This is a genomic window from Halobellus sp. H-GB7, from assembly GCF_030848585.1.
GTDB lineage: Archaea > Halobacteriota > Halobacteria > Halobacteriales > Haloferacaceae > Haloquadratum > Haloquadratum inordinatus.
The window spans coordinates 1-55,457 of sequence record NZ_JAVDDW010000015.1 but is presented as its reverse complement, the minus strand read 5'-3'; the positions used below and the strand labels follow the sequence as shown (position 1 = coordinate 55,457).

The following is a 55,457-nucleotide window of genomic DNA, read 5'->3' as shown; positions in this document are numbered from 1 at the left end:
CCGCGGCGAGCGTCGGCGTCGCCGACACGCACTTGACGAGTCGGTCGCGGAACGCCTCCTCGACGAGCGAGCGGTGCTCGGGCGCGAGGCCGGCGTGGTGGAACGCCGCGCCCTTCGCGACGCAGTCGGCCAGCGTGTCGCTCGTCTCGGCGTCCGAGACGTCTCTGATCTCGGCAGCCAGTTCGGCGAGTCGGCTGCGCTCGTCGTCAGCAAGGTGGTCGGCGGTGACGTCCCGGAGGCGCTTTGCGGACGCCTCGGCGTTGCGCCGGGAGTTCACGAACACGAGCGAGGAGCCCTGATCGCCGTCGTCGTCGCCGGCGAGCGCGTCTGCGACGAGCGCTGCTGTCGGGCGGCCGCCGGATTCGACCGGGACCTCGCGCTGGCTGCCGTCGTCGAACGTGACCGCGTTTCCGTAGTGGACGCCCATCCGCAGGTCGATGGGTCGCCAGGTGGACTCGACGAGTTCGGCGTCGAGCCACTCGGCGACGACGTCCGCGTTCCCGACCGTCGCCGAGAGCGCGACGACCTGCAGTCCGGGGTTGAGCGTCCGCAACTTCCCGAGCGTGACTTCCAGCGTCGGGCCGCGGTGCGCGTCGTCGACGAGGTGGACCTCGTCCGCGACGACACAGGTCAAGTCGTCGATCCACGCCGCGCCGTTTCGGACGAGCGAGTCGACCTTCTCGGAGGTCGCGACGACGATATCCTGGGACGCGAGCCACTCGCCGTCGGACTCGTAGTTGCCCGTCGAGACGCCGACGTCGAACCCGTACTCCTCCCAGCGCTCGAACTCGGCCTTCTTTTCGGAGGCGAGCGCTCGGAGCGGAACGATATACAGCGCCTTGCCGCCGGACGAACCGCTGGGCGGTGCTTCCGAGCCATCCGAGCGTGACCCGGAGACGCCGCGCGCGACGCTGGACAGCATCGCGAGTTCGGCGACGAGCGTCTTCCCCGAGGCGGTCGGGACCGAGGCGACGAGGCTGTCGCCGCGGGTGACGCCCGCCTCGACGGCCGCGCGCTGCGGAGGGTAGAGTTCCTCGATTCCCTCCTCGCGCACGTGGGCCGCGACCTCCTCGGGCAGTTCGGGCACCTCCTCCGGTTGCATTGGGCCAGGCTACGCCGTCCTCCCGTTTAAACCGTCGGAGACGCGGCGTGCGTGGCGGGTAGTCATCGTAGGGTCCCGTCGCGACCGCACCAACGTCGCCAACGATATGTTGCCGGTCACCGAACGGCGGGTATGAAGATCCGCTACGATCGTGAGACCTGCATCGGGATGTTCCAGTGTGTCGACGAGTGGGACGCCTTCGAGAAGAATCTCGACGCGGGGAAGGCCGACCTCGACGGAGCGACCGAGGTCGAAGAGGACATTTTCGAGCTAGAGGTTCCCGACGGCGCCGAACTCGACGCGGAGTTCGCCGCGCGGGCGTGTCCCGTAGACGCGATCAAACTGTACGACGACGACGGCGAACAGGTCGTCTAACGCCGCGCTCGTCAATTCGGCAGGTCCCGTCGACGGCCGTGTCGCCGTCGCAGAGACGGATATTTTCGGGACGGCTGTCATCCGCAGAGAGCCAGCACAATCATTATATACGTCGGTAGAGAGTTTTACGACCGAGGCAAAAGTATGAGCCACCGAAGTCACGGTCAGAACCTCTCGGAGTGGGCAGAGCTGATCGGCGCGTCGCTGCCGGACTCCGTCGAGGACCTCGAAGACGCGAGCGCAGGCTCGGAGGCCTACGGCGTGGAGGCACTGGATGCGCTCGGGTCGGAGTTCGGCGCGGATCCCGAACGGAACCGATAAAACTGTCGGCGCGACTGCGTGAGGGAGATCGGAACCCGGGCTGTCGACGACGATCACGGAGTCACGCTTGGCAGTCAGGAACGCTCGCGGTCGGACGCAGTTCCCGTTTCGCCTGCGTCCCCGTCAGGGGACCGTACGCGCCTCGTTTCACTTTCACCGTCGTCGGCGAACCCTTAACAGCGACGACGCCCAATCGAGCGTGATGGCGGCCACCGACGACCCCGCGTACGTGGACCATCCCCTCCTGAGTCCTGACTTCATCGAGCGGCGGCTCTATCAGATGCGCCTCGCGAGCGCCGCACGCGAGTCGCACACGCTCGTCTGTCTTCCGACCGGGTTAGGAAAGACGACCGTGAGCCTGCTCGTGACGGCCGATCGGCTCGACGACATCGGCGGTAAGGCGCTGTTTCTCGCGCCGACGAAGCCGCTGGTCCAGCAGCACGCGGAGTTTTATCGCGAGGCGCTAGAGATTCCCGACGAGGAGATCGTCGTCTTCACCGGAGAGATCCGACCGGAAGACAGAGCCGAGCGCTGGGAGGACGCGCGGATCGTCGTCGCGACCCCGCAGGTCGTCGAGAACGACTTGGTCGGGAGTCGCATCTCCTTGTCGACCGTCACCCACCTCACGTTCGACGAGTGTCACCGCGCGAGCGGCGACTACGCGTACGTCTACATCGCCGAGCGGTACCACGAGGACGCAGAGAACCCGCTCGTGACGGGGATGAGCGCCTCCCCGGGCGGCGACAAGGAGGCGATCCTGGAGGTGTGTCAGAATCTCGGGCTCAGCGAGGTCGAGGTGATGACCGAAGACGACGCCGACGTCGACGAGTACACCCACGACACGTCCGTCGAGTGGGAGCGAATCGAACTCCCCGACGAGATTCTGCAGATTCGGGACGCGCTGAACGAGGTGATCAAAGACCGGCTTCAGAAACTGAAGTCGCTGGGCGTGACGAACACCACCCAGCCCGACGTCTCCCAGAAGCAACTGAACCGGATGCGCGGGAAACTGCAGGAGTTGATGAACGCCGACAAATCGGAGGGCTACAAGGGGATGTCGACGCACGCGGAGGTGATGAAGCTCCGGCGGGCGGTCGAACTCGTCGAGACCCAGTCGGTCGAATCCGTTCGCAGATACTTCGAACGCCAGCGCAACGCCGCGCGCTCTTCAGGGGCGTCGAAGGCGAGCCAGCGGCTCGTCGCCGAGCCCAAAGTGCGCGAGGCGATGCGGCTCGCGGAGTCGTTCGACGGCACGCACCCGAAGTTCTCGCGGGCACGGATCCTGCTGGCGCAGACGCTCGGCATCGAGGAGGGCGAGCGCGTCATCGTCTTCACCGAGTCGCGCGACACCGCCGAAGCGCTGACGGAGTTCCTCTCGGCGTCGTTCGACGTGCGCCGGTTCGTCGGCCAGGGCGACAAGGAGAGTTCCGAGGGAATGACCCAGAAAGAGCAACAGGAGACGCTCGACGCGTTCCGGAACGGGGAGTTCGAGGTCCTCGTTTCGACCTCCGTCGCCGAGGAAGGACTGGACGTCCCCGAGGTGGATCTGGTGCTCTTCTTCGAGCCGGTGCCGACGGCGATCCGGTCCATCCAGCGAAAGGGACGGACCGGACGGCAGGCCGAGGGCCGCGTCGTCGTGCTCCTCGCCGAGGACACGCGCGACGAGGCCTACTTCTGGATCTCGCGGCGCCGCGAGAAGGAGATGGAATCGGAGCTCCGCGAACTGAAGGGCTTCGCCGGCGACATCGAGTCCGAGCTCACCGCTCCGCAACAAGACCTCGAAGCCTACGACAGCGAGGGGGATGGTGGGAGCACAGGTGAGGAGACCGACACGGGGCGCTCCAACGACGCTCAGGCGGACGACGGCCAGGCAGACGACACGGGAAGCGGTGGGCAGTCGACGGGCGACACTGGAGCGGGCACCGGGTCGGTCGTGCAGTCGAACGGACAGGCCGGTCTCACCGACTTCGGGCCGACGGACGAAGAGATCGAACGGGCGCAGGATGACGAGTCCGGAGACGAGAGCAGCGAGGCGGACGACGACGTCGACGAGGAGAGCAGCAGGGCGGACGGCGACGCCGAAGACGGTGACGCGGCGGCCGATTCGGGCGTCGTCGCGACTGCCGACGGCGACGACGAGGAGACCGAAATCGTCGTCGACCAGCGGGAACTCGACGCCGCGATCGCGAAGGACCTCTCGAAGCGCGATGGCGTCCGCACGCGACTGGAGACGCTGGCCGTCGGCGACTACGTGCTCTCGGACCGGGTCGCCGTCGAGCGCAAGTCCGTCGCGGACTTTCTCGACACGCTCTTGGGCGGCGACCGCTCGCTGTTCGAGCAGATCGGCGACCTCGCCCGCGCGTACGCCCGCCCGGTGTTGATCATCGAAGGCGAAGGTCTCTACGAAGAGCGGAACGTCCATCCGGGCGCGATCCGGGGTGCGCTCGCCTCGCTGGCGGTCGACTTCGACGTGAGCGTGCTCCAGACGCGCGACGAGGACGACACCGCCGAACTGCTGCTCACGATCGCCGAGCGCGAGCAGACCGAGCGCGAGCGAACGGTGAGCGTCCACGGCGAGAAGAGCGCGAAGACGCTGGCCGAGCAGCAGGAGTACGTCGTCTCCTCGATCGCGGACATCGGCCCTGTGACCGCGCAGTCGCTGTTGAAAGAGTTCGGAACGGTCGAGGCGGTGATGACGGCCCGCAAGGACGACCTCACCGAGGTTAGCGGGATCGGCGAGGTGACCGCCGAACGCATCCGGGAAGTCATCGGAAGCGACTACGAGTAGTCGCGAGCGGCGGTGATTCGACTCCTATTCGTCGTCTGATTCCTGTTGATCCACATCGGAGGAGGTCTCTGCGTCGTCGTGGTCGGTGGTCGACGCCGCGTGGTCGCGGTTAGCAGTCGACTCCGAATCGGCGTGGTTGGCTGTCGACTCCGGAGTGTCGTGGTCGGCGTCGCCGACCGAGTTCAGTTCCGTCGAGAGCAGCGCCGCCGACTCGACGAACAGGCCGACGGCGAGGGGGCCGGCGACGACACCGATCGGACCGATGGTGAGCACGCCGCCGAAGAACCCGACGAAGTAGAGACTCCCCGGAATGTCGGCCGTCTCGCGGGCGAGTCGCGGGCGGACGAGGACGTCGGGGAGCCACGCGATCACGAACCCGCCGACGAAGAAGACGAGCGCCGCCTGGAGGAGTTCTCCGAGCGCGGCGTGGTACGCCGCGAGTCCCGCGAGAAGCACGCTCGGGCCGATTATGGGAACGAACTGGAGGACCGCAGCGACTGTCGACAGCGTCACGACCGACTCGTAGCCGAGCGCGAAGAACACCGGGAGCGCGAGGGCGAACGTCGCGATTGCGGTCGCCGCCTGCAACACGTAGATAGCGAACAGCGTCTCACGAGCGCGGCGGTTCAGCGACCGCGCGGCGTCGCGGTAGTCGGCCGGAACGAGCGCGAGCGCCGCGCGCTGGGCGTCTTCGCCGTAAAAGAGCAGCGAGTAGATCAGGAACACGAACAGGGTTACTTTCACCAGGAGGACCGGCGCGGCCGTGGCTGCGCGCCGCGCCGCGCGCTCGACGAGTCCGACGACGAGCGTCGCGACCGATTCCAGCGTGACCACGTACTCGAATCCGAGCAGCGAGACGTCGATTTGGGCCGGAAGGAGGCCGATCAGGTCCACGAACGAGTCGAACCGAAGGTACGCGACGACCGCGAGCGGGACGAACACGAGAAGCGTCATCACGAACGCACCGGCGGTCGCACCGCCGCTCGCGACGCGCCGTGACTGGCCGCGGGCGACGAGTTCGCGGCGGACCGGCCAGAGCAGATACGCGACGGTGACCGCGAAAAAGACAGTGCTCAGCACCGACGCGAGGAGGACGGCCGCGACCGCGCCCGCGAGGACGAAGAGCGCACCGAGCGTGTACCGCCGCTGTCGTGACACGCCTGCGTCTCACGGCGAAGTGACAAGAGCGTTGCTCCGGGCAGGCGTGGTCGGCAGCGGTCGGGACCGCTTCACCACGGTTAAATATCACCGGGTGTGATCACCAAGTAATGAAACGGAGAACGTTCCTGCGGGCGGCGGGTGCGGGCGGAATCGCCGGACTGGCCGGTTGCGCCGGTGGTGACGGCGACGCGACGGAGACGACGACTGAGGGCACGACCGAGGACACGAGCGAGACGTCGACGGGGACGGCGACCGGAACTGCAGGCGGCGCAGTCCCCGAACTCGTCGTCGCGACGTACGGGCCGTTCGTCGACGCACCGTCGTCGAGCCCCGGCGCGTGGATCAAAGAGACGTTCGAGTCCGAGTTCGACGCGACGCTCCGGTATGCGACGCCCGACAGCGAGATCAACTACTTCATCGAGCGCGCACTCCGGGGCGTCGACATCGACGCCGACGTCTACGTCGGGCTCAACGTGGATATGCTCATCCGGATCGACGAACAGCTCGACGACGGACTGTTCACGCCCGTCAACGGGCTCTCACGAGGCGGCGACGTCAAAGAGTCCCTGTCGTTCGATCCGAAGGGCCGCACGATCCCCTACGACACGAGCTACGTCAGTATCGTCTACAACGAGACGCTGGGCGACAACGGGGCCTACAGCGCGCCGGAGACGTTCGACGAACTCCTCGATCCGGCCTACGAGGGCGACCTCCTCGCCCAGAATCCGACGGCGAGTGCGACGGGCAAGTCGTTCCTCTTGCACACGATCAAAGCGAAGGGGGCGAACGGCTACCTCGACTACTGGAAGCAACTCCAGGACAACGGCGTCCGGATCCTCTCGGACTGGTCGTCGTCGTACACGGCCTACTCGAACGAGGAAGCGCCGATGGTCGTCTCCTACTCGACGGATCAGGTGTACGCTCAGCGGTCCGGCGAGGACCTCGCGAAGCACCAGATCCGATTCCTGAACGACCAGGGCTACGCCTATCCCGAGGGGATGGCGCTGTTCGAGGGGACGGACACTCCCGAACTGGCGCGGTCGTTCCTCGACTTTATGCTGCGGCCCGACGTGCAGGGCGAGATCGCCCAGCGGAACGTCGCGTTCCCGGCGACGACGACCGCGGAACTCCCCGCGTCGTTCTCTGAGTACGCCCAGGCCCCGCCGGAAGCAGTCACTTTCACGTACGACGCCCTTCGAGACAACGTGAGTGAGTGGACGCAGGCGTGGGAACGGCAGTTCGCCAGCAAGTGAGGGCGACGCCGACAGAGTGGAGACGGTGAACGCTGTGCTTCGGACCGCCTTCTCGCGACTCGAAGCGCACGCGCTCACCCTCGGGACGGCAGCGACCGCGCTCGTCCTCGTCGTCGTCTTCTACTATCCGGTCGCGACGGTGTTCGTCGACGCCGTCGTCGTCGACGGGCAGGTGACGATCGCCCCGCTCGTGTCGGTGCTCACCTCGCGGTTCTATCTCGTCGACATCTTCGGATTCACGGCCTACCAGGCGCTGCTGTCGACGATCGCGTCCGTCCTGCTCGGCCTGCCGGGGGCGTGGCTCCTCGCGCGGTTCGAGTTCCCCGGTCGCGAGACGCTGCGCTCGCTGACGATCCTCCCGTTCGTGATGCCGTCGATCATGGTCGCGATCGGCTTCGTCGCGACGTTCGGCCGGAACGGCACGCTCAACGCGGTGTTGGGGGCGCTCGGCCTTCCGACCGTCGACCTGCTTTTCACCATCGAGGCAATCGTGATCGCACACGCCTTCTACAACGCCCCGCTCGTCGCGCGGGTGACGACTGCGGCCTGGGAGAGCGTCGACGCGTCGGCCGTCGAGACCGCGCGGAGCCTCGGAGCGTCGCCGGTGCGGGCGTTTCGTGACGTCGTCCTCCCGCAGTTGCTCCCGGCGATCGCGATCGGCGCGACGCTGACGTTCGTGTTCACGTTCGCGTCGTTCCCGATCGTGCTCGCGCTCGGCGGATTCCAGCTCGCGACCGTCGAGGTGTTCATCTACTCGCGGATTCAGAACCTCGCGTACGCCGAGGCGGCCGCGCTCGCAGTCGTCGAGACGACGATCTCGCTCGGACTGACGTATCTGTACCTGCGTTACGAGGGACGACAGCGCGCCTCCGGACAGGGCGCGCGGCCGCAACCGCGACGGTCGCTGTGGCCGGAGTCGACGAGCGTCAGATCGCTGGGAACCCGGATCGGGATCGTCGCGTACGCCCTGGTCGTGCTCGCGGTGTTCGTCGGACCGATCGCCTCGATGGTCCTCACGAGCCTGACCGGACCACAGGGCGGCCTGACGCTCGATCACTACCTGTTTCTCCTCGAACGTCAGCAGACGGGCGCGTCGTATCAGGTGCGGCCGCTGCCGGCGATCGAGAATTCGCTGCTTTTCGGCGTCGGAACGCTGCTCGTCGCGCTCCCGATGGGAGTCGTGATGGCAGTGTTGACGACGCGGCAGTTCCGCGGGCGGGCCATTGTCGACGCGCTGTCGATGGCTCCGCTCGCGGTTTCGGGGATCGTCGTCGGCCTCGGCTTGCTTCGCGGACTCGTCTTCGGGATCGAGGTGTTCGGGACGCGCGTTCAGGTCACCGGAGCGCTCGCGGTAGTCGCCGCGCACGCGGTCGGCGCGTACCCGTTCGTGACGCGGAACGTCGCGCCGCTGCTCGGGAATCTCGATCCGCGACTAGTGGAGTCCGCGCGGAGTCTGGGGGCGAGTCGCGTGCGCGCGCTCGTCGACATCGAACTGCCGCTGGTCGCCGCGGGCGTCGTCGCCGGCGCGGCGTTCGCCTTCGCGATCAGCATCGGCGAATTCGACTCGACGGTCGTCCTCGCGGAGGGGTCGGCCAGTTACACGATGCCCGTCGCCGTCGAGCGGTATCTGGGCCGGCGGCTCGGCCCGGCGACCGCGATGGGCTGTGTCCTGCTCGCGGTGACGAGCCTGAGTTTCGTGATCATCGAACGGTTCGGCGGTCGCTACGGCGGCCGAGGTGGCTTCTGAGGATGCAACTGACACTGGAGAACGTTCGCAAGGAGTACGGTGAGACGGTCGCGCTCGGAGGGAGAGACGGGAGTGGCGGGCGGTCAGGCGTCGACCTCGACGTCGAGGACGGCGAGTTCTTCACGCTCGTCGGCCCCTCCGGCTGTGGGAAAACGACGACGCTCCGCCTCGTCGCCGGCTTCGAGACGACGAGTACGGGGTCGATTCGGTTCGGAGGCCGCGAGATGCGCGGCGTGCCACCCGAAGAACGGGACGTCGGCGTCGTGTTCCAGAACTACGCGCTCTTTCCGCACCTCTCGGTCGCGGAGAACGTCGCCTACGGACTCAGGTTTTCGGATCCGCCGGGCGATGAGAGCCGAGAAGAGCGCGTGGCGTCGTTGCTGGAGTTGGTCGATCTCCCCGACGCGGGCGGCCGTGATCCGACGGAGCTCTCCGGCGGTCAGCAACAGCGCATCGCGCTCGCGCGGGCGCTGGCTCCCGGCCCGGATCTGCTGTTGCTCGACGAGCCGATGAGCGCGCTCGACGCCCGACTCCGCGAGCGACTTCGGCTACAGGTCAAAGAGATCCAATCGACGCTCGGGATTACTACGCTCTACGTCACGCACGATCAGGAGGAGGCGCTCGCCATCTCCGACCGCGTCGCCGTTATGAACGACGGCGCAGTCGAGCAAGTGGGAACGCCGCAGGCGGTGTACCGACGCCCGGAGACCCGATTCGTCGCCGAGTTCGTCGGCGACAACAACGTCTTCGAGGGCCGCGTCGTTTCGAGTCGAGCGGCTGACGAGTTCGAAGAAAGCCGGGATTCAGTCGCTGTAGAAGGCAAATCTCCAGTTGAAACAGAGGGGTCTGAATGGCAGGGAGAACGCGATAGGACCGCCGGTCGGCCCCAGCGCGTCGAACTCGACGTCGGCGGGGCAGCGATCACGATTGTAACAGAGAACGCAGTCGAAACGGACGACCGAGTCGCGTTCTGCGTCCGGCCCGAGCAGATGCGGGTGCTCGCGAGTGGCTCAGAGAGGGATAGCGAGCCGAGTGGATCAGAGCTAATGGATGGAGAGTCGAGTAGGTCGCGAACAGGCACCGAGACGAACGTTCTCGACGCGACGGTGTCCGGCACGGAGTTCCTCGGCGAGTCGACGCGAACCTATCTCCGGTGGAACGGCCGGGAACTGACCGTTCGATCGGCGAATCCGCTCTCCGGTGAGGTTCGGATCGGGTTCGACGCGACAGCGGCCCACGTGGTCGACCTCGAGCGCGGCGAATAGGATTCGCTACGTCCGGCGGGATGGGCCTCGCTGCGTTCGGCGACACCGGACTCGCTACGGCGCGACGCCGACCGTGAGAAGTGTGCCGTGCGTGCGGTAGCGTTCGACCATCGCCTCTCGCGACTCCCAGTTGTCGGTGGGGAACGCCTCGGCCGGCGGAATCTCGATCTCGCGGTCCGGAATCGAGTCCTGTTCGGCGACGTGGAGACCTGCTTCGCGGAACTTTTTGCGATATTCGTCGGCGGACCAGCGCGTCATCTCGATGTCGATCCGTTCTTGCCACTCGTGGGAGTAGACGTTCTCTTCGTAGTAGTTCACGGCGCAGTAAAACGTCCCTCCGGGCCGGAGGATCCGCGCGACTTCTTCGAGCGTGTGCTCGGGGTCCGACGCGTAGTAGAAGGCCTCCATACTCCAGACGTGGTCGACGCTGTCGTCCGCGAAGGGGAGTTCGTCGAAGTCGCCGACGAGGTAGGCGACGTTCGGATCGTCGGTGTACGACTGCGCGTTGTGCGCCATCTCGGGAGATCCATCGAGACCGTACACTCGGCCGGCATCCTGCGTGTCTCGGAGTGCGCGACCGGCGTAGCCGCTCCCGCAACCGAGGTCGAGGACGGTGTCGCCGGACTCGATCGGCATCCGGGCGAGCGCGTGTTTCGCGGTGTGCCAGTGTCGTTCCTCCATTCCCCGGTCACGGCCCTCGGCCGCCCAGGTATCGAATTCGTCTCGAACGCTCATACGGGTGCGTCGACCGCCCCGAACAAGAAGCGTCGGGTTTCGCGTGGTGTTCGCACCCCGGTCTGCAGTAAGGCCGGGGTATATGCGGGGAGAGAGGCGAAAGTAGGTATGGTCGGACGTCGTCGTCGGTTCGCGCTGTCGGACACCGCACAGCAGATCGTCGGGGGGTTCCTGCTCGCCGGGCCGTTCGTGGTCACCGAGGAGGTGTGGGTGTTAGCTCAGAGTATGTCGTCGCTACAGGCGCTTTTCACCGTCTTCATCGTCTTCACCGTCGGGTACGGCGCGTTGTATAAGGCCGACGACAGAGACCCCGACAGAGAGACGGAGGTCGGGGGCGTCCCCCTGCGGTTCGTCTCGCTCATCGCCGTGGCGTACTTCTCCGTCGTCGTCCTCGCGCTCGCGTTCGACGCTCCGGCGACGTTCCTCGATTCCGCTGCGTCGGGGTCGATGGTCGTCTTCGACGTCACCGTCCATCCAGCGCGGATCGACGCGACGCTCAAAGCAGTCAGTATCGGAGCGATATTCAGTGTCATCGGCGCGGCGACTGCCGACTCGCTGTACTGATAGGGATTATCGTACGTCTCCATAGATTTCTCGCCGGACGGTACGGCGAGAATCTCCGAACAGTTACGATAATCCCTATGAGTTCGGGTACCAAGTTCGGTCGGCGCGGTCGACACGTTCGATCCAGACAGGCCTTCCTCGCTCCGGATCTGATCTTTTCCTCCCCTCCGAATCTGGTCTCTTCCTCGCTCCGGATCTGATCCCCCGCACGATTAAGTCAGCGGGGCCGGACCTACGGGTATGGATTACAACCTCGCCATCGAGAACGCACCGGATTCGATCCCTGGCGGTACGGGCATTCTGCTGCTGCACCCGAGCATTGGTGAGACGGACCGCATCGACACGGACTTCCTGAAGACAGATACGGACCACTTCCTGGTAATCTCCACACGAACCACCGCCCGCGAGGTCGAGCAGAAACTGGAACACTACGACGTCGACGAGGAGAAGGCGGTCGTCCTCGATACGCTGTCGGTCGAACGCGGCTACTCCCGTCGACGAACGGACCACGTCCACTACGTCTCGGCACCGGACGACCTTGACGGAATTGTCGCACAGACACAGGAGTTCCTGGAGTCCCACGACGGAAAGCTACGGATCAGCGTCGACTCGGTGACTGAGATGGCCTACTACGCGGACGTCGACGGCGCGTACGAAGCGAGCGAGCGACTCCTCGAACTGCTCGACGAACACGACGCCGTCGGGCTGTTCCACCTCTCGAACGAGGTCCACGACGAGGAGACGATCCAGCGGTTCCGCAACCTCTTCGACGCCGTCGTCGAACTCGACGTCAGCGGCGAGGTCACCGCCGAGTTCTGATAGGGATTATCGTACGTCTCCATAGATTTCTCGCCGGACGGTACGGCGAGAATCTCCGAACAGTTACGATAATCCCTATGAGTCGGTTCCGAGAGTGGGGGCTCGTACTCTGTAGCGTAATGCGAACCGGTCAGGACTGATCGGTGCGGTCGGACCCCTCTTCGAGTTTCTCGAAGGTCTTTTCGGCCCATCGAACGCCGTACTCCGCGCCGTGTTCGAGGAACATCTGCGTGTCGAGCGCGGCGAACGGAGCGGGGAGTTCGAGGTCGTGTTTGATCGCAGAGCAGGCGTACTCGGTGGCTTCGGCGAACGACGTCTGCCCGCGCGCGACTGCCCGAGGGAGCGTCGAGAGTCGACCCTTCAATCGCTGTCCGGCGTCTTCCCAGGCGTCGAAGAGACGCGGTTGGGTACTCTCCCACGCGGCGAACGTCTCTCTGGTCTGGAGTCCCAGCCAGGCGTCGTAGAGCGCGGCAGCGATCTGATAGACGTCCGCAGGGCCGAGCGGGACGACGCGATCGAGTTCGCGGTACTGCTCGCCGAAGAACGGGAGGAAGTGCTCGGGGGCGTCGGTTCCGATCTGTACGAACGCCTCCGCAAGGAGGAAATCGAGGAACTCCGTCGGGGTACCCTCCGCGCGTTTCTTCACGAGGACAGTCGGCGGGGTGGTCTGTCTCGTCCACGTGACGGTGCCGTCGCCCGGCATCCCAACGGTGAAATCCGAACTCGCGTAGGTGACGAGGGCGCTCGGCGCATCGTCCGGGAGCCAGTCGCTCGGGTACGAGGCCGGCGAGAGTCCGTCCACGAGGAGGCCGAGATCCTCCGCGGCTGCCGGCGGGATGGTCTCGAAGTCGGCGGCGACGTCGAGGACGAGCGCGTCGGGTGCGTGCTCGTCGCGGACGGCGGCGACGTCGTCGGCGAGGTCGCGTCGGTCGAACATATCCGGAGTTGGGGACGCGATGCCTTCAGGCCCCCGTCTCGACTCCGGTGAGGGTGGCGAGTGCAGTCGAGATGTGTTCGTGCAGTCGAACCGGGGTAATGAGTACCGATCGGAGCCGCGGGGTAGTGAGTACCGATCGGAGCCGCGGGGTAGTGAGTACCGATCGGAGCCGCGTGGCTCTGATTTGAACGTGCAGCCAACGGAAAAGCGGCGTGTGGGAACGCGCTGCGGACGTTACCCGAACGCGAGCGCGAATATGATTGCGATCGCGAGGACGGCCGACACACCGACGGTTCCGAGAACGATCTTCGTCGCTTGGCTCATAGTGACACCCTGTCAGCGGGAGCGCTTAAATGCTTCAATCCGCCGCTGCGAGCGAAAAGAGAGTCAGCGTGGCTGTCGTCGTACTAGGCGTCTTCGGCGCCGCCGGGCGTCGTATCCCACGTATCCGGGACTTCGATGACGTAGCGCCCGTCCTCCTGCAGCGAGATGATGTATTCGGTCCGGTCGTACAGCTCCATCAGGTTCAGTTCGTACTCGCCGGGAGCGACGATGCGGATGCTCTCGAACTGCTCGTTGAGTTCTTCGCGGAGTTCGTCGAGGTCGGGACGCTCGTCGCTCGACGGCTCGATGACCCGTCCTTCGGAGGTGGTCGGCGGTCCGTCAGAGTCCGAAGTGGCTTCCGTGGGCGTCTCAGCGGGTGCGACGGTGTCGGGTTCGTCCGGACTCGCTGCCGCGATTTCGTCGGGCGAGACGACCTCGCTGCGGGCGCTCGCCTGCGCCGTGTTCTCTTTCGGACTGACGGTAGATGGGGCCTCCGTCGTACCTGGCTGACTTTCTGCGTCGTCAGTATCCGACGGCGGTGAGGTGGAACTGGGGTCGGTGTCGCCCGGACGTGTTTCCCCCCCAGTTTGTTCGGAGTGACGGGGTTGCGCCTGAGAGTCCATCGCGTGCGTCCGATCGGTACTTTCCGACGCGCGCGTTCTGTGGGGCGCAGTGTCTCGACCCGACGAAGACGGCTCGTCGCGGCGCTGATTCACCCACTGTCGAGACGGCTCCTGTCGGTCCGGTTCGGACGAATCCGTAGTTTCGTCCGATCCTTTTCCGAGCACGCGTTCGGCGGCCTCACGCCAAGCGTTAGACCCGCTCGAGTCGTCGGTCGGCGACGACGTGTCACGAGCGGGTTCCGTTCCGCTGGATGAAGGGTCCGCGTCGGGTCGCTGACGCTCCGTCGTTCGATCATCTTCCCCCGTGGGAGTCGTCCGGTCGTCTGCTCCCGTGGGAGTCGTCCGGTCGTCTGCTCCCGTGTCTGTCGCGGACGAGGGACGGAACTGGAACTTGTTGCCGCCGCAGTTCGGACACCCCGAGAGCATCTCTTTCGATCCGTCGGCGAATACGCGTCCGCAGTTTGTGCATTCGTGAGGCATCTGTGGTTACTGTGGAGGGGTCCGTTTCAGGTGGAGCGGCGTCGGATTTCGGCAGCCGAAGGAAGAGTGCGGGGTCATTACTTCCGAGAAACCAGCGCGCTGATGAGGTTCTCGTCTTTGTGGAGCGTCTCGATCTGGTTCGCGGGGCCGATAACCGTGAGTTTCTTCGTCGACTCCTTGCCCATCAGGCGCCCGAGAAATCCCTGATTGGCGCTGCCCGACTGGGGGTAGGTCTCGATCTCGATCCCGTTGAACTCGTCGGGGCTGATCTCGGTCATCGTGACTTCGATGAGCTTCGACTCCTCGTCAGGTGAGAGGCCTTCTTCGAGGACGACGATGTTGCCGTCGCGGACGCCGTCGAGGATGAGCCGGATCTTCTCCATACTCGTCAGTCCCTCCATCCGAGCGCCGCTGATGAGGTCGATCTGGACGCCGTCTCCGGAATCTCCTGGTGTGACTTCTGGCATCGTTCTCACCCGAAGTATTCCGCGATCTTCCCGTAGACTTCGTCCATATTGTTCCCTTCGAGTGCCGAGAGCGGCACCGTCTCGTGCTGGGGGAACGCGTTCGAGATGCGCTGGACGTTCGAGTCGTCGAGGTCCGTCTTGTTCGCGAAGATGAGGACGGGCAGGTCCTGGCTCTCGATGATACCGATGAGCATCGTGTTGACCTGCGTGAAGGGATCCTCAGTACTGTCGAGCACGTAAATAACGCCGTCGACGTCCTCGCGGAGCCAGTGCATCGCCTCGGCGACGCCCTCGGTCGCCTCGCGTGAGCGCCGAACGGCGTCGTCTTTCTCCATATCGTGTTCGAGGAACTCCTTGTAGTCGACCTTCGTCGTGACACCGGGCGTGTCGACGATGTCGATGCTGACGGTCTTCCCGTTGCGTTCGATCTCGACGTTTTCTTTCCTGCGCGCGCGTCGGGTCTCGTGCGGGATGTGACTCTCCGGACCGACGGCGTCGCCGGTCCAGTCACGTGCGATGCGGTTTGCGAGAGTCGTCTTCCCGGCGTTCGGTGGTCCGTAGATGCCGATCCGCTTCGGTTCGGCATCGGAGAACATCCGGTCGACGACCCGTGAGATGCTGTCTCTAAGTTCTGTGAACAGTCCCATCCTGGCCTCCCGCGCCTCCCGATCCGCTTCGTGGAGGGGCGTATGGAGGTACCACATTCGCGTGTTCACTTAAACACTGCGTCAGACGTACCACCGAAATGTGATACGAAAACGGGGTTCGCCGTCTGTTGCTCCGAATTTGTCGCTTCCAGTGGGAGTCGGGTGACGGGGTTGGCCGAAGTCGTCGATGGTTGGTCGATGCAAATGTCGGGCCGAACACCCTCCCCCCACCCCTTCGTTTCAACTGGAACACCCCGAAGACGGCCGGTGCGTGCAGACGCGCCACTAGAAAACTAGCTTAACACTAATAAAATTAAATATAATATAGCTCTTAATTAATTGCTTTGTTGCAGTACGGGTCTGTTTCAAGCTAAGGAGTGATAAAGCCACCGGTACTTAGAGGCTCCTTCGACACCCCCCTCCCTCTGTATCTCGGGTTCCACCCGAAACGAAGGGGTGGGGGGCGGGGATGGGGCGAGGAGCCGGAGGAATCGTTCCCACGTCCAGTTGCGTTCCTCCAAGAGCGTCGGGAACCGCTTCCCACGACCGCCGAACGATCCAGCGACCAAATTCAATACCCTACTTATTTTACATTAGTTTCTAGTGTGTAATTGAGGCGAAACTAATCTACAACTACGTGGTATTCACAGTGCTTATATCCGTCTGAGAGGAATTAGAGGCTCTGAAATGTCATCTTAGGGCTTTACAAACAATCCGTCGAGCCACCGGCTGGTGTGAAAGAGGCAAGTTTTTTGTACCACGTGTTCCTCTGCTTCGTCTGCATCAACTGGACACGTCGCTGAGAGGGAACCGGTGCAATCTCGTTTTCTCTCGGCGTAACATCCGATCTAACGACGGTGGGCGTGTGATTTCCAGTCGAAATAGGGGGGTTTCACCGATGGACGAGGACACGCAACCCGGCGATGGGAACGACCCTGAGGACCGAACCGATAGCACGCAGAGTCGCACGGATTCCGAGGGAGACGCTCAGTCGCATTCGGAGCGCGCCGATCCCTCGACAGACTCCGGCAGATCGACTGACGACGACAGTGCTGCTCAGGAACCCGCGGATCGTGAACCGGTCACCGCCGAGGACATCGACATCGAAGAGAGCATCGGACCGACGGACGCGAGTTCCATCGGCGTCGGGGACTCGTCGGCCGGATCGACCGACGTGAGTCTCGACGAAGTCGTCCTCGACGACGACGGCGACAGCCAGGGACTCTTCGACGACCTCCTCTCGGGGGAACCGATCTTCGAGAACAAAGAAGTCCTCCGACCCTCTTACACCCCCCACGAACTCCCTCACCGCACCGAGCAGATCAATCAGATGGCGACGATTCTCGTCTCGGCGCTCCGCGGCGAAACTCCGTCGAACATCCTGATCTACGGGAAAACGGGAACCGGAAAGACGGCCAGCGCGAAATTCGTCAGCCAGGAACTCGAATCGACCTCGAAGAAGTACGATGTCCCCTGTGAGGTCGAGTACATCAACTGCGAGGTGACTGACACCCAGTACCGTGTTCTCGCCCAGCTCGCGAACAAATTCATCGAGAAGAACCAGGAGGTCATCGAGACGGAACTCGACGAGCTGAAACAGCTCCGTTCGCGCGCGGCCGACGACGCGACAGCCCTCGTCGAAACCCGTTTCGACACCGTCGAGGCCGTCGCCGACCGGATCGAGCAACTCGAATCCGATCACGACGAGATGGAACCCGTCCCGATGACGGGGTGGCCCACCGACCGCGTGTACTCGACGTTCTTTGACGCCGTCGACTACGAGGAGCGCGTCGTCGTGATTATGCTCGACGAGATCGACAAACTCGTCGAGAAGTCCGGCGACGACACGCTCTATAACCTCTCGCGGATGAACTCCGAACTCGACAACTCACGGATTTCGATTATGGGGATCTCGAACGACCTGAAGTTCACTGACTTCCTCGATCCCCGGGTGAAATCCAGCCTCGGTGAGGAGGAGATCGTCTTCCCTCCCTACGACGCGAATCAACTCCGCGATATCCTCCAGCACCGCGCGAACGTCGCGTTCAAAGACGACGCGCTCACCGACGACGTCATCCCGCTGTGTGCCGCCTTCGCGGCCCAGGAGCACGGAGACGCTCGCCGCGCGCTCGATCTGCTCCGAACCGCGGGAGAACTGGCGGAACGCGGTCAGGCCGACACCGTCGAGGAGGCCCACGTCAGGCAGGCCCAGGACAAGATCGAACTCGATCGCGTCGTCGAAGTCGTCCGGACGCTCCCCACGCAGTCGAAGATCGTCCTCTTCGCCACCATTCTGCTGGAGAAGAACGGCGTTCACAACGTCAACACGGGCGAGGTGTTCAACATCTACAAGCGACTCTGCGAGGAGATCGACGCCGACGTCCTCACTCAGCGCCGCGTGACCGACCTCATCTCGGAACTCGATATGCTCGGTATCGTCAACGCCGTCGTCGTCTCCAAGGGACGCTACGGCCGGACCAAAGAAATCTCGCTGTCGGTCCCGATCGACGAAACCGAGGCCGTCCTCCTCTCTGACTCCCGACTCGGCGACATCGAGAACGCCCAGCCGTTCGTCCAGGCGCGGTTCGATAACTGAACACCCCTGGTTTCGGGTGGAACGGCCGTCTCCACCAGAATCTCTGTTTCTACTAGCGGGACCCGTTTCCACCCGAAACGGTGCCCTTTGGTCTTCCCTGACAAACGCTCTTGCCCGCCAAACGCTACTATAATAGCCTTGGCGACGCACCCTTCTGACGGATGTTCGACGAGATTATGGAGAAGTTCGAGGGAAGTCCGAGCCAGCAGGCGGTCATCCGCCTCCTCCTCGAACGTGGTTTCTCGGTCAACGACGACGGGCGGGTCGTCTCCGGCGGTATCGAGATCCCGAACACGGGGATCGCGCGCGAGATCGACGTCGACCGGCGCGTCGTCGACTCGACGACGACGGCAATCCTCGAGGACGAAGAGCTCAGACGCATCTTCCAGAACATCTCGTCGATCCCGAGCCTGATGGATCTCGCGCCCGTACTCGATCTGTCGGTGCTGACGATCGAGCCGAACGACGCCGAGCAGTCCGGTATCGTCGCCGAAGTCACCTCTCGGATCGCCGACCGCGGCATCTCGATCCGCCAGACGATCAGCGAGGACCCCGAGTTCACCGACGAGCCGAAGCTCTACATCGTCACCGACGAGCCGATTCCCGGCGATCTACTGAACGAACTCTCCGGTCTCGCATTCGTCCGCCGCATCAGCATCGCGTGACCTCGGCTTTCTGCTCCCCTCTTCTTGCTCCCGCCTCCCGCTTCTCGCTTCCTGGTTCTCGCCCCCCACTTTCCGCTTCCTGGTTCTCGCCCCCCACTTTCCGCTTCCTGGTTCTCGCCCCCCGCTTCTCGCTTCGTCTCTCGATCGCGTCTCGTCTCTCCTGACCCACCGACGCGAATCCTTTTGAACGATGCCGGGCCTACCACGTGTTGTGACCGACGCTGCCGGCGGATCCGACGCCCGCGCTGACGCCTTCCGGACTGTCGCCGGACCCGGAAAAGCCCGCTTCGAGGTGAAAGGCTCCGAGTTCATCGGCTACGTCGCGCCTGCGAACACCGTCGAGGAGGCCGAATCGTTCGTCGAGGAGATCCGCACTCGCCACCCGGACGCGACGCACAACGTTCCCGCGTACCGGGTGCCAGCCGCCGGGGAAGACGGGGCCAGCAGCACCGGCACTGGATCGTCCGCCGCGACGATGCTCCGCGAGTACCAGTCCGACGACGGTGAACCGAGCGGTTCCTCGGGCAAGCCCGCGCTCAACGTCCTCGTCCAGCGCGAGATCCGGAACGTCGTCGCAGTCGTGACACGATACTACGGTGGGACGAACCTCGGCGTCGGCGGACTGGCTCGCGCGTACTCGCGAGCGGTGAAAGACGCCGTCGACGACGCGGGAGTCGTCGAGACGGTGCCGCACGAGCGCTTCGACGTCACCGTCGCCTACGACGACTCCGGGACGGTCCGCGGACTCCTCGAAAGCGCGGCCGTCGAGTTCGACGCGGCCTACGAAGCCGATGTCTTCTTCGAGATCCGCGCGCCCGTGGACGAGGCATCTGGTCTCCGTGATCGCATCCGTAGCGCGACCAGCGGGCGCGCGAAGATCGAGCACCGATAATACGTCGCCGGCCTTTCTCTCCTCGCCGCACCCGGTATTCCACATCAGACGTGGTGTCCCTGGGGACACCGGCCGCGACGTCCTCAGATATACCGGCCGCGACGTCTCCGGGTGAGTACCTGTCTCACAGGTAGACTCCCGAGTGTTTCGGGGGTGGCTTTCGCCAGCCGCCTCCGATACGACATTCGACCGACTGCGACGACGTTCGAGACGAAATAGAGGGGTTCGATCTGACGCGAGGATCGATAGAATCGTTCGTCTCTGGTAACTGAAACGCCCCTTTGTTTCACCCGGAGATACTTGCCGCCGGACGCTGAAGCGCGCCGTATGGTCGATATCGACTCGGAAACGCTGTTCAACGGCGCGGCGGCGGCTCTCACCACACTCGCCGTCCTCTTTTTCATTCTCAACGTCGAGTTCAACTACTCTCCCGTCTCGAAGGTCGCGATCGTCTTTCTGTTCCTCGCGCTGGTGCTCGCGATCTCCCAGCGAACCGACGATGCTCAACTGACGCTGCTCGGATACGGCGTCGTCGTCGTGTCTGTCGTTGGACTCTTCTTCGACGTCGTGAACACGTTCAACGTCGGCAGCGAACTCACCGTCCTCGGACTGCTACTCCTCGCGGCCGTGCTGTTCGCGCTCCGCACCCGCTTCGACGACCGAAATCACCTCCTCACCGGGAGACAGGCGGCGTCTCTCCTCGGCGTGATCGCGGTGCTGGCTGTCGTCGTCCTCGCTGTCGATATTGCGACCGGCGGACTCGCGTACGAACTCCAACCGGAGAGTCAGATCGAGATTGCTGAATCACCACGCGAAGATCTCCGCGTCGCCTCCGTCGTCGTGACCAATCCGACGCCGCTCCCCGAACGCGTCGAGACGCCGAACTACGCGGCGTGTGCGGCTGGCGACTGGAGCGAGTATCGGCCCCCGTCCGAACCCGGCCGTGAACGACCTTCCGCGCCCCGCGTCCACCTGAACGTACAGGACGGCTACAACGAGCACGTGATGAGTTTCGGCTCGAAGACGTATCCGGTGACGCTGTACCTCGACGCGGCGAACGCGACGGGTGAGACGTTCCGGATCGAACAAACCTCGTCGTGCCCGGACGACGAGTCGGGGACGCCCTATATTGCGATCTACGAGCGCGCGACGGACGAACGACGCGTGTATCCGGTCTGAGCGGGCCGGGTCCTTTTACCCACCGGCCCGAAACGCGCTTCTTCTCAGTCGACGATGATGTCCGCGTCGGCGTCGTGGACGTCCTCGCGGGCCCGTGGCTGCATCTCCATTCGATAGCGTTCGATCCAGTCGGCGAAGCAGCCGGGACAGAGGCGCTGGCTATCGACTTCCGAGCGATCGACGTTCAGTTGGATGGTCCGCGCGAGCGGTTCCTCGATCGGTTCGCCGCAGGCGTCACAGGGCTCGCTGCCGGTCATACGTGTCCCTGTGCGACCCGTCGGTAAAGGTGTTCACGTCGTCTGGGTTCTCAGGTCGTCCGGAACGCCCGGTCGCCGGCGTCGCCGAGTCCGGGCACGATGTATCCGTCGTCGTCGAGGTGGTCGTCGATGGCGACTGTCAGGAGGTCTGCTTTGGGGAACTCGTCCCCGACGCGGAGCAGTCCGTCAGGTGCTGAGACCGCCGAGAGCACGAACAGGTCTGCGGGCTCGGTCTCGGCGACTTCGGTGACGTGGTCGAGGACGGCACACATCGTCGAGCCGGTCGCGAGCATCGGGTCGGCAACGATGACGGTGTCCCGCTCGGTGATCTCCGGGAGCTTCACGTAGTCGATCGAGATCGGGAACTCTCCCTCGTCGTTCATCCCGGCGTTCTCGTCGCGGCCGGCGCTGATCACGCCCTGCTTCGCGCGGGGGAACGCCTTCAGGAGTCCTTCGACGAACGGCGTCGCCGCCCGCAACACGTTGATGATGACGACGTCGTCCAGTCCCCGAACGCGCTCGCCGGTCGTCTCCGTCAGTGGCGTCTCGACGGTGACGTACTCAGTTTCCATCGCGCCGTCGATGATCTCGTAGCCGCAGATCCGACCGAGCTTGACGAGTCCTTTCCGGAACGCGACCTGTTCGGTCCCGACGTCGCGGAGTCGCGAGAGCGTGTCTCTGGCGAGTGCGTGCGTGATCAGATACGCGTCGTCGCGATCTTCGATGGCCATAGGTACAGTCGCCGCTTCGGATCCACATAACTCCGGGGGTCTGCGGCGCGCCCGAGGGACTCCGAGGCCGGCCTCAGCGGGTCATAACGTACGTCACCGCCATAATTACGAGCGCCAACGAGCCGACGTTCACCGGCGTGAACGCCGCGATGCCGACGAGATCCAACCCCCAGACGACCACGGTCGCAAAGAGCGACGATAACACGAGGTTCATCACGAAGAGCACCCGTGGATCGCCCTGCGAAGTAGTCTCCATACTCGGCTCTCGCTCCCGGCCTTCACATATTTTGTGCTGGCGGCCGAACGCCAACTGTGTCCGTCCGAAATCGTGAGGGCGACCCGGTCGACCCGGTGCCGTTCGTCGTCGTCGCCGGCTCCGCGTGGCTTCTGTGTCTCTCCTTCGGCCCGCTGTATCTCGATGCGTTCGCCGTTCCTTGGCCCCGCGGCCTCGCCGTCTCCGTCGCAGCCGCGCTCGCGACGACGGTGTGGGCGTACCGACGATTCGTCTGGACCGTCGACCCGGCGGTCCGCCGCGAACTCCCGGCGGACCTCCGCTTCCGCCGCATCTGCTACGGGGCGCTCGTATTCGGGGCCGTCCTCACTTTCCTGAGTCTGCTCGCGTTCGCGAGCGGGGGGTGACCGAACCTCTCCAGCAACTGTCATCACTGCGCTTTCCCGACCCGCACGCACGAGCGACGCGGAATTAACACTGTTGCGCCGGATCACGTCGGATATGGGGCTGCTCGGAACGATCAGAGACGCACTCGCGGCTTCGACGGAATCACCGAACCGTGGTGACGCCACGTCGTCGACGCGTGGGTCCTACTGGTGCCACGACTGCGCCGAACGGATTCCGGCGCGCGACGTCGCCGACGACGCGTCGCCGACCTGTCCGGAGTGCGGCGACGAGATGGAACTCGAACGGTCTCCCGGATCGACTGGCTGCGCCTGCTAACGCCGGGGGGTCGGGATCCGACCGCATCGCCTCACTCGCCCGGACTCGCGAGGACGACCCTCCCGCCGGGCTCGGTCGGGTAGCGGTCGAGCCCCGAAAGCGTCTCCCACTCGTCTTCGAACTCCGCGTCGGTGAGTAGCGCGTCGTCGAGGCGGTCGATCAGCGCCGACTCGTCGATATCCTGCCCGATGAACACCAGGCCGGTCCGCCGGTCGCCCCACGTCTCGTCCCACTCGTACCCGAGGTCCGATCGGTTGTTCCGGTAGCTTCGCTGCTCGAACTCGGGAAGGCTCGCGATCCACCGCCCCGTCGCCTCGACGCTGGCCGACGCGCCCGCCTGGCTGAACGTCAAGTGCGTTTCCTCGCGTCCGGCAACCCAGAGGTGGCCCTTCGACCGCAACACCGACGCCGGAAGGTCCGCGAGGACGGCGGCGACGCGTTCGGGGTGGAACGGTCGCCGCCGTCGGTACGTGAACGAGGTGATGCCGTAGTCGTCCTCGGGGTGGGTGTGTTCGTGGCCAGCGTGGTCGTGGCCGGTCTGTCCGTGGCCGTCGTGCTCGTGGCGGTCGCGGCTCTGGTCGGTGTGGTCGTGATCGGCGTGCTCGTGGCTGCTTTGGCGGAACTCACGTCCGCCCGTTCCATCGGCATCTGCACCTTCCGCGGCATCCAGTGCTTGTTTCCACCCTGCTTTCTCCGCGGCCGCACCCGGGTCGAACAGGTCCACGCCGAGCACGTCGTCGATCGCGACGTCGCCGTAGGTGGTCGCGAGGACCCGCGCGTCCGGCCGCAGCGTGCGGACCACGCGCTCGACGCGCTCCCGCTCCGCGTCGTCGACGAGGTCCGTCTTGTTCAGCACCACGACGTCCGCGAACTCGACCTGCTCGACGAGGAGGTCCGACAGCGGCCGCCGCTCACCATCGCCGCCCTCGGCGACCGTCTCGGTCGGCTCTCCGTCGGGGCCGAACGTATCCGCGAACAGCCGACTGTCGACGACGGCGACGACCGCGTCGACGCGGTACTTCGCCGCCGCGGGCGACCCGCCGGTGAAAAGGCGTGCCACCGGTGCCGGCTCGCTGATCCCCGACGGTTCGACGACGAGATGGTCGAAGGAACGCTCCTGTGCTAACTGCACGACGGCGGTTTCGAGGTCGTCGCGGAGTTCACAGCAGATACAGCCGTTCGACAGTTCCGTCACCTGCCCGTCGGCGACGGTGAGCTCCGACTCCTCGCTCACGAGGTCGGCGTCGACGTTCAACGCACCCATATCGTTCACGAGGACGGCGACGTCCCGATCGCCCGCACCCGACAGGAGGCGATTGAGGAGCGTCGTCTTTCCCGCGCCGAGGCTCCCGCTCAGAATCGTCACGGGCGTCTGATCCGACGACAGCGACATACTCTCTCTGGGCGCTCCCCCTATTTCAACGTCCGGACGAGTCCCGACCGCGGCCGACTTCGTGCGGCCGTGATTGCGTACGCCGGGCGATATGCTTTTATCTCGGAGACCGTACCTCGCGCTATGTCGCTGGTCGACCGGATCGAACGGTTCCGAGCGCACCTTTCGGAGTGGCTCCGCGGTCTCTATCACGGAATGATCACCCACCCTGCCTACGAGAAAATCGAGAAAGAAGCAGAGGACCTCGAAGACACCTTTATGCTCGCGTGCTTCCCGGAGGCCTTCGGGATTCCCTCGCCAGTGTCGTACTACACTGCGGAGTTGCTTCCGTACCTCGAAGACGAGTTCGAATCCTGGGAGCGCCGGATGTGGGATCGCGGCTCGCTCCTCGAACGAAAGGGCCAGCAGTACCACTTCTGACGATGCGTAAGCACGTATTCTTCGGCGGGAAGGGCGGCGTCGGCAAGACCACCGTCTCCTCGGCGTACGCGCTCGCCTCCGCGCGCTCGGATCTCCGCACCCTGATCGTGTCGACCGACCCGGCACACAGCACCTCCGACGTCTTCGACCAGCAGTTCGACGACAGTCCGACCGCCGTCGACGGCGTCGACGGCCTCGACGCGATGGAGATCGATCCGGAAGCCGAGACCGAGCGCCACCTGATGGAGACAAAGCGCGCGATGAGCGATCAGGTGAGCGCCGCGATGGTCAACGAGATCGATCGCCAGATCGAGATGGCCCACCAGACACCGGGCGCGTACGAGGCCGCGCTGATGGATCGCTTCATCCAGGTGATGCGAGAGGCCGACGAGTACGATCGGATCGTCTTCGACACCTCTCCGACCGGCGGCACGCTGCGATTGCTCTCGCTCCCCGAGATGCTCGAAGGCTGGATCGACCGCCTGGCTCACAAGCGCGAGCAGGCGATCGACCTCTACGAGCGGGCGGCCGTCGGGAACACCGAGCCCCGACGGATGATGGATGGCGACCCGATCCTCGACCGACTCCGGACCCGAAAGGAACGCTTCGAGTTCGCCGGCAGGAAACTGCGGAACGATTCGGCGTTCGTCCTCGTCGTCAACCCCGACGAACTCTCGCTCCGGGAGACGCGCCGCGCGATCGACGAACTCGACTCCTACGGCCTCGACGTCCGCGGACTGGCCGTGAACCGACTCACGCCCGAACCGGATCCTGACGAGGAGGGCCGCGGTGCGCGGTTCCTCCGCGACCGCGTCGCGACCGAGCGCGAGCACCTCGAGGAACTCCACAACTCGTTCGGTCCGCCGGTCGTAGCCGAGATCGAGACACGCGTCTCCGAGGTGAAAGGCAGCCTTCTGGACACGGTGGCCGCCGAACTCGACATCGACGTCGATCGGCCGTCGGCGTCGGCGGACTGACACTACCGGGCAGCACGGGGTGCAGCGTCTCGGCGTCTCGTGGGTGCAACCAGTTACGAACTGCTATCGGACGGGCTGGGCTCCGGACCGGGACGACCGCTGTCGCTCCGATTGCTACCCTTTCGGTAGAGACTCCAGATCCCCCAGTTGACGTGTCTCAGCGTCGTGTCTCCCGTATTGCAGGTTAACGATCGTTAAGATTATACGCTATCTACCCATGGTGCCGTGTGGAGTTACCACAATATGGTCCAGGTAATTTGGCTCGTCGTGGGGATTCTCGCACTGTTCTCGGTTGGGTATTTGGGGTACTCGAAGTACCTCGCCCAGTTCGTAGACCTCGATGACAGCCGCGAGACGCCCGCGCACAAGTACGAAGACGGTCAGGAGTACGTGCCAGCGAAGAAGCCAGTTCTCTTAGGACACCACTACTCGAGCATCGCGGGGGGTGCCCCGATCGTCGGCCCGATCACGGCCGGCGTCCTGTGGGGCTGGGTCCCGGCGCTCGCGTGGATCGCCATCGGGAATCCCCTGATGGGGAGCGTCCACGACTTCTCGTCGCTCTCGGCGAGTCTCCGCCACGACGGGAAGTCGATCGGCTACATCATCGGTGAGTACGTCGGCGAACGCGGCAAGAATATGCTGCTGTGGTTCGCGTTCCTGACGATCATCCTCGTCGTGGCCGTGTTCGCGCTCGTCGTCGCCATCGTGTTCAACGCCTACCCGCAGGCGGCGACGGCCAGCCTCATTTACATCGGGCTGGCGATCCTGCTCGGCGCGTGGCTCTACCAGTTCGACCTGCCGTTCCTGGCGGGGACCGGCCTGTTCGTCGCGCTGATGTTCGCCGGCGTCTGGGTCGGTATCCAGTACCCGCTCGCGCTCGTCCCGGGTGAATACCCGGCGGGAACGATCGTGCTGCTCAGTTCGCAGATGTCGTGGCTCCCGGCGGCGGGCGCCTTCGGCGCGAACACGGCGGCGTGGATCCCGATCATCTTGGTCTACGGTGCGGTTGCGAGCGCACTCCCCGTGTGGGTGCTGCTGCAACCGCGTGACTACCTCTCCTCGTTCCTCCTGTACACCGGCGTCGGCGGCGCGCTTCTCGCCGTCATCGTCGGCACGATCCTCGGTACGTCGAGCCAACCGCTCGTCACCAACCTCGAACCGTTCTACGGCTTCATCGGCCGCAACGGCGCCCCGCTCTTCCCGCTCCTGTTCATCACGATCGCCTGCGGGACGATCAGCGGCTTCCACTCGCTGGTCTCCTCGGGGACGACCGCGAAACAGCTGAACCGCGAGAGCGACGCTCGTCCGATCGGCTACGGCGGGATGCTCGGTGAGGGGCTGCTCGCGACGGTCGCGCTCATCACCGTCGCGCTCGTCGCGCCCGACGTCGGCGGCGGGATCGGACTCGCGCTCCCGACCTTCGCGACCGGCGGCGGCATCCTGCTCACGAGCTTCGGAATCCCGACCTCCTTCGGTGGACCCTTTATGGCACTCGTGCTCGTGAGCTTCCTCCTCACGTCGACTGACACGGCCGTTCGCCTCGGCCGTTACATGATGGAGGAGATCATCGGCACGCCCGAATCCTCGGTGCAGTCGTTCGCCGCAGACCGCTACGGCAACGCGGCGCTCCAGACCATCCCGGCGTACATCCTCATCGCCAGCGGCTCGTGGGCGACGCTGTGGCAGCTCTTCGGCGGTGCCAACCAGTTGCTGGCGGCGCTCGCACTGCTGACGGCGACGGTGTGGCTGGCGAACTGGGACGACTCGAAACAGCTCATCAGCACCGGCGGCCCGATGGCCGTGATGGTCGTCATCACCGTCTCCGGGCTGCTCTGGCTCGCCTTCTACAGCAACCTCTACGCGAAGTTCCTCGATCCGACGTGGATGGCGGGCGCGTCGCTCGTCCAGATGCTGTCGGCGGTGGCACAGATCGTCCTCGCGCTCGTGTTGGTGTATCTCGGACTCGCGCTGGTCCGGATGGGCTACTCGAACATCAGTGCGATTCGCGACGGCGAGGAATCCGGCGGCTTCTCGCCGAGCGACGACTAACCGCACACGCGGCGGATTCTTTTTCTCGGTCTACTCTCTGTTTCCTTCTCGCTCTGCGCTCTCGATCCATCCACCCGGTGTCTACTCACCGCTCTCCCAGTCTCCCCGTCCTACTGCCCTGGATCGAGCCGCTTGGCCACCGCGTCGCGCAGTCGGTCGAGAATCGTCCCCTCGTCCGCCGGCGGGACGTCACGCCAGAGCGCGAACGCCTCGGCGGCCGCCGCGCTCTCGCTCTGTACGATCTCCTCGCGCTCGGGGACGACGACCGCGAGGCCGATCTCGTAGTGACCGTAGTACCCGAACTTCAGCAGCGTCCGGTCTTTGAACGACGCGACGAACTCGGCCACGTCCGGCGGAAGCTCCTCGGCGACGAGGACGAACGTGAAGTCGGTCCCGAAGTGCTCCTCGTCGGGCTCGACCCACGCCTCGTCGTCGGCGAGTTCGTGGCCCAACTCGACGAGCCGCTCCAGTTCTGCCACCGTCGGGCGGTCGAGACGACGCGCGAACACGAACTCGCGATGCTGGTGGTTCGCGTACTCCAGCGAGGGGTGGAAGAAGTGCTTCTGGCTCTTCATCCGCATCTCCGCGAACAGCGGGAACCGCTCGCCGCGGACGCTCTCGTCCTTCGAGAGGTCGTAGTTGAACATCAGCCGATCCGAGACCCGATCGAGGTACTCGTCGTCCCACACCGGGATCTCGTCGCGGTCGATTCCCGCCGCCTCGGCGGCCTCGGCCGGATCGAACGCTTCCGCGGAGTCCTCGGACATCACTCCGCGTCCGACGCTGCGGGGTCGTACGCGACGGCGTCGCCATCGACGGCTGGTGCGCCGACCGCCAGGACGACGAGGTCGGTGTCGGCGTCCGCCGGATTGTACGCGCGCTGGGGACTCTCGGGGTCGACGGCGAATAACTCGTCGGTGTCGACCACGAACGTCTCCTCGGGCGTCTCCACGTGCATCGTACCCGAGAGGACGTAGAACGCCTCCTCCTGTTCCTCGTGATAGTGGTACTTCAGCGGCAGTTGCTCGCCCGGTTCGGCGCGGAAGCGATTGACCGCGACGTTCGAGAGCCCGGCTGCGCCGCCCAGTCGCCGCAGTTCACACGGCCGCCCGTCGGCGGGCGAGACCGTCTCGGCGTCGACCACGTGGTATCCCATACGGGTACGCTTCACACACAGACACAAAAGCCGCTCGGGACCCGTCCGATCGTCCCCGATTTTTATGTCTGTTCCGCGCCTTCGACAGAGTACCGATGCGCACGAACGACAGTGCTGAATCCTGCGGCCGCTGTTCGATGTCCACCGTCGTCGACGCGACGGACTCCGATCACGACGGTCCGTTCGACGGCGACCGTATCGAAGTCGACGACGACGCGCTCCGACGCGTCTCCCCGGGGGCGTGGCTCGGCAGTCTCGTGCGTCGCCTCGACGAGGCGGCCACGCGGTTCGTCCACGGCGAGCGCTGAGTCGCACCGATCGTCCGCGAGACTGACGAAGCCCCGCCGCAGTATCATCCACACGTCGCTGCTGCCTGGTGATTTGCCCGATCAGACCGGGCACTCGCGAGCGAATAGGTAGCTGTTCTCCCCTGTCGAACGCCCGCACGCCGCGGAGTAGAGTTTTATACTTAGCCGTTCCTACCTCGTCCGAGACGATGGAAGAGAGTGTCTCCGGATTCAAAGTTCGGGGGACCTGGGGCGACGTCGTCGAACACGGCGAGCGCATCACGCGTGCCCTGCGCGACGCCGGTGTCGACGGTGAGGCCTTCGAGGAGTGGGACGAGTGGCGACCGAAGTCCCACGAACGGCTCGGCGAGGACGTCAGCAAGAAGACCGCCGCCCAGGCGAGCGTCGCCGAAGGCGAGGGGGAGAAAGCCGGGAAAGCGCCCGACGAGGACCTCCAGACTGCGGGCGAGCGGCTGTCGGAGTCCTACGAGCACGTCGAGGAGGGCGACAGCGACGGCGCCGTCGAACGGTGGTCCGAATCGCTCGGCTACGTCGCGCGCGCGGCCGACTCGGCGGGCCGTCGCGCGCTCCGGCGCGTCGAGAACACGGTCTATCAGCGGGTGATGACCCAACTGGCCCCCTACTACTTCGACAACGAACTCGTCAGCGCCAACATCCAGAAGTCCACGCGCGGCGAGGACGAAGTCTCGTTCATCTTCGAGGTGAACGTCAACGACGACGACCTGAAAGCGGAGGTCAGCGACCGCCTCGGCGAGTTCGACGACGAGGTGACGCGCTGGCACGTCGACACCGAAAAGGAGACCGAGACGGTCGAGGCCGCAGAAGGCGTCGAACCGCCCCAATCCGAGGATCGGTCCCGTTCGACCACCAATTAATCGCTCGTTCTCTGTGGGATCTCGTCTGACCCCTCTCGCACCGACAATAGTCATATCCCTGGCGACGAATGGGAGTGTATGCCAGCGCCACTCCGCATCGAATCGGGCGAGCTAACCGGCCGGGAGATTCTCGACGTGCTCCAGGACGGCCGCCGCGTCGTCGTCGAGGCGGAACTGCTCGGCGGGACGCACGAACTCTCGCTCCGGCACGACGGCGAGATGTACTACTGCGATACACCGACGACGCTGCATAAGCACCCCGACGAGGAGTCGATGCTCACGTGCATCGAGAATATGGGGTACGGACGGACCGAGTGAACCCTGCCCTCGCCCTCTACCGGAACTGCCGACGACGCGGGACTTTAGTCGTGGCGGCGGTGAACTGAGGAGTATGAGCGACGTACCAGAGATGAGCGACCTCCTGGAGACCGAAGAGCCGGGGTTCCAGCAGGTGCTCGCCTGCGTGTTCGGGATCCAGCGTCACGAGAGCCGGACGTATCTCACGCTGCTCGACAGTCCGGGGAGCACCGTCGCGGAACTCGCAGACCTCCTCGACCGCGACCGGAGCAACGTCAACCGCTCGCTGACGACGCTGATGGAGAAGGGCCTCGCAGAGCGTGAACGGCGACTCCTCGACTCCGGCGGCTACATCTACCAGTATACGGCCACCGAACTCCCGCAGGCGAAAGAGATGCTCCACGCCGCGCTCGACGAGTGGGTCGACCGCGTCCACCGGAGCATCGACGAGTACGGACGAGAGGACGCGGCGTGATGACGTCGCACGCGAACCACCCTCCTTTTCACGGCCGAATACGACGGATACGACAATGAGCCTCGAACTCACCGCACCCACGCCCGACGCCCCCGAGGTGGCCGAGGACGGCGTCTGGCTCGCTGACATCGAGACGGGCGAGACGTACGCCCCGTTCGACGAGATCCGCTACACCGGCGAGGACGGCAACCTGCTGGAAGTACGCTACGCCGATCCGCCGACGTTCGAGGACTTCCAGGGCCAGGGCCGCGGCGTCTGGCGCTACCGCGCCGCGCTCCCGTTCGAGGAGGGCGTCAGCCTCCCCGAGGGCGACACGCCGCTGCACGAGGCACCTCGCCTCCGCGAGGAGATCGGCGTCGAGACGCTCCGCGTCAAACACGAGGGGATGAACCCGACCGGCTCGTTCAAAGACCGCGGGATGACCGTCGGCGTCCGCGTCGCGAAGGAACTCGGCGTCGACCGCCTCGCGTGTGCCTCGACGGGGAACACCTCGGCCGCGCTCGCCGCGTACGGCGCTCGTGGCGGGATGGAGACGCTCGTTCTCCTCCCATCGGGGAAGGTCGCGGCCGGCAAGATCGCCCAGGCCGCGCTCCACGACGCGCGCATCCTCGAAGTCGACGGCAACTTCGATGCCTGCCTCGACATCGTTCAGGACCTCGCCAAACTCGGTGAGGTCTACCTCCTCAACTCGCTGAACCCCTTCCGACTGGAGGGCCAGAAGACGATCGGCCTCGAAATCTTAGAGGAGTTCCGCGACGACTACGGCCGTTTCCCAGACCGCATCGTCCTGCCCGTCGGGAACGCGGGCAACACCTCCGCACTCTACAAGGCCTTCCGCGAACTGGTCCAGTCCGGCGCGCTCGATCCCTCGGAGGTCCCGATGCTCACCGGCGTACAGGCCGAGGGCGCCGCGCCGATGGTCGAGGCCATCGAGAACGGCTGGGAAGACACCAAGCGCTGGGACCACGTCGAGACGCGCGCGACGGCGATCCGAATCGGCAACCCCGTCAACGCGCCCAAGGCGCTCCCCGGCATCCGCCAGACGGGCGGCACCGCCGTCGCCGTCTCCGACGACGCGATCACCGAGGCCCAGCGCGACCTCGCACGCGAAGGGATCGGCGTCGAACCCGCCTCCGCAGCGTCCGTTGCTGGCCTCAAGAAACTCCGCGACAAGGGTGTCGTCGACGCAGACGAGGACGTCGTCTGTCTCACTACCGGCCACCTCCTGAAGGACCCCGACGCGGCGTTCGAGGCCGGCGGCAAGCCCGAACCCGTCGCCAACGACACGCAGGCGGTTCTTGACCTCATCGGCGCGAACTGAGCGCTCGCCGCTCTGTCTCTTTCGACGCTTATACCGGCCGACGACCGTCTGTCCTGTGTCTGACGGGTTTTCTTAGTCGTGTGACACCAATTCACACGTATGTCCTCCGCATCTTCCGAGCCACCGGTGAACGGGGACGATTCGATGACCGACGACCCGGGGTCGCGGACCGACGGCGGGGTCCAGTCGCTCGACGCCTCGGCCCTTCTGAATCGTATCGTCGAACTCGAACGGGCGAACCAGCGGCTACGCGAACGAAACGAGCGGCTCGAACGGAAGGCCGAACGACTCGCGTGCGATCTCGATCACCGCCGACTGGCGCACGGGTACACCATCGACGACTACGAACGTCGGCTCGAAACCGCGAACAGAGAACTCGCAGAACAGGATGCTGGAGCCGAAACGCGGCCCGGACGTCTCGTCGACGCCGTCGTCGGTCGGCTCACCGCGGTGCGGAATGCCTCTGAGGATCCGTCGCTGCTGTAGCGGGTGCGACTTATACTGTCGGACAGAACGATGTGAAAATCATCGGCACCCCGTGGGTGCCAACATCATTCACGAACTTCTGTCCGGCAGTATTACTCGTCTTCGCCTTCGTCGTCTTCGCCGTTGAGCGTGAGGTACTTGACGGCGATCATCCGGTCGTCGGCGAGAATCCGCTCTACGACTTCGTCGGGGACCGGGTCGTCGAGGTTGTAAACGGTGAGTGCCTCGCCGCCGCGGTCGTCGCGACGGGCGTTGAACATCCCTGCAATGTTGATGTCGTGTTCGCCGAGCACGGAGCCGATGAAGCCGATGACGCCCGGCTTGTCGGCGTTGCGTGCGACGAGCATCTTCCCGTGGGGGATCGCGTCGACGCGGTAGCCGTCGATCCGGACGATGCGCGGGTCGTCGCCCGCGAACAGCGTCCCGGAGACGCTGAGGGTCTCGTCCTCGTTGCCGACGCTGACGGTTACGAGGCTCTGGAAGTCGTCCGACTGGAGGCGCTTGGACTCGGTCACGTCGATGCCGCGCTCCTCGGCGATCTGCGGCGCGTTGACGGCGTTGACCTGCCACTCCAGCGGTTCGAAGACGCCTTTCAGCCCCGATGCGGTGACGAGTTCGACGTCCTCCTCGGCGATGTCACCCTCGTAGGCGACCTCGACCTCGGAGATCCGACCGTCGAGCAGTTGGGCGCCGATCTTGCCGGCCGTCTCGGCGAGGCCGATGTACGGCTGGATGCGCGGGAAGACGCTCTCGTCGACCGACGGCGCGTTCAGCGCGTTCATCACGGGCTCGCCCGCGAACGCCGCGTCGATCTGGTCGGCGATCGACGTCGCGACGTTCTCCTGTGCCGCTTCGGTGGACGCGCCGAGGTGCGGCGTGACGACGACGTCGTCGACGGACAAGAGCGGGTGCCCCTCCGAGATCGGCTCGTTCGCGAAGACGTCGACTGCGGCGCCGTCGAGGACGCCGTCGTCGACGGCCTCAGCGAGCGCCTCTTCGTCGACGACGCCGCCGCGGGCGCAGTTGACGAGGAAGCCGCCGCCCATCAGCTCGAGTTCGTCGGTCGAGATCATCCCTTCCGTCTCGGGCGTCAGCGGCGTGTGGACGGTGAGGAAGTCCGCCTGCTCTAAACACGCCTCGAACTCGACGAGTTCGGCGCCGAGCCGGTCGGCGCGCTCCTCGCTGATGTAGGGGTCGTAGGCGACGAGGTTCATCCCGAGACCGTCGAGGCGCTTTGCGACCTCCTGGCCGACGCGGCCGAGGCCGACGATGCCCAGCGTCTTGCCGTTGAGTTCCGTGCCGAGGTAGTCGCTCTTGGCCCACTCGCCGGCTTTCAGCCGTGCGTGCGCCTGCGGGATCGAGCGCGCGGCGGCGAACGACATCGCGACGGTGTGCTCTGCGGCCGCGCGGACGTTCCCCTCGGGGGCGTTCGCGACGATGACGCCGTGGTCGGTCGCGGCGTCGATGTCGATGTTGTCGACGCCGATGCCGGCGCGGCCGACGATGACGAGGTCCGGTGCGGCGTCGAAGACTTCCTCGGTCACCTCGGTCCCGGAGCGGACGACGAGCGCGTTGGCGTCCGCGACCGCGTCCAGCAGCGCTTGGCCTTCCACATCGTAGGCTGTCTCTACGTCGTGACCCGATTCGCGAAGCCGTTCGAGGCCCGCGTCGTCGATCGGATCCGTAATAAGCACCTTCATATCCTAACCCACCTCGGGTTCGTGGTTAAACGTTTCTTCATCGGCGCAAACGGCCACCTGTGGCCTGTTACCGACTGTCTAGGGTTCGCCGGATAGGTGATTTAAAACCGTCCGCCGACGACGCCCCACGTATGCGACTCGTGGCCTTCGACTTCGACGGAACGCTCTCGGACTCCGAGATGACGGTGCTGCTCGGCGAGCGGATGGACGTCGCCGACCGGATGGCAGACATCACAGAGCGTGCGATGAACGACGAACTCTCCTACGCGGAGAGCCTCAAAGAGCGCGCGTCGCTTCTCGACGGCCTCTCGGAGGAAGACGCCGAGGAGGCCTTCGGCGAGGTCCGCCTCCGACCGGGCGCGGCGGCCCTCATCAAGCGCCTCCGCGACGCCGGACACCACGTCGCGATCCTGACCGGCGGCTTCGAGCGCGGCGTCGAGCGCGCCTTAGAGCGCGAGGGCGTCGAGGTCGACACCATCGTCGCTAACCGCCTCCCGATGGAGGGTGGCCGCCTCACGGGTGACGTCGAGGGACCGCTCATCACCGGGACGAAGGACGACGCGCTCGAATCGCTCGCGGCCGACCTCGACGTCCCGCTCTCGCGCACCATCGCAGTCGGCGACGGCGCGAACGACCTCCCGATGCTCGAAGTCGCCGGTCTCTCGGTCGGCTACATCCCGAAAGACGCGGTGCGACCCTCGTGTGACGCCGTCGTCGCTTCGATGTACCGACTCGGCAAGGTGCTCGAAGGATACAGCGTCCTGCGGCGCGAGCAGGAGTAAGAGTCACCTCACTCTGCGTCAGCGATAGCGGCGGCGCCCATCGCCTCGAGGTCGTCGGCGAGCGCCTCCGCGACGGCCTTCGCCAGTTTCGGCGGGACGGCGTTGCCGACGACTTTCAACTGCGTGCTCTTCGGCCCCTGGAAGACGTAGTCGTCGGGGAACGTCTGCAGGATCGCACACTCGCGGACGGTCCCGACTCGGTCCTCCTCGGGGTGGACGAACGGGGCGTTGTGGTTCTCTTTGATCGTGATCGAGGGCTCGTCGCGGCGCAGTCGGCGCCAACTGTCGCCGTAGCTCTCATAGAGGCTGTCGCCCGGTTCGACGTCTCCGATCCGCTCGACCATCTCCGCGGAGTGGTTCGTCTTCTCGTGGTTCGGCAGGTCCGCGACGTCCTTCTCTAAGAGCGCGTCCTCGACGGTCAGGTACGGTTCGAGCTGTCTGCCGGTGAGCGTCGCCTGCTTCGAGGGGCCGTGCGTCCGCTCTGGATACGTCGGAATCGATCCGTCGCGCCGCCCCTGGAAGATCACGCGGCGGCGCTTCTGGGGGACGCCGTAGTCGGCGGCGTTCAGCGTCTCGTAGGCCGGCTTCTCGTAGCCCGCGCGCTCGAATCCCTCCAGGATCGAGCGAAGGGTGTCGCCGCCCTCCATCGACTTGATGCCGGGGACGTTCTCCATCACGAACGCCTCGGGCTGGACGAACTCGACGAAGTCGATGAAGTTTCCGACGAGGTAGTTGCGCTCGTCGTCGGGGTCGCGGTGGCCCGCGATGCTGAATCCCTTACACGGCGGCCCGCCGATGATCACGTCGATCGCGTCCGGATCGACCGGGTGCGTCTCGAAGAACGACTCGGGGTCCACTTCGGAGAGGTCCGCCTGGATCGCGAGCGCGTCCTCGTGGTTCGCTTCGTAGGTCGCGAGGAAGTCTTCGTTGGCGTCGACGCCGGCGACGACGTCGTAGCCCGCTTGCAGAAAGCCCTCAGAGAGACCGCCGCCTCCGCAGAACAGATCGAGCACCGTGATCGACGACTGACCGGGATCGGGATCCGACATTCGAGGTCGCTCGGTGTTCGTTTCCGACCGTATTTAACAGTCGCGGGGCGCGCGCTGCGGACGCTCGCGCTCACTTCGCGCCTGACGGACGCGCCCGACGACGATCACGTCTCGGTGAGGCAATAGCCCCCTTCGACCGTTTCGAGTTCGCCCTGACGGACTAACTCCGTCAGCGCCCGCTCGACGTCGGATTCGGAGAGACCGCTCCCCTCTAAGGCCCGTGCGACGTCCGTGGCGGACATCGCTACGATCAACTCGCCGTCGCAGTTCAGTTCGATCACGCGCTGAACCAGCTTCAGCGTCCCGTCTGTGATCTGTGCAGACACGGCCCTTCTCAGTTGAGCCAGTAGGGCCGCAGCCGATTATAACTCTTTTCGCAGCGACGCACGTGCGAGGGCGCCTCTAGCTCGGTGTCTCACTGCCGTCTCCGTCCAGTTCTTCCTGCAGCGCGACCCGCCACTCGTGGGGGTTGTACCAGCCACAACCGACGCAGCCGACGTCCTCGTCGTACTCCTCGCCGCCCTCGTAGTAGTAGTCGATCTCGAAGAACGTCGGGCGCTTGCCGCTCTCGACGCAGGCCTCGCACTTCCGGCTCTTGAGGAGGTTGTGCTTCCGCGAGAGGATCTGGAAGTGCTCGCGGACGTCCTCGTCGCTCATCGACTCGTAATCGAAGCTCTCGGATTCGTCCCACCGGACCTCGGGGACGCGGTGGTCGACTTCCAGCGTCGTGCTCGGCGAGGAGCCGTCGAACGCGTCGCGGTGGTCGTAGAGGTCGCGGACGCGCCGCTTGAACGAGTCGGGCATATCCTGCCGCGTGATCGACTTCTGCGTCGGGAACGGGTACTTGAGCTTTCGGTGAAACGTCGTGTTCTCGCAGGTCTCGCAGTGTCGGTAATCGCCCTGCCCCTGACCGGTGTTCTGGACGAACTCGAAGCCCTCCTTGCGGAGCATCTGGATGTCCTTCGCGGGCTGGGAACTCGGAAGTTCACACGCCGAACAGTGCCACTCGCAGTCCGAGAGCGTCTCGAACGTCGCCGCGCGCTTCGTCCCCTCGTTCGAGGGGTTCCAATCCCGCGTGGCGTACTCGAAGACGCGCTCGCCGAAGTCCGTGAGTTCGTACGTCGAGCCCTCTATCTCGACGATTCCCTCGTCGGCGAACGCCGAGAGCAACGACTCGGTGTCGGCACTCTCGCCGACCTCCGCCGTGTCGCCGCCGTCGGCGAGCTCGGCGAGCAACGCCGTCCGCTCGGCGTCCTCCCGTATCGACAGAATCAGCTCTGCGGTCTTCTCGTCCATTCCGGGCATACGTTCGATTCACTCGCCCGGGGTCAAAGCAGTACGGGAATCGGCGCCGTTCGGTGCTGCTCGACGCGTCCCCGTCAGCCGCCCGCGGCGCGGGCTTCCCGACGGGCCGCCTCGACGCTCTTGCCGTCCCGCAACACGGCGTCGACGAACAGTTCGCCCGCCTTGTACGACGAGCGGACCATCGGGCCCGACGCGCAGTACAGGAAGTCGAGTTCGTCCTCGGCGACGCGCCGCCACGTCTCGAAGGCGTCGGGGTGGACGTACTCGAAGACGTCGAGATGCGACCGCGAGGGCTGGAGGTACTGCCCGAGCGTGACGACGTCGACGTCCGCCTCCCGCAGGTCCGAGAGCGTCTGATAGATCTCGTGGTCGTACTCGCCGAGGCCGAGCATAATGCTCGTCTTCGTGTAGACGTCGGACTCCTTCGAGACCTGTTCGAGCACCGCCAGCGACTGCTCGTAGCCGGCGCGGCGGTCCCGAACGGGCCACTGGAGTCGCTCGACGGTCTCGATGTTGTGCGCGATCACGTCCGGGCCAGCCTCGATGATCTCTCGAACGAGGTCGGGGTCGCCCTGGAAGTCGGGGATGAGAACCTCGACGAGGATGCCCGGATCGCGGTCTTTGATCTCGCGGATCGTCCGCGCGAAGTGGCTCGCACCCTGATCCGGCAGATCGTCGCGGTCGACGGAGGTGAGCACGACGTAGTCCAGCCCGATTTCGGCGACGGCGTCGGCGACGTTCGCCGGCTCCTCGGGATCGAGCGCGTCCATCCCGCCGGTCTCGACGTCGCAGAAGTTACAGCCGCGCGAGCAGCGATCGCCCATCAGCATAAACGTCGCCGTCCCCGGCCCGTTGCGGCCGCTCCAGCACTCGCCGAGGTTCGGACAGTTCGCCTCCTCACAGACCGTGTGGAGGTCTCGGTCCCGGAGGGTGTCCTTGATGTCCGTGAACTGCCGCCCCGACGGCGGACGCATCTTCAGCCAGTCGGGCTTCCGCCTGCCGCTCATACCGCTTTCTTTGTGTCGCCGAGCAAAAGCCTGCGGGTTGTTTCGACGCGCTCGATCCACCAGCCGGTCTCGCCTCTGCTTCTGTGAGTCCGCCAGCAGAGTCAGGTGTCTCGCGGCCGAACCAGCCTGTATGCCCGAGACCGAGACCGTGCCGCTGACAGTCGTCGACGGTGACGACACGACGACCATCGAGGTCGAACGCGGCGCGAACCTCCGCGAGGCGCTGCTCGACCGCGGCTTTCCCGTCTACGGCACGGTCTCGAAACGCGCCAACTGCGGCGGCCGGGGGCTGTGTGCGACCTGCACCGTCGAGGTCGACCCGGCTCCGGACCCGACCCACTGGCACGACGCCGCGGCGGTCCGATTCGGCTACCCGCGGCTCTCCTGCTGTCTCACGGTCGAGGAACCGATGACGGTCAGGCTCTTGGACAAGTACGTCTGGGGGCAGGTGCTGCCGTTCCGTTCCCGGGGCTGAATCGAGACGCGGGGCGGCATCTCGCCCGGATGGAGAACCACCGCGACCCGCCCGGATGGAGAAACGACTTTGCCGCCGGAGGTCCGCGTACCGCGTATGACTCGTCTCGCTCGGATTTCCTCCTCGACTCACCGCGTCCCGACGGGTGCCGCCGCCTCGCCCGTTCGGAGGTGCGGCGCGTGAAGGTCGCAGACGTCGTCCCGGAGTTCGCGGACGCCTTCGGATTCGACGAGTTCAACCGGATGCAGCGGGAGGCCGCGCCCGCCATCCTCGACAGCGACGAGAACGTCGTCGCGGCCGCGCCGACGGCGAGCGGGAAGACCGCGCTCGCCGAACTCGCCATCTGTCGCACCCTCGACGACGGCGGGACGGCGCTCTTTATCGCGCCGCTGCGCGCGCTCACCAACGAGAAGGAGTCGGAGTGGGAACGCTTCGAGGAACTGGGCTACTCGGTCTACGTCGTCACCGGCGAACGGGACCTGAACCCTCGCCGTGCCGAGCGCGCCGACATCCTCGTGATGACGCCGGAGAAGACCGACTCCGCGACGCGAAAGCACGACTCCGCGCGCTACTCGTTCATCACCGACGTCGACTGCTGTGTCATCGACGAGGTGCATCTGCTGGATTCGGACACCCGCGGCGGCGTCCTCGAAGTGACCGTTTCGCGCCTCCGCCGGATCTGCGACCCCCGGGTCGTCGCGCTCTCGGCGACGATGCCGAACATCGAGGACGTCGCGGCGTGGCTGGATGCGCCGCCGGAGACGACCTTCGAGTTCGGCGACGAGTACCGCCCCGTCGACCTCCACGCGGGCGTGCGGACGTACACTCACGGCGACAACGCCTTCGCGGACAAGTACCGCCGCCTCTACACGGCGCTGGACCTCGCGGAGGAACACATCCGCGACGACGGCCAGGCGCTCGTGTTCGTCTCCTCGCGGCAGGACGCCGTGCGCGCGGCGGGCAAATCGCGCGACGAGATCGCAAAGCGCGACGTCCCGATGGGCGCGCGCGGCGACTACGACTTCCACACCGACGCGAAGGAGTTAGACGACGACGCGCTCGCGAAGGCCGCCCCGGACGGCGTCGGATTCCACCACGCCGGCCTCTCGAAGGGCGACCGCGACCGGGTCGAGGAGTGGTTCAAAGAGGGCAAAATCCAACTGCTCTTCTCGACGTCGACGCTCGCGTGGGGCGTGAACCTCCCCGCGCGCTGCGTCGTCATCCGCGACACCAAGTACCACGACCCGCTGGAGGGCGAAGTCGACATCTCGCCGCTCGACATCCTCCAGATGCTCGGCCGCGCGGGCCGCCCAGGCTACGACGACGTGGGCTACGGCTGGGTCGTCTGCGACCGCTCGGACGCCGACAAGTACCGGCAGCTCCTCCGAGAAGGCAAAGAGATCGAGTCGCGGCTGGCCGAAGACCTCGATTCGCACCTCAACGCCGAGATCGCGATGGGAACCATCCGCGACCTCGACGACGTCATCTCGTGGCTGGAGACGACCTTCTACTATCGGCGGGCGCAGTCGCAACCCGAGCAGTACGACTTCGAGAACCTCCGTGAGCGCGTGCGCGAGACGCTCGAATCGCTCGTCGCCCGCGGCTTCGTCCAGATGGGCGAGGACCTCTCGGTGAACGGGACCCCGCTCGGTCGCCTCGCCTCGAAGTACTACCTCCGACTGGAGACCGCAGAGCGCTTCCACGACCTCTGTGAGCGCGAGACGATCTCTGCGGACGGCATCTTAGAGACCGTCGCCGGTGCCGAGGAGTTCCACTCGGTCTCCGCGCGCCAGTCGGAGGCCGACGCCGTCGACGCCGTGCTCTCGGACGTCTCGACTGGGCTGGAGGACGGCCCCCGAAAGGTGCTCGCGATTCTCCACGCCGGGATGCAAAACAGCACGCCCGCCGATCTGCGCTCTGACGCGTGGATCATCAGACAGAACGCGCTGCGGCTTCTCTCGGCGCTCCGGGAGTTCCTCGCGGAGTTCGCCGGCCCGCGGGCGGCCAACCTCGCGCGGCGCGTCGAGTCCCGCGTCGAACACGGCGTCCCCCGGGACGCCGTCGGCCTCACTGCGGTCGACGGGATCGGCCCGAACCGCGCGCGGACGCTCGCGACGGGCGGCCTCCACAGCCCGGCGGACGTCGTCGACGCCGGCGCCGAGGAACTCCAGCGAGCGGGACTCTCTGCCGGGGTCGCAGACCGCATCGTCGAGAACGCCCGCTCGTTCCCCGCGATCGACGTCTCGTGGGGCTCCCTCCCCGATAGCATCGCGCCCGGGGCGAACGAGATGTGCGACGTCACCGTCCGCAACGCGGGCGGCGGCGCGGCGGTCGGGATCCGCGTGACGGTCAACGACGTCGAGATGACGACGAAGGAGGCGTACCTCTCGGACTCGCTGACGGTCCCCGTCGGCGTCTTCGGCGCGAACGCCGACGAACTCGACTTCACCGTCGAGGTGACGTTCCCCGGAGAGCCGCTTCACCCCGTCACTGCGAGTCGAACCGTCGAGATCGAATAGGCGCGAGGGACGCGAACGACGCGCTCGACCCAGCAGGCCCGACTGACGCCCTCAACCCAGCAGGACGTCGCGCAGTTCCGCGGTCCCCTCGACGACGACGTCGGCACGCGAGAGATCCAGGTCGGCGTTGTGCGCCGCTCGGAACGCGACGGTGAACGCACCCGCGCGGACGGCGGCCTCGATGCCGTTGAGCGAGTCCTCGACGACGACACACTCGCTGGGGTCGACCCCGAGTCGCTCGGCGGCGCGCTCGTAGATGTGCGGTTCGGGCTTGCCGTGCTCGTCTATCTCCTCGGCGCTCAACACCAGATCGAGCGGGCCGAGGTCGAACCGCTCGCGAACGATATTGATCCACGCCCGCGGCGCGGAGGAGACGATCGCGATCGCCCGACCGACGGCCCGTAGCGCGTCGAACAGTTCTGGGATCCCGTCGGCCAACTCCACCTGCTCGCCGTACATCGACTCCGCGCGCTCCTCGTACTTCGCGACGAACTCGTCTTTCGTCACGACTGTCCCGTACCGCTCGTCGAGGTAGTCGTAGATCTCGTCGTAGGGCATCCCCGTCACCTCCTCGTGGGCGGGTGACCCGTCCGCGAGGGCCGCCGCGAAGACCCACTCGTCCTCGAAGCGGTGCCAGTACGTCTCGGAGTCGACCAACACCCCGTCCATATCGAACAACACCGCGCCGTCGGGCACGTCCATACACCCCCTCACAGCCCTTGGTGCAAAGACCTTCGTGGGAGGGTCTATCACCGATGACGGGACCACGCCCGTCGTATGTCCGAGACGATTCGCGTCTTCGCCGGCGACTGTACGACGACCTTCGAGGGTGCTCGCGCCCGCACGCAACGCGGCCGCGTCGTCATCGTCGTCAAGCCCGACCGAACAGTTCTCGTCCACGACGCCGACGGCTACCAGCCCGTGGCGTGGCTGACGCGCCCCGACTCGCTGACCGTCGAGACCGACGCCGGCGGCTTCGGCCTCGTCGCGCGCGCCGGCGAGCAGGTCCTCCGCGTCGTCGCCCACGAGCGCTCGGGGGAGGCCGAGTATCCCGTTACCGAGGCCGGCGTCCCCGTCGGATCGCACCCCGACACGGGCGAGCCGCTCGTCCGCACTAGCGGCGACGTCGTCGGTCTCGACTCCGACCTCCGCTATCCGCTGCCCGCCGGCGCGACCGTCCTCCAGGAGACGTGCGACGCGTGCGGCCTCCCGAAGATCCGCGCGGAGGCGGGCGAGGTCTTCGAGATCTGCCTCGACCGCTCCTGTGAGTCGCTGGACGACGCCGTCCGCGAGCGGTTCGACCGGGAGTGGACGTGTCCGGACTGCGGGTCGGACCTTCGGATCATCCGCCGCGGCGGTCGCCTCCTCGCCGGCTGTGACGCCTACCCCGACTGCGATACCGCCTTCGCTATTCCGGCCGGGGTCGTCGTCGACGAGTGCGACTGCGGGCTGCCGGTCTTCGAGACCGCGCGCGGTCGGCGCTGTCTGGACGCGACGTGCGACGCGTTTGAGGCGTGATACGCCGCCGTGTGCTCGTTTTGAAACCCCACTCCAGCACCCGGTGATCGCAGCCCCTTTGTCGTCGCCGACCGCCGATGCGTGTATGGATGGGACACTGGTCGACGGCGTGGTTCGCGTCGGCGGCGACGCCAGACAGCGGTTCTACGACGCCCGCGGGTACGGTCGCCCGCTCGACCGCAACCGCATCGAACTGGCGCCCGTCGAGGCGGCGCACCTCCTCTCGCGGGATGACCTCGACGCCGTCGTCGACGAGTCCGAGCGCGACGGCGACCGGCTGGGGTTCCGCGAGTTCCTCGTTCGGACGGGCGCGACGCTGCGCTTTGCGGTCTACAAGGACCTGCGGGACCGCGGCTTCTATCTCTCGCCCACCCGCGAGGCGTGGCCGGGCGTCGACGCGGACGTCGCGGCCGCCGACAGCGACGTCGATTTCGTCGTCTATCCGCGCGGCAAGGGGCCGTGGGACGACGCGGTCGCCTACCGGATCCGCGTCGCGGGCGAGCGCGAAGCGGTCCGCGCAGCGTCGCTCGGGGGCGTCGTCCTCGCGGTCGTCGACGAGGACGGCGAACTGACGTACTTCGAGACCGACGCCGATCCGACGATCGGCGAGGGAGCAGCGGAGGCCGCAGACGGGTCCGGCGCCGGCAGTGAGGAGGGTGCCGACACTTCCGATACTGGACTCCCCGCAGCCGTCGACGCCGATCTGCTCGACGACCGCGTGGTCTGCTATGCGACCGCCGAGGACCTCTACGAGGGGAACTTCTACGGTCAGCGGCTGTTCGGCCGGAACGCCGACTCGGGGCCGCTCCAACTGTCGCTCGTCGAGGGCGCGTATCTCGCCCAGCGCGGCGTCGTCGACGTCGACCCCGCGGCCGTCGTCGACCTCGGCCGCGACGTCGAGGGCGAGCGGTTCGACCGCCGCCTGCGCGCGTACGCCGCCCTGCGGGACCGCGGCGTCGTCCCCAAGAGCGGCTTCAAGTTCGGCGCGGACTTCCGCGTCTACGAGGAGTTCACCGACGTCGACTCGCTGAGTCACTCGACGGACCTCGTGCGCGTCGTCGCGCCCGACCACACCTTCTACCCGCGGGACCTCTCGCTCGACGTCAGACTCGCCGGCGGGGTCCGGAAGCGAATGGTTTTTGCGCTCACCGCGGCCAACGGCGAGATAGACTGGCTCTCGGTAGCCCGACTCACCCCATGACACGAGACCACGACGCCCGCGACAGTGACGACCGCGCCCCTGATGAGAGCGCGCGGGAGGACGAAAAGCGACTGACGGACGGCGGCACCGACGACGCCGCGGCCGGCGCAGACGACGTCGCGCTCGATCCGTGGGGCTCTTCGACCGTCTCCGACTACCGAAAGCTCTTCGAGGAGTTCGGCATCGGGGAGTTCGACGACGTGCTCCCCGAGGTGCCGAACCCCCACTATCTGATGCGGCGGGGCGTCATCTTCGGGCACCGCGACTACGAGCCCGTCGCCCGCGCGCTCCGCGAGGGCGAGGACGCGGCCGTGCTCTCGGGCTTTATGCCGACTGGCGACCCCCACATCGGCCACAAGCTCGTCTTCGACGAGATCATCTGGCACCAACAGCAGGGCGCAGACGCCTACGGCCTGATCGCCGACCTGGAGGCACACGCCGCCCGCGGGATGACCTGGTCGGAGATCGACGAGCACGCGCGCGATTACCTCCTGAGCCTGCTCGCGCTCGGCTTCGACCCCGAGGAGGGTGAAATCTACCGGCAGTCCGACAACCGCGAGCTGCAGGATCTCGCCTTCGAACTCGGCTCGAAGGCGAACTTCTCGGAGTTCCAGGGCATCTACGGCTTCGACGGCGAGACCAACGTCTCGCATATGCAGTCGGTCGTCACGCAGATGGCCGACATCCTCTATCCGCAGTTAGAGGAGCCGAAGCCGACCGTCATCCCAGTCGGCCCCGACCAGGACCCGCACGTCCGATTCGCCCGCGATCTCGCGGCGCGGATGCGCTTCTTCAAGGTGACCGAGGCGTACGCGAGCTTCGAGCTCACCGACGCCGAGCGGGCGCTCGTGGCGGCCGTCTACGACGAACGCGAGCAGTACGCCGAAGAGCCCGACCGCCCCCGCTGCGAGGAGGCAGGCGCGTGGCTCGCTGCCCACGCGGACCTCGACGACCTCGGTGTCGTCGTCGGCGACGACGTCCGCGAGTCAGCAGTGGAAAAACTGAACAACGCCGGGATGGAGCCGCTCCGTCCCCGCGTCCGCTTCCTCGACGCCAACGCGACCGAGGCGGCCTTCGAAGGGCTGATCGAAGCGATCGACGGCGAGAAACGGCGGTACGAGGAGCACGTCGACGCCTTCGACCTCGACGTCGCCGACGCCGAAGAACTCGCGCGCGAGATCGAACTCGACCACGGCGGCTACGGCTTCGTCCCGCCCTCGTCGATCTACCACCGCTTTATGACCGGGCTCACGGGCGGGAAGATGTCCTCGTCGATCCCGGCGTCGCACATCTCTCTCCTCGACGACCCCGAGGAGGGCTACGACAAGGTGAAGGCGGCGACGACCGGCGGTCGCGAGACCGCAGAGAAACAGCGCGAACTCGGCGGCAAGGCCGACGAGTGTCCCGTCTACGAACTGTACGCCTATCTGCTCGCGGGCGACGACGACGACTTTGCGAAGGAGGTCTACGACGAGTGCGTCGGCGGAGAGCGCCTCTGCGGCGGCTGTAAGGAACAAGCTGCGGAACTGATGCGCGAGTTCCTCGAAGACCACCAGGAGAAGCGCGAGGAAGTCGAGGACCTCCTCGACGACCTCGACATCTCCCTGACGTCGTCACGCCGCGGCGTCGCCCCCGGCGACGAGTGAGTTCGGGGCGCTCGTTCTACTCGATCGTCAAGTCGCCGTCCTCGCCGTCCTCGCCGCTCGCACCTTCGTCCCACTCGATCTCGAACTCGATGCTCAGTTCGCCCGGCCCCTCTGTGGGGCCTTCGCGCTCGGCTTTCACCTCGAACGTCGGCTTCGCCGGTGGTTCGAGTGTCACAGACTGACCGCCGGCTGTCAGCGTGATCGCGTCTCCAGCATCGAGTTTGTCGGCGACGTCGCGTAGGTACGTTGCGATCGACTCTCGGCCCTGTGCGCTTTCGGATTTGAAGAGGACTTCTTCGGGCATATCTCCCTTTTCGCCGCCTCGGGAGATAAGGATGCTGTCGCCGCCGCCACACCCTGCCGTGGCACCTATTCGCACGAATCCGCAATCGTTTTGATCGCCGATAGAGTGAGTTCGGGTATGCGATACGGACCCTGCAGTCCCGAACGCAGTGTCGACGTGGAATCGATCGACAGCGACGGGTCCGTCTTCTTCTTCCGGCCCGCCTGAGAGCGGCGGACCCGCCGACCCACGCGCCGGCACCGACGGCGCTCGCGACGGCGGCGAAACCGCTCGAATCGGTCCGGTGCAGACGCGCGAGCGTCTGCGGTCTTCGGAACTGCTAACTGGCGGCCGGTCGGTAGACGCGACAACGACCGACCTGCGGCCCCGATCATCCACATCGAACACAGAATGAAACTTCCCGAACCACAGGTCGCGGTGTTGAACGCCGCGAGCGCGACAGACGAGACGCCGATCGAACGACTCGCCGACGAGGCGGGACTGAAGCCCGAGACGGCGACGCAAGCCGTCTTCGAACTCCGTGACGACGGGCTCCTCGACGTCACCGAGCGCGAGACGGTCGAGTACGAACTGACCGCGGAGGGCCGCGAGTACATCGACGCCGGCCTCCCCGAAGTGCGCCTGTACCGCGCCGCGATCGAAGCCGGCGCCGACGACGACCCGGTACAGATGGGTCGGACCATCGGCGCGGCCGACCTCGACGGCCCGGAAGTCGACATCGCCCTCGCCAACTTCGGCCGCAAGGGCTACGGCTCCATCGAGAGCGGCGAACTCTCGGCCGACGGCGACGCCGACGCCGAGGACGACCCCGAAGCGGCCGCACTCGCCGCGCTCGCTGCCGTCGACGACGAAGACGACTCCGACGCGGCCCTCGCCGACGTCGACGACGACGACGTCCTCGATCAGTTGGTCTCGCGGAACCTCCTCGAACGCCACGAGCGGACCGTCCGGACGGCCACGCTCACGGATGCGGGCGTCACGGCGCTGATGGAAGGCGTCGAAGCGACCGAGGCGGTCGACCGTCTCACGCCCGAGATGCTCACCTCCGGCGAGTGGCAAGACGTCGAGTTCACCGAGTACAACGTCGAGGCCGACGCGCCCGAGGTCCGCGGCGGCAAGACGCACGTGCTCCGACAGACGGCCGAGCGCGTGAAAGACGTCCTCGTCGGGATGGGCTTCCAGGAGATGGACGGCCCCCACGCCGACGCCGACTTCTGGATCAACGACTGTCTGTTTATGCCGCAGGACCACCCCGCACGGACCCACTGGGACCGCTTCGCGCTCGACGTCCCCCCGATCGCCGATATCCCAGAGGACCTCGTCGACCGCGTCGAACACGCCCACCGCGAGGGCGTCGGCGAGGACGGCGACGGCTACCACTCGCCGTGGTCCGAGGACTTCGCGCGCGCCGTCGCGCTGCGCGGACACACCACGTCGCTGTCGATGCGCTATCTCTCCGGGACCGAAGTGGGCGAACTCGAACCGCCCCAGCGGTACTTCTCCGTCGAGAAGGTGTACCGCAACGACACCCTCGATGCGACGCACCTGCTCGAGTTCTTCCAGATCGAGGGCTGGGTGATGGCCGAGAACCTCTCGGTCAGGGATCTGATGGGGACGTTCGTCGAGTTCTACGAGCAGTTCGGCATCACCGACGTGCAGTTCAAACCGCACTACAACCCCTACACCGAGCCCTCCTTCGAGCTGTTCGGGCGGCACCCGACGACCGGCGAGCTCATCGAGATCGGGAACTCGGGGATGTTCCGCGACGAGGTGCTCGAACCGCTCGGCGTCGAACACGACGTGATGGCGTGGGGGCTCGCCCTCGAACGCCTCGCGATGCTGACCACTGGTGCCGAAGACATCCGCGATCTGCACGGAACGCTCGCAGACCTTGAATTCCTCCGCGACGCGGAGGTGACCTACTGATGCCTGTCGTCGACATCGATCCCGACGAACTTCGGGAACTGACCGGCCACGAGGAGAAGGGCGACGAAGACCTCAAATCCGACCTGTTCGGCCTCGGCTTGGAGTTCGAGGGCGAGACCGAGGACGGACTCCTGCAGTTCGAGTTCGGCCCCGACCGCCTCGATCGGCTCTCCGTCGAGGGCGTCGCCCGCTCGCTGCGATACCAGTACGGCGACGACCGCGGGGTCCGCGTGCCCGACACGAACGACGCGGACTACACGTTCGTCGTCGACGAGGACGTCCCCGACGAGCGGCCGTACGTCACGGGCGCGATCATCCGCGGCGTCGACCTCGACGAAGCGGGGTTAGATTCGCTGATCCAGTTGCAGGAGAAACTCCACGCCACGATGGGTCGCAAGCGCGCGAAGGGCGCGATCGGGATCCACGACCTGACGATGATCAAAGGCGAGGTGCTCTCAGAGGACAGCGGCGGCAACTCGATCACCTACACCGGCATCGACCCCGAGGGCGACACCTTCGTCCCGCTCGATAGCGACCGCGAGATGACGCCCGCGGCGGTCCTCGAAGAACACCCGACAGGCGAGACGTACGCGGATCTCATCGCCGACTACGACCGCTATCCCGCGATCTACGACGAACTCGGCCTGTTCTCGTTCCCGCCGGTCATCAACGGCCGCCGGACCGAGGTGTCGACGGACTCCCGGGAGCTGCTGGTCGAACTCACCGGCACCGATCAGTGGACGATCGATCGGATGTGCAACATCATCTGCTACGCGCTGTCGGCCCGCGGTGCGACGATCGAGGACGTCGAGATCGAGTACGCCGACCGCACGCTCGTCCGCCCGGACTTCGAGGTCGACACGAAGTCTGTCACGCACGACCGGATCGAGACGATGCTCGGCGTCGAATTCGAGACGGCAGAGGTGATCGACCTGTTCGAGCGCTCCGGACTCGACGCGGTCGTCGCGGACGACGCGGACGCTTCCGACGAGGCCGCAGACGCCGAGACGGTCTATGAGGTGTCGATCCCGCCGTACCGAACTGACGTGCTCCACCCGCTCGATCTGGTCGACGACGTCGGCCGCGCGTACGGCTTCGACGAACTCGAACCGCGCTATCCCGACATCGGGACCGTCGGCGGTCGCCACGAGCGCTCCCGGCTCGAAGCCGCCACCCGGAACGCCCTGACCGGCCTCGGCTTCGAGGACCTCCTGAACTTCCATATGTCCAGCGAGGACGAGACGTACGACCGGATGAACGTCGAGCCCGGAACCGACTACCTCGGCGGCGGCGACCCCGTCGAGATCACCGAACCTTACAGCGAGGACTACACGATCCTCCGTCAGTGGGCGCTGCCCTCGCTCGTGATGGTCTTAGAGAACAACACGCACCGCGCGTACCCGCAGGACCTCGCGGAAGTCGGCCTCGTGGCCGAGCGCGACGACGACGTCAACACGCGCGTCCGCGAGCGGCGACACGTCGCTGGCGTGCTCGCGCGCCACGACGCGACCTACGAGGACGCGAAGGCCCGGCTGCAGGCGATCTGCGGCGACTTCGACGTCGACCTGGAGACGCCGCCGACCGAGCACCCCTCGTTCATCGACGGCCGCGCCGCGTCCGTCGTGATCGACGGCGACGCGGTCGGCGTCGTGGGCGAACTCCACCCCTCGGTTCTGGTCGAACACGACCTGGAACTCCCGGTCGCGGCCTTCGAGTTCGATCTGTCGGCGCTCGCGTCCGCGTAATCGAGTAACTTAACAGCCCTCCCGCCGGTATTTTCGCCCGATAATGCCGAGCGGAGAATACGACCCGGACACCGTCGAGGCGAAGTGGCAAGACAGGTGGGTCGACGACGAGACCTACGCGTACGAGGGTGACGTAGAGAACCCCGACACCGCCTTCTCTATCGACTCGCCGCCGCCGACGGTATCCGGGAGTCTGCACTGGGGCCACGTCTACGGCTTCACGCTGCAGGACTTCGTCGCTCGGTTCAACCGGATGCGCGGCAAGGACGTCTACTTCCCGTTCGGCTACGACGACAACGGCATCGCCTCCGAGCGACTCGCCGAAGACGAACTCGACGTCCGCCACCAGGACTACGAGCGCCGCGAGTTCCAGCGGATGACCCAGGAGGTCTGTGAGCAGTACGAGGCCGAGTTCACCGAGAAGATGCAGAGCCTCGGCATCTCCATCGACTGGAATCAGACCTACCAGACGATCTCGCCGAAGACCCAGCGGATCTCTCAGCTCTCGTTTATCGACCTCTACGAGCAGGGTCGCGAGTACCGCCAGCGCGCGCCGGCGATCTGGTGTCCCGAGTGTGAGACGGCGATCTCGCAGGTCGAGACCGAAGACGACGAACAGCCGAGTCACTTCCACGACATCGCCTTCGAGGTCGTCGAGAGCGACTCGATCGACGCCGACGAGACGTTCACCATCTCGACGACGCGTCCCGAACTCCTGCCGGCCTGCGTCGCGGTCTTCGTCCACCCCGACGACGACGAGAACCAGTACCTCGTCGGCGAGGAAGCGCGCGTGCCGCTGTTCGATCAGGAAGTGCCGATCCTCGAAGACGAGCGGGTCGACCTAGAGACTGGCTCGGGGATCGTGATGTGCTGTACGTTCGGCGACCAGACCGACATCGAGTGGTACCAGGCGCACGATCTGGATCTCCGGCTCGCTATCGACGAGTCGGGCACGCTGACCGACGTCGCGGGCGAGTACGCCGGGCTCTCCTCCGAAGAGGCGCGCGAGGAGATCGTCGACGACCTCGAGGAGGACGGCGCGCTCCTCGACCGCCGGGCGATCACCCACACGGTGAACGTCCACGAGCGCTGCGGGACGAGCGTCGAGTTCCTCGTCAAAGATCAGTGGTACGTCGAACTGCTCGATAAGACCGACGAGTACCTCGAAGCGGGCCGAGAGATGGACTGGTACCCCGAGAAGATGTTCACCAGGTACAAAAACTGGATCGAGGGGCTCCAGTGGGACTGGTCGATCTCCCGGCAGCGTTCCTCGGGCATCCCGTTCCCGGTCTGGTACTGCGAGGCGTGCGAACACGTCGTGTTAGCCGAGAAAGAGAACCTGCCGGTCGACCCGCTCAGCGACGAGCCGCCGGTCGACGCCTGTCCGGAGTGCGGTCACGACGAGTTCGTCCCCGAGGACGACGTCTTCGACACGTGGGCGACGTCGTCGCTCACGCCGCTGATCAACGCCGGCTGGGACTGGGACGCGGAACGAGAGGAGTTCACTTTCGAGAACCCCGAACTCTACCAGTTCGACCTCCGCCCGCAGGGCCACGACATCATCTCGTTTTGGCTCTTCCACACCGTCGTCAAGTGCTACGAACACACCGGCGAGGTGCCGTTCGACAGCGTGATGATCAACGGGATGGTCCTCGACGAGAACCGCGAGAAGATGTCGAAGTCGAAGGGCAACGTCGTCGCGCCCGACGAGGTCGTCTCGAAGTTCCCCGTCGACGCCGCGCGCTACTGGGCCGCCGGATCGGCCGTCGGCGACGACCTGCCGTACTCCGAGAAGGGCCTCCGCGCCGGCGAGAAACTGCTCCGGAAGCTCTGGAACGCCTCGAAACTCGTCGAGAGCCTCACCGAGGACGCGCCCGCGGAGTTCGACCACGAGGATCTCACCCAACTCGATCGCTGGCTGCTCGCCTCGCTGGACCGCGAGATCGAGCGGCTGACCGGCCGGTTCGAGAGCCGGGAGTTCTCGAAGGCCCGCGACGGCCTCCGCGGCTTCTTCTGGCACACGTTCTGTGACGACTACCTGGAGATCGCAAAGCAGCGCGTCCGCGAGGGCGGGGACGCCTCCGCGGCGTACACCCTCGAAGTCGCGCACCGACGCTTCCTGAAGCTTTTCTCGCCGATCCTCGCGCACGCGACCGAGGAGCTGTGGCACGATATGTACGACGACGGCGAGAGCGTGCACCACAGCGGCTGGCCCGAACCGCTCGGTGTCGACGCCGACTTCGAGGCCGGCGAGACGGCGATGGAAGTCGTCGGCGCGCTCCGGAAGTACAAGAGCGACGCGAAACTGTCGATGAACGCCGAACTCGACCGCGTCGAAGTCTGGGGCGACGTCTCCGGCTTCGAGGCCGACATCTCCAGCGTGATGCACGTCGAGGAGTTAGAGACGCTCGAGGAGCGTCCGGCGGTCGAATCGGTCGTCACGGGCGTCGACCTCGACTACTCGCTTGTCGGCCCCGAGTTCGGGAGTCAGGTCTCAGCGATCGACGACGCGCTCGAAGCGGGCGAGTACGAGACCGTCGACGGCGAACTCCACGTCGCGGGCGTCGAACTGGAGCCCGAGATGTTCGAGATCGAAGAAGAGCGGCAGTACCTAGGCGAGGGCGAGATGGTCGAGGCGGGCGATGCGATCGTGATCGTCCACGAAGAAGCCTAACGCCGCGCCCGCCGTCGCTTTTCGGTTCCTTCTCATAGGGGTTATCGTAAGTCTGCATAGATGTCTCGCCGGACGGTACGGCGAGAATCTCCGAACAGTGACGATAATCCCTATCAGAGATCTGCGCCGACCGCGTCCTCGACGCTGTCGAAGCCGTCACGTTCGAGTAACGTGAGCAGTCCCTCGTTGATGTCGCGTGCGAGTGTCGGTCCCTCGTAGACGAGTCCGGTGTACAGCTGGACGAGGCTCGCGCCCGCACGGATCTTCGCGTACGCGCCCGCGGCGTCGGAGACGCCACCGACGCCCACGACGGGAACGTCCGTCCGTTCGGCGACGAAGCGGACCATCTCGGTCGCGCGGTGCTCGATCGGCGCGCCCGAGAGTCCGCCCTTCTCGGCGCGTTTCGGGCTGTGGAGCCCCGTCGGCCGGTCGGTCGTCGTGTTGGTCGCGATGACGCCGTCGAGGTCGAAGTCGTCGACGACCGCGAGCGCGTCTTCGATCGCTGGCTCGGGGAGATCGGGCGAAAGCTTCACGAGCAGCGGCGACGCGCCGGCGTCGACGAGCCCGCCGAGGATCGCCTCCAGTGAGTCGCGGTTCTGTAGCTCGCGCATCCCCTCGCTGTTCGGACAGGAGACGTTGACCGCGAGGTAGTCGGCCACGTCGGCGACCTGCTCGTAGGTGTAGCGGTAATCTTCCGGCGCGTCCGCGGCGTCTGTTACCTCCGAGAGCGCGACGTTGACGCCTACGGGGATCCCGGGATCGGGGCTCGTCCGCAGGCGCTCGCCGACGGCGTCTGCGCCCTCGTTGTTGAGACCCATCCGGTTGATGATGGCCCGGTCTTCGACGAGACGGAACATTCGCGGGCGTGGGTTGCCCGGCTGTGCGCGCGCAGTGACGCCGCCGACCTCCACGTGGCCGAAGCCGAGCGCACCGAGCACTGACGGCAGTTCGGCGTTCTTGTCGAAGCCCGCCGCGACGCCGATCGGGTTCGCGAAGGATTGCCCGAAGGCGTCGACTGCGAGCCGGTCGTCGTCGACGACGAGTCGGTCCCGGAGGAGCGTCTCGACTGGCGTGTGTTGGACTGTCGCGAGTCCGCGGTGTACTGCACGGTGTGCGGTCTCCGCGGGGAGCGAGAAGAGGGCCGGCCTGAGAGCGCGGTACGCCGAGCGTATCACGATCTTCTCACGTGTCGCGCGTTGCCGTCTCGTCGGCACTTTCGTGTCGACCGGTCGGTGCCTCGGCTCATCGCGCGTTCAGAAGTCGTGCTCGACCGCGTCGGGGTCGGCCTTCTGAATGATGATCTTGCCGTCTCGGACGCGAACGAACACCTCGTCGCCGATCTCCATCCCGGCCACGGCGAGTTCGTCTTCGTGGAGGTTCACGTGGACGTTGTGGTACTCGCCGTGTTCGTCTTTCGCGCCACTCGGGCTGAGCTTCTTTTTCCGAACCATCGGAGCTGTCTAGGCGTTGGTTCGCTGCAGGATATACATAAGTGTTGTTTACGCCTTGCTTCAATTACTCCAAATGGAGGCGCCGGCGCGCGTCTGACGACGATTTTTCGCTCGTACGCGCGCTCGACCCGTTCTGAAGACGCGGTTGCCGCCGTAATCGTCTGTCTGTCTCCGGCACGAACGACGATCGCCCGGACGCTGACGTCGCCAACTACCCCTTGACCCCGCCGCTGCAGTCGATTTTTGCCGATATATTTATGCCAGACTATGCGCTTCCTTGACATAGAGGTACACAGCGATGGTACGCGAGGACGGTAAACGGAATTTCGTAATGCTCGACGACGGCGAGAAGACCAAACAGTTCACCGGCCGGATGCCGCGGCAGGCGGCACTCAAGGCAGCCCGTCGCCTCGAGGGATACGAGTCCTACGAATCCGAAGACGAGGCGAAAGAGCACCCCACCGAAATCCGACTGCTCGAACGGGGCACCGATCGGGTACACGTCTATCACGCGTGGGCGTGGCACGACACCGCGCCGAACGACAAGCCAGGGTGGATGAAACAGAACGAGGTCTCGACAGTCACGCGAGGCAACGTCTCGAAACAGGGCATCGAACACATCGAAAAGTAACTACCGCGCGTCGCGCTCGCGCGATGTCCGCTTCCGGGCCGTTGGAACCGTCCTTCGGCACTCCGTGATGGGCCGGTCCGTCCTCTCTTTCGCGTCCACTCCTCGCTCTCTCGTCTCCTGGTCCATTTTTTGCTATCCGACACCGCTTTGTCCGTCCCGTGGTGAGTCTCTCGCGCGCGGTTATCATCCGACCCGACCGCACGCGCGACGCGTGGGATGACGTGTCGGCCTCCGACCGCGCTATACGTCTCACTCGTATTCTCGTGTATCTCTCCGCGTGCACGTAGCGCGCGTACCACTGTCCCGCCGGCTGGTCATTCCATCTACGACGGTGAGCTATTGCGATCCCGGCTGTCCGAATATTCATTACCTGGTTCGGTGTGAAATCGCATAACGAGGCGGGGACGGTTCGACGGCCTTTTATATTTACCCGGCATTCGTAGAAATACGCGGAAGCCCGCCCGGGTCACCCCGGACGGGATCTACGACGGATCGGATTTGCACGCCCCCGTTTGGTCTTCGGCTCGAACGCGAGCCGAGGACGATACGACGGGCTTAAGTGTGCAAGTCCGTTTCGGATGAATGCGAACGACACACCGCGACTGGGTGCGGTTCAACCCCGCGCCCACTCGGACACGCCGGCTTCGGCCGGCAGCGAGACGGATCGGAGCCTTTATGGCTTCGTCCAACGTACGCTTATGTCCGCAAGAGATGAGGATTCCACCCCTGCGGTCCGCCGTACAGATGGAATCTGATGTTAGCCTTGATGGTTCGGTGACACCTGTCTGGTGTCCACTGAACCACGAACGGACCACGCAATGATATATGGTGATCTCCCTCTCTCCGAGAGGGAAATCCCGCCACACCCCTCCCCCACTATGGGG

At 65.7% G+C, this 55,457-nt stretch carries 55 protein-coding genes and 1 pseudogene (1 of these 56 running past the window's edge); 33 read left to right on the top strand and 23 right to left on the bottom strand.

The window, feature by feature from the left end:
• Positions 1–1,102, bottom strand: partial view of an ATP-dependent DNA helicase gene (locus RBH22_RS16935; protein ID WP_306678457.1) — the 5' end (the start) only. The gene continues 1,505 nt to the left of window position 1, outside the view; 1,102 of the gene's 2,607 nt are visible here — the first part of the coding sequence; its start codon is at positions 1,100–1,102; its stop codon lies beyond the left edge, outside the window.
• 132 nt (positions 1,103–1,234) lie between these two features.
• Here RBH22_RS16935 and RBH22_RS16930 point away from each other — a divergent pair, with 132 nt between their 5' ends.
• From RBH22_RS16930 to RBH22_RS16920, 3 genes are all read left to right on the top strand, one after another.
• Positions 1,235–1,477: a ferredoxin gene (locus RBH22_RS16930; RefSeq protein ID WP_306678455.1), complete on the top strand. Its 243-nt coding sequence runs from the start codon at positions 1,235–1,237 to the stop codon at positions 1,475–1,477.
• Positions 1,478–1,621: 144 nt separating this feature from the next.
• Positions 1,622–1,798, top strand: a complete 177-nt coding sequence (locus RBH22_RS16925; protein WP_306678453.1) for a hypothetical protein — start codon at positions 1,622–1,624, stop codon at positions 1,796–1,798.
• Positions 1,799–2,000: 202 nt separating this feature from the next.
• A complete protein-coding gene (locus RBH22_RS16920; protein ID WP_306678451.1) occupies positions 2,001–4,586 on the top strand; it encodes a DEAD/DEAH box helicase in 2,586 nt (861 codons plus the stop codon).
• Between the two features lie 24 nt (positions 4,587–4,610).
• On the opposite strand, the gene RBH22_RS16915 is transcribed toward RBH22_RS16920, so the two are convergent.
• Complete coding sequence (locus RBH22_RS16915) at positions 4,611–5,744, bottom strand: AI-2E family transporter (protein WP_256546186.1); 1,134 nt, start codon at positions 5,742–5,744, stop codon at positions 4,611–4,613.
• 110 nt (positions 5,745–5,854) lie between these two features.
• Here RBH22_RS16915 and RBH22_RS16910 point away from each other — a divergent pair, with 110 nt between their 5' ends.
• Genes RBH22_RS16910 through RBH22_RS16900 form a run of 3 tightly spaced genes read left to right on the top strand, consistent with a single transcriptional unit; the run spans position 5,855 to position 10,012 of the window.
• The gene (locus RBH22_RS16910) at positions 5,855–7,000 is read left to right on the top strand and encodes a thiamine ABC transporter substrate-binding protein (protein WP_306678448.1); all 1,146 of its coding nucleotides are present in this window, start codon (positions 5,855–5,857) and stop codon (positions 6,998–7,000) included.
• Between the two features lie 34 nt (positions 7,001–7,034).
• Complete coding sequence (locus RBH22_RS16905; protein WP_306678462.1) at positions 7,035–8,747, top strand: iron ABC transporter permease; 1,713 nt, start codon at positions 7,035–7,037, stop codon at positions 8,745–8,747.
• Between the two features lie 2 nt (positions 8,748–8,749).
• Entirely contained in the window at positions 8,750–10,012 is a 1,263-nt protein-coding gene (locus RBH22_RS16900; protein WP_306678446.1) for an ABC transporter ATP-binding protein, read from the top strand.
• 54 nt (positions 10,013–10,066) lie between these two features.
• On the opposite strand, the gene RBH22_RS16895 is transcribed toward RBH22_RS16900, so the two are convergent.
• Positions 10,067–10,747: a class I SAM-dependent methyltransferase gene (locus RBH22_RS16895; protein ID WP_306678444.1), complete on the bottom strand. Its 681-nt coding sequence runs from the start codon at positions 10,745–10,747 to the stop codon at positions 10,067–10,069.
• 108 nt (positions 10,748–10,855) lie between these two features.
• On the opposite strand from RBH22_RS16895, the gene RBH22_RS16890 reads away from it, so the two are divergent.
• Positions 10,856–11,311, top strand: a complete 456-nt coding sequence (locus tag RBH22_RS16890) for a DUF2391 family protein (protein ID WP_306678442.1) — start codon at positions 10,856–10,858, stop codon at positions 11,309–11,311.
• A 240-nt stretch (positions 11,312–11,551) separates the two neighbouring features.
• A complete protein-coding gene (locus RBH22_RS16885; RefSeq protein ID WP_306678440.1) occupies positions 11,552–12,130 on the top strand; it encodes a hypothetical protein in 579 nt (192 codons plus the stop codon).
• A gap of 130 nt (positions 12,131–12,260) precedes the next feature.
• On the opposite strand, the gene RBH22_RS16880 is transcribed toward RBH22_RS16885, so the two are convergent.
• The 5 genes and pseudogenes from RBH22_RS16880 to RBH22_RS16865 all read right to left on the bottom strand — a co-directional run bounded on the left by RBH22_RS16880 (position 12,261) and on the right by RBH22_RS16865 (position 15,608).
• Positions 12,261–13,067, bottom strand: a complete 807-nt coding sequence (locus RBH22_RS16880) for a hypothetical protein (protein WP_256546192.1) — start codon at positions 13,065–13,067, stop codon at positions 12,261–12,263.
• Between the two features lie 407 nt (positions 13,068–13,474).
• The gene (locus RBH22_RS17805) at positions 13,475–14,014 is read right to left on the bottom strand and encodes a Zn-ribbon containing protein (RefSeq protein WP_343218158.1); all 540 of its coding nucleotides are present in this window, start codon (positions 14,012–14,014) and stop codon (positions 13,475–13,477) included.
• Positions 14,015–14,305: 291 nt separating this feature from the next.
• A pseudogene (locus RBH22_RS17800) lies at positions 14,306–14,494 on the bottom strand (Zn-ribbon containing protein); the annotation flags it as partial.
• A gap of 77 nt (positions 14,495–14,571) precedes the next feature.
• Positions 14,572–14,961: a DUF2073 domain-containing protein gene (locus RBH22_RS16870; protein WP_121570822.1), complete on the bottom strand. Its 390-nt coding sequence runs from the start codon at positions 14,959–14,961 to the stop codon at positions 14,572–14,574.
• Positions 14,962–14,966: 5 nt separating this feature from the next.
• Entirely contained in the window at positions 14,967–15,608 is a 642-nt protein-coding gene (locus RBH22_RS16865; RefSeq protein ID WP_121570781.1) for an Era-like GTP-binding protein, read from the bottom strand.
• Positions 15,609–16,506: 898 nt separating this feature from the next.
• On the opposite strand from RBH22_RS16865, the gene RBH22_RS16860 reads away from it, so the two are divergent.
• The 4 genes from RBH22_RS16860 to RBH22_RS16845 all read left to right on the top strand — a co-directional run bounded on the left by RBH22_RS16860 (position 16,507) and on the right by RBH22_RS16845 (position 20,940).
• Complete coding sequence (locus RBH22_RS16860) at positions 16,507–18,204, top strand: ORC1-type DNA replication protein (protein WP_306678436.1); 1,698 nt, start codon at positions 16,507–16,509, stop codon at positions 18,202–18,204.
• 161 nt (positions 18,205–18,365) lie between these two features.
• Positions 18,366–18,869 (top strand): amino acid-binding protein, encoded by a 504-nt coding sequence (locus tag RBH22_RS16855; protein ID WP_256288457.1) that lies wholly within the window; start codon positions 18,366–18,368, stop codon positions 18,867–18,869.
• 211 nt (positions 18,870–19,080) lie between these two features.
• The gene (locus RBH22_RS16850; protein ID WP_306678434.1) at positions 19,081–19,761 is read left to right on the top strand and encodes a YigZ family protein; all 681 of its coding nucleotides are present in this window, start codon (positions 19,081–19,083) and stop codon (positions 19,759–19,761) included.
• Between the two features lie 327 nt (positions 19,762–20,088).
• Positions 20,089–20,940 (top strand): hypothetical protein, encoded by an 852-nt coding sequence (locus RBH22_RS16845; RefSeq protein WP_306678432.1) that lies wholly within the window; start codon positions 20,089–20,091, stop codon positions 20,938–20,940.
• A 44-nt stretch (positions 20,941–20,984) separates the two neighbouring features.
• On the opposite strand, the gene RBH22_RS16840 is transcribed toward RBH22_RS16845, so the two are convergent.
• From RBH22_RS16840 to RBH22_RS16830, 3 genes are all read right to left on the bottom strand, one after another.
• Entirely contained in the window at positions 20,985–21,197 is a 213-nt protein-coding gene (locus RBH22_RS16840) for a hypothetical protein (protein WP_121570776.1), read from the bottom strand.
• 50 nt (positions 21,198–21,247) lie between these two features.
• Positions 21,248–21,928 carry a uracil phosphoribosyltransferase gene (upp, locus tag RBH22_RS16835; RefSeq protein WP_306678430.1) on the bottom strand — a complete coding sequence of 227 codons (681 nt, stop codon included), beginning with the start codon at positions 21,926–21,928 and terminating at the stop codon, positions 21,248–21,250.
• A 73-nt stretch (positions 21,929–22,001) separates the two neighbouring features.
• Positions 22,002–22,184 (bottom strand): hypothetical protein, encoded by a 183-nt coding sequence (locus RBH22_RS16830; protein WP_121570774.1) that lies wholly within the window; start codon positions 22,182–22,184, stop codon positions 22,002–22,004.
• Positions 22,185–22,240: 56 nt separating this feature from the next.
• Between RBH22_RS16830 and RBH22_RS16825 the strand changes: the two genes are divergently transcribed.
• Together RBH22_RS16825 and RBH22_RS16820 are read left to right on the top strand one after the other, a co-directional pair.
• Positions 22,241–22,567 (top strand): hypothetical protein, encoded by a 327-nt coding sequence (locus tag RBH22_RS16825; protein ID WP_256546198.1) that lies wholly within the window; start codon positions 22,241–22,243, stop codon positions 22,565–22,567.
• 94 nt (positions 22,568–22,661) lie between these two features.
• The gene (locus RBH22_RS16820; protein ID WP_256546199.1) at positions 22,662–22,883 is read left to right on the top strand and encodes a zinc-ribbon domain-containing protein; all 222 of its coding nucleotides are present in this window, start codon (positions 22,662–22,664) and stop codon (positions 22,881–22,883) included.
• 31 nt (positions 22,884–22,914) lie between these two features.
• Here RBH22_RS16820 and RBH22_RS16815 read toward each other — a convergent pair whose 3' ends face one another.
• Positions 22,915–24,276 (bottom strand): GTP-binding protein, encoded by a 1,362-nt coding sequence (locus RBH22_RS16815; protein WP_306678426.1) that lies wholly within the window; start codon positions 24,274–24,276, stop codon positions 22,915–22,917.
• A 123-nt stretch (positions 24,277–24,399) separates the two neighbouring features.
• Between RBH22_RS16815 and RBH22_RS16810 the strand changes: the two genes are divergently transcribed.
• From RBH22_RS16810 to RBH22_RS16800, 3 genes are all read left to right on the top strand, one after another.
• Positions 24,400–24,696: a hypothetical protein gene (locus RBH22_RS16810; protein WP_121570770.1), complete on the top strand. Its 297-nt coding sequence runs from the start codon at positions 24,400–24,402 to the stop codon at positions 24,694–24,696.
• Between the two features lie 2 nt (positions 24,697–24,698).
• Positions 24,699–25,673 carry an ArsA family ATPase gene (locus RBH22_RS16805; protein WP_121570769.1) on the top strand — a complete coding sequence of 325 codons (975 nt, stop codon included), beginning with the start codon at positions 24,699–24,701 and terminating at the stop codon, positions 25,671–25,673.
• Positions 25,674–25,916: 243 nt separating this feature from the next.
• Positions 25,917–27,722, top strand: coding sequence for a carbon starvation CstA family protein (locus tag RBH22_RS16800; RefSeq protein ID WP_256288449.1), 1,806 nt, complete (start codon positions 25,917–25,919; stop codon positions 27,720–27,722).
• Positions 27,723–27,832: 110 nt separating this feature from the next.
• On the opposite strand, the gene RBH22_RS16795 is transcribed toward RBH22_RS16800, so the two are convergent.
• Both RBH22_RS16795 and RBH22_RS16790 read right to left on the bottom strand, forming a co-directional pair.
• Entirely contained in the window at positions 27,833–28,489 is a 657-nt protein-coding gene (locus RBH22_RS16795) for a hypothetical protein (protein WP_256288448.1), read from the bottom strand.
• Positions 28,489–28,878 (bottom strand): cupin domain-containing protein, encoded by a 390-nt coding sequence (locus RBH22_RS16790; RefSeq protein WP_256288447.1) that lies wholly within the window; start codon positions 28,876–28,878, stop codon positions 28,489–28,491. The genes RBH22_RS16795 and RBH22_RS16790 overlap by 1 nt, the downstream gene beginning before the upstream one ends.
• A 95-nt stretch (positions 28,879–28,973) precedes the next feature.
• Between RBH22_RS16790 and RBH22_RS16785 the strand changes: the two genes are divergently transcribed.
• From RBH22_RS16785 to RBH22_RS16760, 6 genes are all read left to right on the top strand, one after another.
• Complete coding sequence (locus RBH22_RS16785; RefSeq protein ID WP_256288446.1) at positions 28,974–29,186, top strand: hypothetical protein; 213 nt, start codon at positions 28,974–28,976, stop codon at positions 29,184–29,186.
• A 188-nt stretch (positions 29,187–29,374) separates the two neighbouring features.
• A complete protein-coding gene (locus RBH22_RS16780) occupies positions 29,375–30,061 on the top strand; it encodes a DUF5828 family protein (protein ID WP_256288445.1) in 687 nt (228 codons plus the stop codon).
• 78 nt (positions 30,062–30,139) lie between these two features.
• Positions 30,140–30,379, top strand: coding sequence for a hypothetical protein (locus tag RBH22_RS16775; protein ID WP_121570763.1), 240 nt, complete (start codon positions 30,140–30,142; stop codon positions 30,377–30,379).
• A 73-nt stretch (positions 30,380–30,452) separates the two neighbouring features.
• Positions 30,453–30,833: a helix-turn-helix domain-containing protein gene (locus tag RBH22_RS16770; protein ID WP_121570762.1), complete on the top strand. Its 381-nt coding sequence runs from the start codon at positions 30,453–30,455 to the stop codon at positions 30,831–30,833.
• A gap of 55 nt (positions 30,834–30,888) precedes the next feature.
• On the top strand, positions 30,889–32,154 hold the full coding sequence (gene thrC / locus RBH22_RS16765) for a threonine synthase (RefSeq protein ID WP_256288444.1): 1,266 nt from the start codon (positions 30,889–30,891) through the stop codon (positions 32,152–32,154).
• A 99-nt stretch (positions 32,155–32,253) separates the two neighbouring features.
• On the top strand, positions 32,254–32,640 hold the full coding sequence (locus RBH22_RS16760; protein ID WP_256288443.1) for a hypothetical protein: 387 nt from the start codon (positions 32,254–32,256) through the stop codon (positions 32,638–32,640).
• 92 nt (positions 32,641–32,732) lie between these two features.
• Here RBH22_RS16760 and serA read toward each other — a convergent pair whose 3' ends face one another.
• Complete coding sequence (gene serA, locus RBH22_RS16755; protein WP_306678419.1) at positions 32,733–34,340, bottom strand: phosphoglycerate dehydrogenase; 1,608 nt, start codon at positions 34,338–34,340, stop codon at positions 32,733–32,735.
• Positions 34,341–34,471: 131 nt separating this feature from the next.
• On the opposite strand from serA, the gene serB reads away from it, so the two are divergent.
• A complete protein-coding gene (serB, locus tag RBH22_RS16750; protein ID WP_306678417.1) occupies positions 34,472–35,122 on the top strand; it encodes a phosphoserine phosphatase SerB in 651 nt (216 codons plus the stop codon).
• Between the two features lie 8 nt (positions 35,123–35,130).
• On the opposite strand, the gene RBH22_RS16745 is transcribed toward serB, so the two are convergent.
• From RBH22_RS16745 to lipA, 4 genes are all read right to left on the bottom strand, one after another.
• A complete protein-coding gene (locus RBH22_RS16745; protein ID WP_306678415.1) occupies positions 35,131–36,171 on the bottom strand; it encodes a DNA cytosine methyltransferase in 1,041 nt (346 codons plus the stop codon).
• A 104-nt stretch (positions 36,172–36,275) separates the two neighbouring features.
• Complete coding sequence (locus RBH22_RS16740; RefSeq protein WP_306678413.1) at positions 36,276–36,497, bottom strand: hypothetical protein; 222 nt, start codon at positions 36,495–36,497, stop codon at positions 36,276–36,278.
• Positions 36,498–36,573: 76 nt separating this feature from the next.
• A complete protein-coding gene (locus RBH22_RS16735; protein ID WP_306678411.1) occupies positions 36,574–37,476 on the bottom strand; it encodes a hypothetical protein in 903 nt (300 codons plus the stop codon).
• Positions 37,477–37,550: 74 nt separating this feature from the next.
• Positions 37,551–38,672: a lipoyl synthase gene (gene lipA / locus RBH22_RS16730; protein ID WP_256288437.1), complete on the bottom strand. Its 1,122-nt coding sequence runs from the start codon at positions 38,670–38,672 to the stop codon at positions 37,551–37,553.
• On the opposite strand from lipA, the gene RBH22_RS16725 reads away from it, so the two are divergent.
• Both RBH22_RS16725 and RBH22_RS16720 read left to right on the top strand, forming a co-directional pair.
• Entirely contained in the window at positions 38,614–38,958 is a 345-nt protein-coding gene (locus RBH22_RS16725) for a 2Fe-2S iron-sulfur cluster-binding protein (RefSeq protein ID WP_256288436.1), read from the top strand. The genes lipA and RBH22_RS16725 overlap by 59 nt on opposite strands.
• 179 nt (positions 38,959–39,137) lie before the next feature.
• Positions 39,138–41,477: a DEAD/DEAH box helicase gene (locus RBH22_RS16720; RefSeq protein ID WP_306678407.1), complete on the top strand. Its 2,340-nt coding sequence runs from the start codon at positions 39,138–39,140 to the stop codon at positions 41,475–41,477.
• Between the two features lie 51 nt (positions 41,478–41,528).
• Here the strand turns inward: RBH22_RS16720 and RBH22_RS16715 are convergent, their stop codons facing one another.
• Positions 41,529–42,179 carry an HAD family phosphatase gene (locus RBH22_RS16715; RefSeq protein WP_306678405.1) on the bottom strand — a complete coding sequence of 217 codons (651 nt, stop codon included), beginning with the start codon at positions 42,177–42,179 and terminating at the stop codon, positions 41,529–41,531.
• 75 nt (positions 42,180–42,254) lie between these two features.
• On the opposite strand from RBH22_RS16715, the gene RBH22_RS16710 reads away from it, so the two are divergent.
• The 3 genes from RBH22_RS16710 (at position 42,255) to RBH22_RS16700 (ending at position 45,842) form a co-directional block, all read left to right on the top strand.
• Positions 42,255–42,995, top strand: a complete 741-nt coding sequence (locus RBH22_RS16710) for an endonuclease NucS domain-containing protein (RefSeq protein WP_256288433.1) — start codon at positions 42,255–42,257, stop codon at positions 42,993–42,995.
• A gap of 85 nt (positions 42,996–43,080) precedes the next feature.
• On the top strand, positions 43,081–44,196 hold the full coding sequence (gene endA / locus RBH22_RS16705) for a tRNA-intron lyase (RefSeq protein WP_306678403.1): 1,116 nt from the start codon (positions 43,081–43,083) through the stop codon (positions 44,194–44,196).
• Positions 44,193–45,842, top strand: coding sequence for a tryptophan--tRNA ligase (locus RBH22_RS16700; RefSeq protein ID WP_306678401.1), 1,650 nt, complete (start codon positions 44,193–44,195; stop codon positions 45,840–45,842). Before endA ends, RBH22_RS16700 begins: the two co-directional genes overlap by 4 nt.
• Before the next feature lie 16 nt (positions 45,843–45,858).
• On the opposite strand, the gene RBH22_RS16695 is transcribed toward RBH22_RS16700, so the two are convergent.
• Complete coding sequence (locus tag RBH22_RS16695; RefSeq protein ID WP_256288430.1) at positions 45,859–46,146, bottom strand: amphi-Trp domain-containing protein; 288 nt, start codon at positions 46,144–46,146, stop codon at positions 45,859–45,861.
• Positions 46,147–46,536: 390 nt separating this feature from the next.
• Between RBH22_RS16695 and RBH22_RS16690 the strand changes: the two genes are divergently transcribed.
• The 3 genes from RBH22_RS16690 to RBH22_RS16680 are packed head-to-tail and all read left to right on the top strand — an operon-like array spanning position 46,537 to position 52,491.
• Positions 46,537–48,072, top strand: coding sequence for a phenylalanine--tRNA ligase subunit alpha (locus tag RBH22_RS16690; RefSeq protein WP_306678399.1), 1,536 nt, complete (start codon positions 46,537–46,539; stop codon positions 48,070–48,072).
• On the top strand, positions 48,072–49,817 hold the full coding sequence (pheT, locus tag RBH22_RS16685) for a phenylalanine--tRNA ligase subunit beta (RefSeq protein WP_306678397.1): 1,746 nt from the start codon (positions 48,072–48,074) through the stop codon (positions 49,815–49,817). Before RBH22_RS16690 ends, pheT begins: the two co-directional genes overlap by 1 nt.
• Before the next feature lie 43 nt (positions 49,818–49,860).
• Positions 49,861–52,491, top strand: coding sequence for a valine--tRNA ligase (locus tag RBH22_RS16680; protein WP_306678395.1), 2,631 nt, complete (start codon positions 49,861–49,863; stop codon positions 52,489–52,491).
• Positions 52,492–52,604: 113 nt separating this feature from the next.
• On the opposite strand, the gene RBH22_RS16675 is transcribed toward RBH22_RS16680, so the two are convergent.
• Complete coding sequence (locus tag RBH22_RS16675; RefSeq protein WP_306678460.1) at positions 52,605–53,663, bottom strand: quinone-dependent dihydroorotate dehydrogenase; 1,059 nt, start codon at positions 53,661–53,663, stop codon at positions 52,605–52,607.
• Positions 53,664–53,744: 81 nt separating this feature from the next.
• Positions 53,745–53,942, bottom strand: coding sequence for a hypothetical protein (locus RBH22_RS16670; protein WP_121560175.1), 198 nt, complete (start codon positions 53,940–53,942; stop codon positions 53,745–53,747).
• A gap of 298 nt (positions 53,943–54,240) precedes the next feature.
• Here RBH22_RS16670 and RBH22_RS16665 point away from each other — a divergent pair, with 298 nt between their 5' ends.
• Positions 54,241–54,573, top strand: coding sequence for a non-histone chromosomal MC1 family protein (locus tag RBH22_RS16665; protein WP_256546221.1), 333 nt, complete (start codon positions 54,241–54,243; stop codon positions 54,571–54,573).
• Positions 54,574–55,457 lie beyond the last annotated feature (884 nt).

What these genes read in the sequence shown, in the direction of transcription:
- RBH22_RS16830 (WP_121570774.1), bottom strand. Translation starts at nt 22,184, where the DNA reads ATGGAGACTACTTCGCAGGGCGATCCACGGGTGCTCTTCGTGATGAAC.
- thrC (WP_256288444.1), top strand. Translation starts at nt 30,889, where the DNA reads ATGAGCCTCGAACTCACCGCACCCACGCCCGACGCCCCCGAGGTGGCC.
- RBH22_RS16790 (WP_256288447.1), bottom strand. Translation starts at nt 28,878, where the DNA reads ATGGGATACCACGTGGTCGACGCCGAGACGGTCTCGCCCGCCGACGGG.
- upp (WP_306678430.1), bottom strand. Translation starts at nt 21,928, where the DNA reads ATGGCCATCGAAGATCGCGACGACGCGTATCTGATCACGCACGCACTC.
- pheT (WP_306678397.1), top strand. Translation starts at nt 48,072, where the DNA reads ATGCCTGTCGTCGACATCGATCCCGACGAACTTCGGGAACTGACCGGC.
- RBH22_RS16930 (WP_306678455.1), top strand. Translation starts at nt 1,235, where the DNA reads ATGAAGATCCGCTACGATCGTGAGACCTGCATCGGGATGTTCCAGTGT.
- RBH22_RS16815 (WP_306678426.1), bottom strand. Translation starts at nt 24,276, where the DNA reads ATGTCGCTGTCGTCGGATCAGACGCCCGTGACGATTCTGAGCGGGAGC.
- RBH22_RS16760 (WP_256288443.1), top strand. Translation starts at nt 32,254, where the DNA reads ATGTCCTCCGCATCTTCCGAGCCACCGGTGAACGGGGACGATTCGATG.
- serA (WP_306678419.1), bottom strand. Translation starts at nt 34,340, where the DNA reads ATGAAGGTGCTTATTACGGATCCGATCGACGACGCGGGCCTCGAACGG.
- RBH22_RS16795 (WP_256288448.1), bottom strand. Translation starts at nt 28,489, where the DNA reads ATGTCCGAGGACTCCGCGGAAGCGTTCGATCCGGCCGAGGCCGCCGAG.
- RBH22_RS16885 (WP_306678440.1), top strand. Translation starts at nt 11,552, where the DNA reads ATGGATTACAACCTCGCCATCGAGAACGCACCGGATTCGATCCCTGGC.
- RBH22_RS16840 (WP_121570776.1), bottom strand. Translation starts at nt 21,197, where the DNA reads ATGACCGGCAGCGAGCCCTGTGACGCCTGCGGCGAACCGATCGAGGAA.
- serB (WP_306678417.1), top strand. Translation starts at nt 34,472, where the DNA reads ATGCGACTCGTGGCCTTCGACTTCGACGGAACGCTCTCGGACTCCGAG.
- RBH22_RS16780 (WP_256288445.1), top strand. Translation starts at nt 29,375, where the DNA reads ATGGAAGAGAGTGTCTCCGGATTCAAAGTTCGGGGGACCTGGGGCGAC.
- RBH22_RS16695 (WP_256288430.1), bottom strand. Translation starts at nt 46,146, where the DNA reads ATGCCCGAAGAAGTCCTCTTCAAATCCGAAAGCGCACAGGGCCGAGAG.
- RBH22_RS16770 (WP_121570762.1), top strand. Translation starts at nt 30,453, where the DNA reads ATGAGCGACGTACCAGAGATGAGCGACCTCCTGGAGACCGAAGAGCCG.
- RBH22_RS16910 (WP_306678448.1), top strand. Translation starts at nt 5,855, where the DNA reads ATGAAACGGAGAACGTTCCTGCGGGCGGCGGGTGCGGGCGGAATCGCC.
- RBH22_RS16710 (WP_256288433.1), top strand. Translation starts at nt 42,255, where the DNA reads ATGTCCGAGACGATTCGCGTCTTCGCCGGCGACTGTACGACGACCTTC.
- RBH22_RS16920 (WP_306678451.1), top strand. Translation starts at nt 2,001, where the DNA reads ATGGCGGCCACCGACGACCCCGCGTACGTGGACCATCCCCTCCTGAGT.
- RBH22_RS16775 (WP_121570763.1), top strand. Translation starts at nt 30,140, where the DNA reads ATGCCAGCGCCACTCCGCATCGAATCGGGCGAGCTAACCGGCCGGGAG.
- RBH22_RS16800 (WP_256288449.1), top strand. Translation starts at nt 25,917, where the DNA reads ATGGTCCAGGTAATTTGGCTCGTCGTGGGGATTCTCGCACTGTTCTCG.
- RBH22_RS16690 (WP_306678399.1), top strand. Translation starts at nt 46,537, where the DNA reads ATGAAACTTCCCGAACCACAGGTCGCGGTGTTGAACGCCGCGAGCGCG.
- RBH22_RS16925 (WP_306678453.1), top strand. Translation starts at nt 1,622, where the DNA reads ATGAGCCACCGAAGTCACGGTCAGAACCTCTCGGAGTGGGCAGAGCTG.
- RBH22_RS16725 (WP_256288436.1), top strand. Translation starts at nt 38,614, where the DNA reads ATGCCCGAGACCGAGACCGTGCCGCTGACAGTCGTCGACGGTGACGAC.
- RBH22_RS16735 (WP_306678411.1), bottom strand. Translation starts at nt 37,476, where the DNA reads ATGCCCGGAATGGACGAGAAGACCGCAGAGCTGATTCTGTCGATACGG.
- RBH22_RS17805 (WP_343218158.1), bottom strand. Translation starts at nt 14,014, where the DNA reads ATGGACTCTCAGGCGCAACCCCGTCACTCCGAACAAACTGGGGGGGAA.
- RBH22_RS16820 (WP_256546199.1), top strand. Translation starts at nt 22,662, where the DNA reads ATGGGGCTGCTCGGAACGATCAGAGACGCACTCGCGGCTTCGACGGAA.
- RBH22_RS16895 (WP_306678444.1), bottom strand. Translation starts at nt 10,747, where the DNA reads ATGAGCGTTCGAGACGAATTCGATACCTGGGCGGCCGAGGGCCGTGAC.
- RBH22_RS16810 (WP_121570770.1), top strand. Translation starts at nt 24,400, where the DNA reads ATGTCGCTGGTCGACCGGATCGAACGGTTCCGAGCGCACCTTTCGGAG.
- RBH22_RS16785 (WP_256288446.1), top strand. Translation starts at nt 28,974, where the DNA reads ATGCGCACGAACGACAGTGCTGAATCCTGCGGCCGCTGTTCGATGTCC.
- RBH22_RS16680 (WP_306678395.1), top strand. Translation starts at nt 49,861, where the DNA reads ATGCCGAGCGGAGAATACGACCCGGACACCGTCGAGGCGAAGTGGCAA.
- RBH22_RS16855 (WP_256288457.1), top strand. Translation starts at nt 18,366, where the DNA reads ATGTTCGACGAGATTATGGAGAAGTTCGAGGGAAGTCCGAGCCAGCAG.
- RBH22_RS16715 (WP_306678405.1), bottom strand. Translation starts at nt 42,179, where the DNA reads ATGGACGTGCCCGACGGCGCGGTGTTGTTCGATATGGACGGGGTGTTG.
- RBH22_RS16700 (WP_306678401.1), top strand. Translation starts at nt 44,193, where the DNA reads ATGACACGAGACCACGACGCCCGCGACAGTGACGACCGCGCCCCTGAT.
- RBH22_RS16900 (WP_306678446.1), top strand. Translation starts at nt 8,750, where the DNA reads ATGCAACTGACACTGGAGAACGTTCGCAAGGAGTACGGTGAGACGGTC.
- RBH22_RS16880 (WP_256546192.1), bottom strand. Translation starts at nt 13,067, where the DNA reads ATGTTCGACCGACGCGACCTCGCCGACGACGTCGCCGCCGTCCGCGAC.
- RBH22_RS16805 (WP_121570769.1), top strand. Translation starts at nt 24,699, where the DNA reads ATGCGTAAGCACGTATTCTTCGGCGGGAAGGGCGGCGTCGGCAAGACC.
- endA (WP_306678403.1), top strand. Translation starts at nt 43,081, where the DNA reads ATGGATGGGACACTGGTCGACGGCGTGGTTCGCGTCGGCGGCGACGCC.
- RBH22_RS16890 (WP_306678442.1), top strand. Translation starts at nt 10,856, where the DNA reads ATGGTCGGACGTCGTCGTCGGTTCGCGCTGTCGGACACCGCACAGCAG.
- RBH22_RS16665 (WP_256546221.1), top strand. Translation starts at nt 54,241, where the DNA reads ATGGTACGCGAGGACGGTAAACGGAATTTCGTAATGCTCGACGACGGC.
- RBH22_RS16670 (WP_121560175.1), bottom strand. Translation starts at nt 53,942, where the DNA reads ATGGTTCGGAAAAAGAAGCTCAGCCCGAGTGGCGCGAAAGACGAACAC.
- RBH22_RS16870 (WP_121570822.1), bottom strand. Translation starts at nt 14,961, where the DNA reads ATGCCAGAAGTCACACCAGGAGATTCCGGAGACGGCGTCCAGATCGAC.
- lipA (WP_256288437.1), bottom strand. Translation starts at nt 38,672, where the DNA reads ATGGTCGTCGTGTCGTCACCGTCGACGACTGTCAGCGGCACGGTCTCG.
- RBH22_RS16865 (WP_121570781.1), bottom strand. Translation starts at nt 15,608, where the DNA reads ATGGGACTGTTCACAGAACTTAGAGACAGCATCTCACGGGTCGTCGAC.
- RBH22_RS16745 (WP_306678415.1), bottom strand. Translation starts at nt 36,171, where the DNA reads ATGTCGGATCCCGATCCCGGTCAGTCGTCGATCACGGTGCTCGATCTG.
- RBH22_RS16845 (WP_306678432.1), top strand. Translation starts at nt 20,089, where the DNA reads ATGGTCGATATCGACTCGGAAACGCTGTTCAACGGCGCGGCGGCGGCT.
- RBH22_RS16860 (WP_306678436.1), top strand. Translation starts at nt 16,507, where the DNA reads ATGGACGAGGACACGCAACCCGGCGATGGGAACGACCCTGAGGACCGA.